We start from the raw sequence: 56588 nt of genomic DNA, 5'->3' as shown, positions 1-56588 counted from the left end.
CGGCGCCCTGATGGCCGCGTCCGACCAGATCGGCACGATCATGGGAACGATCCAGTCCATCGCCGACCAGACAAAGCTGCTGGCGCTCAACGCAACAATCGAGGCCGCAAGAGCTGGTGAACTTGGCAAGGGATTTGCGGTTGTCGCGGCCGAGGTGAAGGGCCTGTCCGAACAGACCAGCCGCGAAACGGAACAGATCCGCTCCCAGATCGAAGCCATGCAAGCCCAGACAACGGAAGCCCGGACGGCGATCCAGTCGATCATCGAGGTGATCCGTGAGCTGGATTCCCTATCGACCGCCGTCGCTTCGGCAATGACGGAACAGCAGGCGGCTTCGCAGGAAGTGGCCCGCGCCATTGGCAGCGTGTCCGATGCAAGTCAGGGAACGCGCACGTCGGCAGAGTTTGTCATCGGCATGCTGGACCGGGTCGACGGTGCACGCAAGGCAAACGTCGAAATCCAGGACTTCCTGAAGTCGATCTGAAATCGAGGATCTGAAAACCACATCGCCCCGGTCGACTTGCGACCGGGGCGATGTGGTTTTCAGGCCTTGCCTTCCAGGATCAGGCGCGGAGGCGCGTCTTCGGCTTCCATCAGAATGGCGCGCAGGCGCTTGTTCTTGGAGACGCCATCCATCGAGTTGACCACAACGGCCTGCGGAGCGGCGACACCCTTGCGGGCAGCCTCCAGCAAGGCGGTATAGGATTTCGGGTGCAGCAGCGTTTCGGTGACCGGAGTGTCATCAATGATCTGCTGGGTCAGCTTGTAGGTCTTGCGCGCAGCCTTGTTGGCCGACAGGATCTTGCGCGTCTTGCTGTCGATGACGAGCACAGGCGCGGTCATCAGATCGAACACCTTGGCCAGGTCAGCCCGGCCGTTCTCACCGGGCTCAGCGGAAAACAGCACGCCGCCGACCGTATCGCTGACGCGGAAGAAGACAGCGGAGTAGTTCAGCAGGATGCTGTCGCCACCTGGAAGCTGGAACCGTCCGCGGCCGGAAGCCCCTGCCCTGCGGGACAATGCAGTCAGGGTCAGCAAGGACAAGGTCTTGCCGACCCGCTTCGGGATATGTGCGATGTTCCGCCCCAGACACAGAGCGGGATCTGCGATCCCGAACACCTTCAGGAAGGCCGGGCTCGCGTAACGGATGTAGCCGTAGTTGTCGACGGTGAGGACGATCTTCGTCGAGTTCTCGACGAAGTGCTTCAGGATGGGCGCAAGGCCCCGAACCACCGCACCGCCTTCGCTTTCAGCAATTCCGCCAACCGGATGGCAGATGACAAACTGCTGCCCACCTTCAGCTTCGTAGCGCAGGCCATAAAGCGTGACGCCGTTGAGCCCGCTGTCAGCGTCACCACCGATCTCGGTCGGTCCGGACTTGCCCTTGCGCAAGACCGTCTGGACGAAGGAGAGCAGGTTCTTTTGCGTCTGTGGCGGAAGCAGCCGCATTGCCGATGCGAAGCTGGCTTCAAGCACGCGGCTGTCCTGCCCCTCAAAGGTCTGCGAGCCGCACTCCTGCCAGATCAGGCGCTTGCGGGAAAAGTCGGCGATCAGATACTGCAGGCCAGCCAGACGCAGGACTGGACCGGTCGCGGCGTCGCTCTCAGCGGCCTGCAATCCCTTCTCATCAACTGGCGTCTCTGCAACAGCTAGGGCAACAGCCTGCACGTGACTATCCTCTGACCGCCTGTTTGGAGCCATGCGGCAACCGTCTGATCGTTGAGACACAAGGTCGCAATATTTCGCGAAAAAGAAGTGAATCAGAAAATGACAATGCGAATTGTCGCGCCACGAAATGGCCGCAAAAACTGTCGGCTGCCGCCACGATCCCAGCGATAACGCGTCGCATTCGCCGGTCAATGTTGTCGCCATCGAGCTGCGACCGAAGGGATACATCGTGACCGGATCTTTCACCCGCGAAGACGCACCGCATCGTCAGATCAACCGGCTGCCCGCTATTCTGCCGCTGACGGCTCTGGCCTGCATCGCAGCGGCAGGGCTGTATTCGATCTTTGGCGCCGCCGCCACGCTGGATGGCGCCATGCTGCTTCTGCTCGGCGTCTTCCTCGCCATGAGTTCGCTGACGGTCATCCTTTGGCAGCGTCTCGAGCAAGGGCTTGGAGCAGCTCCCGCACTCGCCCACAACCGGCGACGCGTTCGCGGCTGGAGACTTTGAGCCATGACCCGCAAATCGCGTGACCCGGAAGACGCAAGCCTGCGCCCGCTCGGCATCGCCATCGCCCTTGGACTGATCCTGGCCGTTGTGATTTCTCTGACCGGCCCGCACGGCCTTGCCTCAGCCGAAGCCGATCGCACGATCCCGACGTCACAAGCCCGAGGGCTTTGAGCCTGACCGGCTTTACGGTTGTCAGCACTGCCAAGCAGGTAGATAGTGGCTGGACAGGATTGCGCGAGGCTTGAAATGGCCACAGATCTCAGTCTGTCCCCTGACACCATCCGCATGCTGGCCCAGAAGGCGCGGGCCGCAGCCACAGCAATGGAAGACGCCTACGAGGACCGTGGCGAGGCGGAAGTCGAGTTCGATCCCGATCGCCTGTCTGACAGTCATCATCACGACGGCCTCGCTGAGGAAGAGAGCGAAGACCTCAGCGAGGAGGAGTTGCGCGAACTCATCGATGACCTCAACGTCGATGAAGCCGCGGAGCTGGTTGCCCTTGTCTGGCTGGGCCGCGGTGACTTTGATGCCGCAGACTTTGAACAGGCCGTCGACGAGGCCCGCGACCGAGCCTTTTCCGCAACTTCGTCCTATCTCCTGCGCATGCCGATGCTGGCCGATCACCTTGAAGGTGGCCTAGAGGCGCTCGGTCTTTGAATGCAGGACTTGTCCAATGCGGCAACCGATCTCCCCGGCCGGTGATGCAAGCTCGGGATGCCTTTAACCAATCGTTAACCATGGCGGGCGTTCCCTGTGCCACGAGCCGTCGACCTGTTCAGGTCCGAATCCGGCATAATCGGCACAAGGGGCTGCGATGAGCATTCAGGACCGATATGACGTGGATGCATCGACCGCCGCGCGTCCCTCCCCTTGGCCCCTCGTCGCTGCGACTGTCGCCCTTGGCGGAATTGCCAGCCTTCTGCTCTCCGCTTTCCTTGGCTGAGGCACGCACCCGGAGACATTCATGACCCGGGAACGACTGCCGTTTCTCGACGTTCTGCGTGGCCTGGCGCTGCTGGCCATGGCCGTCTATCACCTCTCCTGGGACCTGTTCTGGTTTGGTGTGGTCGACTGGCCAGTCGACACGGCGATCGGATGGCGCGCCTTCGCTGCCGCGATTGCCGGCAGCTTTCTGTTTCTCGTTGGTGTCAGCCTGAGCCTCGCCCATGCAGGCGGCATTCGCTGGCGCGCCTTTTGGCGACGGGAGGCCATCCTCGTTGCCGCAGCCGGGGCTGTAAGCCTTGGAACCTGGTTTGCCCTTGGCGAAGGCATGGTTCGGTTCGGCATCCTGCATGCCATTGCCGCATCCAGCCTGATTGCCCTGCCCTTTGCCCGTCTGCCGTTTGTGGCCAGCATGCTGCTTTCGAGCCTTGCCGGTGCTGCCCTGCTGGCCTTGCCGCATGTGTCCATCGCTCCGGCGCTGGACGGTCCGCAGTGGCTTTGGCTTGGCCTGGGTGATCCGCAGGTTTCAAGCGTCGACTACGTTCCACTGGTGCCCTGGACGGGGCTGACCTTGCTGGGCGTCGCCGCAGGCCAGCTGCTCCGGACCCGTTCGCTGCGCGCGAGGGCCGTGTCCTGGCAGCCGACCACGGGGACGGCGCGTCTTGCGGCCTTTGCCGGACGCCATTCGCTTGCTGTCTATTTGCTGCACCAGCCCGTTCTGTTCGGAGCACTGTGGCTGCTGGCGGCCATTCACCTGATCCCGGACCGGGCATCGACCGACTTCATCGACAACTGCAGCCTGACCTGTGCTGCAGGCGGTGTGGACGAGGCAGCCTGCCGCCAGATCTGCGCCTGCACGCTGTCCTCCCTGCGCTCGGATGACCTTTGGGACAACCTGCTGCGCGAGCCGGAGAACATGACGCTTCGCGACACCATGAACAACCGGCATGCCGTATGCGTGCTGGCGGCTGATCCGTCCGGCGCGCAGTAGGCTCAGGCGTCAACCCGCGCTCGCCTTGCAGGAGCGTCAGTTGATGCCTGACGGACCGGCGCTGCAGCTCGCGGCAACCTTGAGCCCTGCCTCTGCGCGGCGAAACCGCTGCTCGGCGTAGGCGGCAAAATCCGTGGCCGGGTTGCCCTCCTGCGCCTGTTCCATTGCCCACAACGCAGACACGACATCACAAATCGGCCGCATCCGCCCGACGCGCAGCGCAAGCTTTGCTGCCGCCGGAAAATCGCCGGCACAATAGGCGCTGAGCAGCGCCATGCGCGCGGCCGCCGCGTAGTCCGCTTCAAGGCCGGCATAGGCAAGATCCCAGGCCGGATCCGCACAAGCTGCGTATTCGAAGTCGATCAGCCACAGCCGGCCACCGGACAGCAGCACATTCTGAGGCACCAGATCGCAATGACTGGGAACCCGCACCACCGCGTCAGCTTGAAGTGCCCGCGCAACCTCGATCGCCCCGTCAATGACAGCGGCCTGCGAAATCGGCAGAGCCTCGCGCCGCAAGCGGCTGCGCTGCCCGGTGATCAGGGCGAGCGGATCGAGTTCGGCACCGCGCAGAAGCTGGTCAGAATGCAGGCGGCGCAAGGCGACGCCCAGCTGTGTTGCCTCGGCAAGATCAGCCGCATCCCCTTGCGCCAGCGGCCGGGCCCCAGGCAGGGCCCGGAGCAGCATGAAACCTTGTGCCGGATCGCAGCAGACAACCTCCGGTCCAAGGCCAAGCGCCGCAGCCCGCCGCGCGAAGGCTTCCTCCTGCGCCCGGTCCACGCGGCCCTGCTGGCCGGTGCGTTCCAGTCTCAGGATGAAGCTGCCATTGCCGCCATCGACGCGGAACACCTCGTTGCTGAGGCCGTCCTGCCGGGCGGCAGCGCAAACCCCGCCGATGGCACGCTCGAGGTCCGGATTGCGGGCAAGGAGATCCGCAAGGCGGCCAAGCCTCGGGCGTTGTCCGGACGACTGCCCTGCATGACGCGCAAGCTGATCGGCATCTTGGTCGGGCATCGATTCCATCACCAAACATGAGCAACTGGTTGCGGAGTGATCATGGCCGATCCGAGCCTGCCGGCTCAAGCGTCGCGTGGCCTTGCGAAGGAATCCGGTTAGATGCAGTCTGCGCCATCACAAGAAGCCCGCCGACACGCCCACCGCATCTGTCCGGCCAGCCAGTCCCGCCCTCCCATCGCTCAAAGGACCTGCCCGATGCCGACCATTCCCGTTCCACCTCAGGACGGCGCAAGTGCCAGTGTCGACGCCACGAAGCCGTCGATCAGCATCACCTATTGCCGCCAGTGCGGCTGGATGTTGCGGGCTGCCTGGATGGCGCAGGAACTGTTGTCGACCTTCTCCGAGGACATTGGTGCGGTAACGCTCATACCGGGAACGGGCGGCGTCTTTCTCATCACCTGCGATGGCACCCAGATCTGGGAGCGCAAGGCGGACGGCGGTTTCCCCGAGGCCAAGATCCTGAAGCAGAAGGTGCGCGATCTGGTCTGGCCCGAGCGCGATCTCGGACATTCGGACGGGCACTCTAAGGAATGATGATCAGAGGGAAAGGAACGCTCTCAATTTGGCCTTCAATTCATCTGGGCGGCGGCATTCACATTCCCAGATGATTAACACCAGCCAGCCCATCGCCTCCAACTGCTGGTTATGCTGCCGGTCCCGTTCAGTGTTTCGGGTCAGTTTGGGGAGCCAGTATTCGCGGCGGGACTGTGGGACGCGGGCATCCTTGCAGGCTGGGTCGGGATGCAAATGCCAGAAGCAGCCGTGAACGAAGATCACCTTCCGGCGCGGGCCAAAAACAAGATCAGGTTTGCCCGGCAGATCCTTGCGGTGCAAGCGGTAGCGGAAACCAAGCCTGTGCACCAGTGACCGGACAATCATCTCCGGCTTCGTGTTCTTCGAACGGATCGCCGCCATGTTGCGCGACCGCCGTCCGGGATCTATAGAATCCATTTACATGGTCAGATCGAAGGGGAGGTCAGATATATCTCGCAACCTCTTCCCTTCTATCATCGCGCTGAGAGCTTCGTCGTCCGAAGCGTCGTTTCGTATTGCCTCTATGAGCTCATGCAAAGCGAAATGATACACGCAGTCTATCTCACCAGTGCCATAGGCCAACGACGCTATCCTGCCAGGTGTTGGCTCTCCGGTGATTACAACTATGTGGGGAACCCGGCCCTTGCGGTTCTTCATCAAATTTAGAGCTTCAGTTCTGGCATTTTGCGCCCGGTCACTCCTCATCGTCCATTTACATGACACAGTCGCATGTAAAATAAGTCTTTGATTATTCACCAGCCGAAGTGGGGAAAAAGAAACAAATCCGTCCGCACCAACAAGATCGGAATTTTTATTGATCTCTGTATCGCCCAGCGGTCTCCTGGCAACAAGAACATCAGGTTTTATTAGGTAGTCAGATCTGAGAATTGCCCTCAAAGAAGGATCCGCCTTACCCAACGCTTCCAATTGAGCAAGATGAGCAAATTGCTCGAAATATGAAACGCCTTGCCCTCCTTGCACTCCATCTTTTCCGACAATCCACTCGCCCGGCCGCAAATGGTTCAAGGCGGCAAAAGCTTCTCTCAAGAATTCCGCGCACAGGCTTTCGAAGCCAGATCCAGATGTTTGCCCTGCAAGTTTCTTTGAAAACCCGGAGGACTTTGAATTTATCTGATCGTAGATACTTCTAGACAATCGCTTACTGGGAGCGCTACTGCTGTCAGCATTACTAACAATGCCTTGGTCACTTACAGACAGAACACCGGCATCAAGCAAAGATTTGTGAAACGATTGACGTAAATCTGCGACCACCGTCATCAGGCGACCTTCTGGGATTTATTAGATTGAAGAGCTGAGAATATCATTACACCGACCGCAGCGGCCACAGGCGGCGGAAAGGCATTACCGACCTGCCGGTAGGCAGCCGTCTTTCGGCCAAAAAATTCCCAACTGTCCGGGAAGCCCTGAATCCGGGCGACCATGCGCACGGTCAGCCTGGGCATACCCTCGTGGTCCGGCGCGGGACACTCATCGGCAATCGTCCGCCCCTCGACACCCAGTTCGGCCCAGGCACGCCGGGCACGTGTCGGGCCAAGGTCCGGTCCGCCGTGTTTCTTGGAGCCGCCAACTACAGTAGGAGCAATGCGGCAAGCCTGTTCCTTCCATTCAGCTGCTCCGGTCCAGCCGCGCGCTGCCATCAGATCATGCAGCGTCTCGCCCACGGTTGCCGCCGGGACCTTTGTCCCGGGCCATACAAAATTATCCGCAAACTCCCGCTGCAGCGCCACCATAACCACACGGGGACGCAACTGCGGCACGCCGAAATCGGAGGCCTGCAGCAGCTTCCAGAACACCTTGAATCCGATCTTGCGCAAACGCAGCTCGATGAACTCGCGGTAGGACTGGAACGAAGGGTCCAGCATGCCGCGCACATTCTCGAACATGATGGCACGCGGCTTCACCCGCTCGGCAATCTCGACGCCCCGGGTGAAGAGATTGCGCTCGTCCTTCTCGCCCAGTTGCTTGCCGGCCACGGAGAACGGCGGACAGGGCAAGCCGCCCGCCAGAAGATCCACACCCCGGAACTGCTCGAACGCGAAATCCTGAAACAGGTCATGTTCATAAACCGTCCACTCCGGACGGTTGAACCGCAGCGTCTGGCAGGCGTGCGGATCATTTTCGAACAAGGCCGCATGACCAAAACCCGCCATTTCCAGACCGAGCGCCTGGCCGCCACCACCTGCGCAGAGTTCAAGAGATGTAAGCTGATTTCTCATGCGGTGTCCTCAAGCCGGCATAGCGCCGCGCGATGACAAGCATACATTGTCCAACTCAATCCTGAAAAGAACAAAATATGAACAAATGTCTTTTCCCCAGTTCGGACACAGACACCAAGCTGCCCGACATGCCCCAGCCTTTCTGGAACTACTACATCAATGTCGATGGCCTTGACGCGGCTGCCGCCCGTGCCACGGCTGCCGGCGCCAAGATCGTCAACGGGCCGCAGCAAGTGCCCGGCGGCTCGTGGATCGTCAACGCCCTCGACCCGCAGGGCGCGATGTTCTCGCTGGTGTCGATGAAGCGCTGAGTTCGGCAATCTCCCTGCGGCCATCGTGCTGGCCGCAGGGAACTTGGTTCAGGCCGCCTGGTCGAGTTCGGCAAATACGTCCCGGGCCGCATTCAGGCCGTTGATTGCGGCTGGAAGACCGCCGTAGACGGCCATCTGCCAGATCGCCTCGACGATTTCCTCGCGGCTCGCCCCAGCTGCCAGTGTATGGGCGATGTTCACCTTGAGCTGTGGCCCGGTCTGCCCGCCGAGGACCGTCAGAGCGGCAACCGTGCAGAGCTGCCGCGTCTTCAGATCGAGACCGGGGCGTGCGTAATGGCGGCCGTAGGCCCATTCGACAAGGCTCTCGCTGAAGCCGTCGACGAGATCGTCGTACCGCTCCGCCAGCACCTGTTCGAGACCAGGGTTCAGTGTCTGGACGATGTCGCGTCCACGTTCGAGGGCAGAGGTCATGTGCGGGCTCCTTTCACGGCGCGGGGTGCTGGCAACGCACCGGGATCCTCGATCTCGCCCGCCTCGATCTTGCGGTAGGTCTCGACCTTTTCGTCGAGAAGCTCGAGCGTCTTCTGCATCTCCCACAGGCTGGCGGCGACCTTCTGGCGATGACGCTCGATCATCTCGCGCCGCTCCCGCGCGGTCTCCGCGCCCCTTGCGCGCAGCTCGGCATAGGCAAGGCGGTCACGGATCCCCATGCCCGTCGCCTTCAGCCGCTCCAGAAACTGCAGCCAGCGCAGGATGGACGCGTCGTAGACACGCCGGCCACCGGCATCGCGCAAGGGTGCCGGGATCAGCCCGATCTTTTCATAGTAGCGCAGCGTATCGACGCTCAGTCCGGTACGTGCGGCAAGGTCACCGATCTTCATTGCGCGCCCTCCCGCCCGACCAGGCCGAAAGCCGTCTCCAGCCGGGCCGTGTCCTCGTAAAACTGGTAATGCGTGATGAGCCCGTCGCGGTACCGCAGTCTCACGGCAAAATCGCTGGCAAAGGGCAGCCCCGTCGCGCGGACGACGTGATGAAACCGTCCCGAGGCATAGGCCAGCGATCCGGTTTCGACCACGTCACCGATGTCGAACGCATGTGTCTCGAACGCGCTGGCCAGACCGTGGCAAAACTCCGCCAGGCCGCCCGCGCCACGAAACGTGCCATAGAGCGGCAGCCGGGCGTCGCGGTCAGGCCGCACCGCGACAAACTCCGCATCCGCTTCAATCATCCGCCCTGCCCCTTCAAGGTCGGCAGACCCGAGGCAGGAAAAGAACTGTTCAAGCCGTGTCATCATCGTCTCCCTCTGAACAGTTCCCGACCCTAGGTGCTGGAGCGCACTTCAGGTCAAGAGCCGAAATTCAGAAGGGCGATGACATGTCTGCTGCTTTGCCGGAAGAACCCGGCGACGGGGCAGAAACCCCGCGCGCCGGATCTGTCGTCAGTAGGTTGTCCAGCCGCCGTCCGTCGCCCAGTTGGCACCGGTGATGTTGGAGGCCTCGTCGGAGAGCAGGAACAGCATGATCGCCACCTGCTCCGCCGGCGTGGCCGGACGGTGCGCCGGATCGGCATAGGCGAGGATGCTCTGGGTCTTGATCCGGCCCATGCCACCGCCGCCGTCCGTCATGCTGGCAGCCACCAGGGCCCCGGCGCGGGCAACCATCGGCGTATCGGTGGCGGCCATGTTCACGGAATTGATGCGGATGCCATAGGGAGCATAGTCAATGGCCGCGTTCTTGGTGAGCCCGTTTACCGCATGCTTGCTGGCGACATAGGCCGGATTGCCGGCAAGGCCTGTCAGCCCGGCGATGGAGCCCACATTGACGATGGCTCCGCCCTGCCCCTGCTTGACCAGCTGCGCCAGCTGGGGCCGCAGCGAGCGGAACACACCGCCGGCGTTGATCTCCATCACCGCGTCCCAGTACTCGTCGGTCGCCTCGTGGATCGGGGCGAAGACGCGCGGCTTCTGGGCCGCATAATCGACCGGATCACCGGAGTAGACACCGTCCATGACACCGGCGTTGTTGATGGCGCCGGACAGCCCACCAAAGCTTGCGACGGCCGCGTCGACCGCCTTCTGGCAGACGGCGGCATCGCGCACATCGCCCGGAACAAACTCGGCCTTGCCGCCCGCCTTGCGGATCCCGTCGATCACCGCTGCGCCCTGATCCTCGATCCAGTCGACGCCGACGACGTTTGCGCCCTCGCGCGCCAGGCGCTCGGCTGCCGCCTGCCCCATGCCGCGGGCGCAACCGGTGACGATGACCGTGCGGCCCTTGAAACGATCCGGCACGATATAAGCCGGGTCCGTCGGGGCAATTGGCAGTCCGCCGACATATCCACCGCCGCCACCGGCCGGCGAGGCTGCCGCGGCAGGCTGTGTCTGGGCCTGGGCCATCTGCAGGCCACTGGCGGCCGTCACGCCTGCAACACCACCGGCCAGGGTCATTCCCTTCAGGACATCACGACGATCAAGGGTCATGTCAGTTCGCTCCTTCGGCGCCGGACCAACCGGAGCCTGTGACCGCAGTCTGCGGGGGTCAGTAGGTGGTGAAGCCGCCATCGGTCGCCCAATTGGCGCCGGTGATGTTGGAGGCCTCGTCGGACAGCAGGAACAGCATGATCGCAACCTGCTCCTCCGGCGTGGCATCGCGGTAGTTGGTATCCGCGTATTGCAGCAGGCTGCGGGTCTTGATCGTGCCCATGCCCACCCCGCCCAGGGCCTTCATCCGCGCGCCGACGAGCTGCTTGGCGCGCTGTACCATCGGCGTGTCGGTGTTGGCCATGTTCACCGAGTTGATGCGGATTCCATACGGCGCGTAGTCGATGGCCGCATTCTTGGTCAGGCCATTCACCGCATGCTTGCTGGCGACATAGGAGGGGGTAGAGCTGAAGCCACGCAGACCCGCGACACTGGCGACGTTGACGATCGAGCCGCCCTTGCCCTGCTCAACCATGTGGCGCAGCTGTGCCCGCATGCAGCGGAACACGCCGGTGGCATTCACCCGCATCACCACGTCCCAGTACGCGTCGCTGGCGAGATGAACCGGATTGAAGGCGAGGTCCTTCTGCTTGTCGTAGTCGATGGGCTCACTGGGCGGAATGGCGTCCATGACGCCGGCATTGTTGATCGCCCCGTCCAGACCGCCGAAGGTGGAGACGGCCACTTCGACCATGCGGTCGCAGACGGCGGTGTCGGACACATCACCCGGCACGAACTCCGCCTTGCCGCCGGCCGCCTTGATCGCAGCAATGACGGCGGCGCCCTCGTCGGCGATCCAGTCCACGCCCACGACATTGGCCCCCTCGCGCGCCAGACGTTCGGCCGCCACCTTGCCCATGCCCCGCGCACTGCCGGTGACGATGTAGGTCTTGCCGGCAAAACGGTCGGAGATGAAATAGTCCGGGCTGACCGGCGTCACGTCATGGTGTCCCGGCATGGCGGCGATAGGGTTTCCGGCCTGGGCCTGAGCCTGCGTGGCCGAGGTTCCGGCAACCGCGCCGACGGCGGCGGGGGCGGCTGCGGCCAGTGCCATCGTCTTCAGAAGGTCTCTGCGGTCCATGTCAAAAACTCCCTTTTCGCAAATCATCAATAGGCAACACGCACGAAGAGCATGGTGCTGAGCCAGGGATCGGGATCGGCGTTGAACGCCTTTTTCACGGCAGCCCCCGGGAACGTTGCCGCCACATGCCCCTGCACATAGACATTGCGCGAGGCGAAGTATTTGCCAGTCAGGTTGAGTTCGTAGCCGTAGTCCTTCGAGCCTAGGAACGACAGGGCCGGATTGCCGCCCAGGTTCGTCAGGCTGTCGGCGCGGAAAAGCCAGACCTGCGGCACCAGCTCGAACTTCGCAGACGGACGCAGCCGCAGCTGGAAACGATGCGCGATGACGTTGGAATCCTGCACCACCTTGAAATGATTGATGCCCTGCACCCACTGCTCGCCGTTGCCGCCCGACAGCAGCGGATCCCAGCGCTCGAAGGTGGTGGTGTTCGGATCATCGCCCGAGAACTGGGCATAGCGGTAGCTGAAGGTGGGCGACCAGGGCAGATCGGCAAAGCTCCAGCCGGCCTCGCCATAGAAGCCATAGGCCTGCATGTCGAAGTTCTCGTTGCGTTGAAGCGCGGCTTCCGCCGCAACGAAAGGCCCCGGCGTTCCGGCCGGATTGGGTTGCCAGCGCAGCCGGGCGTCGAAGACCTGCAGGCCTTCCCGGGTGAAGGTCTTCGTCGGCGTGAAGTACTTGAAGTTTGAATGAGGCACGCGCAGGAAGCTGGCGGCCGCTTCGAAGCCGTTGCTCAGCCGGGTCTCGATGTTGACGCCGTCGATGACGGTCTTGCTGTCGAGAATGGGCAGCTCGTCCGGATCAACCCGGAACAGCTCGACCTTGGTGTTGTTGTAGCGCAGCCGTGCCAGCGCAACCATGTCCGCTGACCAGCGCGGATTGGCCTGCAGTGCCGCCCGGTCCCGGCCATTGGCTGCCGTGTTGATGATCAGGAAGCCGTCGCCCAACGTGAAGCGCTGACGCCCGACGGAGGCGTCAAGCTGCAGCCGGTCCCCATTCTCGCGGGTCACACCGGTGATGAATCCGGCAAAGGCATCTTCGATGGCGACATGGCTGCGGGTGCGGTTGCTGAACAGCTCCTGCCCATACGAACCGCTGGCAAGAACACTCGCCCCGCCATAGACATAGAACCGCTCGCTGAGCGGCGTGATGCCATAGAGACCGGTGTGCACCATGCCCTCGACCCAGTGCTGGTAGCCCTTGCCGGAGGGCTTGCCCTGCACCATCGGATTGCCATTCAGCATCAGATCGGGCCGGCCGTACCAGGCATCGGCGTTGCCATAATGCAGCGCGATGGACTCGGCCTTCACCTTCACATAGGTGCCGCCGCTGTCATAGAGCACGGGGAAATCGGACGCCTTGCCCGTCGCCAGCATGCCGCGCGGCGCCCCTGCGGCGGCGGCATCGCCGAGCGTCAGGTCGAAGGTCAGGGTCAGACCGCCGGTATCGCCAAAGCCGATATCGTAGCTGGCGCTGGCGAGCCCCGCCGCGCGGGTGGCCCGGTTCAGCGCGAAATCGACCAGCGTGCGGTAAAAGTGGTCATCGGGAAAAACGGACAGACCACGCCGGAACTGGTCAATGGCCCGATCATTGAGGGCTGGATCCGCTGAGGGATTTGTCAAGCGAACGCGGATCTCGGCGATACGTTGCCCTTCATCAGCTTCCGCTGCGACCTGCGCCCGGACAGGGGGGAGACCGGTTACCGGCAGCACGAGCATCGTAGCCACGAGCAATTCCGGGAGCTTGGTCCACTTGATGGGCGCCCTCGACACAGACATCAGACTCAACTCCTTGACGCGTAAAAAAACATTAACTTTTTCGGCAGGAGCGTGCAACGACAGGCAGCACTTTGCAGCCTCCTGACAACCTGATGTCAGGAGCGCGTCCCGGTCGGATGGATTGACAGAACAAAGCCGAAACGCACCCTTTCCTCCTGACCGGACTCGGCCCATATTGCGGGGCATGAGCAAGAAGCCGATTTCCCCGACCGCCCCCTCCCCCGAAACCGCCGATGGCTTTGGCGAAGCCCCGCAGGCCGCGTTTGCCGGCGCGCCGCTTTCGGGCTCGATTTCAGACTGGGCGCAGGAAATCGCCGACGCATCCGAAAAGCTTCCCGATCAGGCGTCGGTCCGGACGGAGGCTGCGGCAGCGCCCGCGCGCAAGCCAGCCAAGCCAAAGGCCAAATCCGACACCGGGTCGCGCTCCTCGCGCGGCACGTCCATCGGCAAGGCGGAAAGCGCGCGAGAGCGCGCGGCGGGTGGGCTCAATCCGGTGGCGGGGCTCGACATCTCGCTGGAAGAGGCGGAGAAGCTCGAGCAGCATCTGAAGGAGAACCGCAAGAAAAAGGGCCGCAACGCCCTTCCGGAACTCTCCGGCGATGGCGGCGCAACAGCCACTGTCGCGGCGCTTTCTGCCCTGATCGAGAGCGGCAACCCGCTGCACAAGAACGGCGAACTGTGGGTGCCGCACCGGCCGGAGCGTCCGGCCAAGTCCGAAGGCGGCGTGCCCATTGTACTGAAGTCGGCCTATGAGCCGAAGGGCGACCAGCCAACCGCCATTGCCGAGCTGGTGTCAGGCCTGGAAAGCGGCGAGCAGACGCAGGTGCTTTTGGGCGTTACCGGCTCGGGCAAGACCTACACGATGGCGCAGGTCATTGCCCGCACCCAGCGCCCCGCCCTGATCCTTGCCCCGAACAAGACCCTGGCGGCGCAGCTCTACGGCGAGTTCAAGAGCTTCTTCCCCGACAATGCGGTGGAGTATTTCGTCTCCTACTACGACTACTACCAGCCGGAAGCCTACGTGCCTCGGACGGACACCTACATCGAGAAGGAATCCTCGATCAACGAGCAGATCGACCGGATGCGCCATTCGGCCACCCGTGCACTGCTGGAGCGGGACGACGTCATCATCGTTGCCTCGGTGTCCTGCATCTACGGTATCGGTTCGGTCGAGACCTACACCGCCATGACCTTCGCGCTGGAGGTGGGCGAGCGCATCGACCAGCGCCAGCTGCTCGCCGACCTGGTGGCCCTGCAATACAAGCGCAACGACGCCGCCTTCCAGCGCGGCGCCTTCCGCGTGCGCGGCGACACGATCGAACTGTTCCCCGCCCACTACGAGGACCGCGCCTGGCGCATCTCGCTGTTCGGCGACGAAGTGGAATCGATCACCGAGTTCGATCCCCTCACCGGCCAGAAGTCCGGCGAGCTGAAGAGCGTCAAGATCTACGCCAACTCGCACTATGTGACGCCGAAGCCGACGCTGCAGCAGGCGGCCAAGTCGATCAAGGCCGAACTGAAACAGCGGCTGGAGGAACTGAACGCCCATGGCCGCCTGCTGGAAGCACAGCGGCTGGAGCAGCGCACCCTGTTCGACCTGGAAATGCTGGAGGCCACCGGCTCCTGCGCCGGCATCGAGAACTACTCGCGCTACCTGACCGGCCGCGCGCCGGGAGAGCCGCCCCCGACCCTGTTCGAATACCTGCCGGACAACGCCCTTGTCTTCGCCGACGAAAGCCACGTCACCATTCCGCAGATCGGCGCCATGTACCGGGGCGACTTTCGCCGCAAGGCGACGCTGGCCGAATATGGCTTCCGCCTGCCGTCCTGCATGGACAACCGTCCGCTGCGCTTCGAGGAATGGAACGCCATGCGGCCGCAGACGGTGGCCGTGTCGGCAACGCCGGGCAGCTGGGAAATGGACCAGTCCGGCGGCGTCTTCGCCGAACAGGTCATCCGCCCGACCGGCCTGATCGACCCGCCGGTGCATATCCGCCCGGCGACCTCGCAGGTCGATGACCTGCTGGGCGAGGTGCGCGAGACGGCGGCCAAGGGTTACCGCACGCTGGTGACCACGCTGACCAAGCGCATGGCCGAGGACCTGACCGAATACCTGCATGAGAACGGCATCCGCGTGCGCTACATGCATTCGGACATCGACACGCTGGAGCGCATCGAGATCATCCGAGACCTGCGTCTTGGTGCCTTCGACGTGCTGGTGGGCATCAACCTCCTGCGCGAAGGCCTCGACATTCCCGAATGCGCGCTGGTCGCCATTCTGGACGCGGACAAGGAAGGCTTCCTGCGTTCGGAAACCTCGCTGATCCAGACCATCGGCCGCGCCGCGCGCAACGTGGACGGCAAGGTCATTCTCTACGCCGACCGCATGACCGGCTCGATGGACCGCGCCATCGCCGAGACCAACCGCCGCCGCGAAAAGCAGATCGCCTACAACACCGAACACGGCATCACGCCGGAAAGCGTCAAGCGCTCCATCGGCGACATTCTCGAAAGCGTCTACGAACAGGACCACGTCACGGTCGACGCAGGCTTTGCCGAGACCGGCAATCTGGTCGGCCACAATTTCAAGGCCCATCTGGAAAGCCTGGAAAAGCAGATGCGCACCGCCGCCGCCGACCTCGACTTCGAGACCGCCGCCCGGCTGCGCGACGAGATCCGCCGGCTGCAGGCCACCGAGCTGGCCCTGTCCGACGACCCGATGGCACGCCAGTCCGACGTGGAGGAGCGCGGCGGCGCCTATCAGGGCGAGCGGCTCTACGGCGCTGGCGGGGCCAAGGAAGGCGCCAGCGGCAAGAAGAAGGAAACCGCCGCCGACCGGGCGCGAGCCGCCAAGGGGTCTGCCCTGCCCGCCCCCAGCTCAAAGGTGCGCAAGAACAGCCTCGACGAAATGACCGTCGGCCGCACCGAAGTTCCCCTGCACAGCGGCACCCTGCCGAAAAAGCCCGTCATCCAGGCAGAAGACGCTCCGCACCACACCCCGCGCGGCAAGATCGGCGTCGGCTCCTATGAGGACCCATCCGAAGACGCGCGGCGCAAGGGCCGGTCGAAGAAGACGGGACGGCCGGGGCGGTGAGAGGGGGACCAGGTAGCTTCCGAACAAACTTGTTCTTAGTAGAATGGACTACACTCAGAACTTGATTTCAACGCCATGCACCACCAGACTGACTTGCTAAGGGTGGTCCTTGATCGAATCCAATATGGATATTTTGCTTCATGTTTTCTCGGTTGAAATTGGTGAACTTTAAGGCTTGGTCGGACACTGGCGACATAGCTTTGCGTCCACTGACAATGCTTCTTGGAACCAACTCTTCCGGCAAGTCAACCCTGATTCAGAGCATCCTGTTGCTCAAACAAACCGCACGTTCACCTGACAGGACTGTTCATCTCAACCTCGGAGGAGATGAAGTCAACGATCTTTTTAACTTCGGCGGTTTCGACGACGTCTTAAACTGTAGCTCAGACGGTCGTAATTTTTCGATTGAGTTCGACTTCGACAATCAGGGCGCTAGCCGTATTAAAACGGGCAGCTTTCAATGTACCTATGGCCAGACCTCATCAGGCAGCGTCGCAGTTCAAGCACTGACCCTGAAAGCAGAGGGTCGTCAGTTCAAAGCAATCCGTCGAGGAAAAGGCGCCTTTTCAATCCAAGTCGATGAGGAGCAACAGCCGCGAGCAAAGGGGCGCAACTATGAGCCCGAGCGCTCGATCGCTTTTTCTGCGGATGCAATTGCGCTTCTGGATAAAGACGGTCAGCTGGTTGAAGATCTAAGCTTGGCCATTCGTCAGGAACTCGAGCGCGTGATTTATCTTGGGCCTCTAAGGCGAAAACCGGAACGTGATTATCCATGGAACAAAAGCAAGCCTGGCGACGTCGGCAGCGACGGACGCGGAGCCGTGGACGCTCTTCTGGCGAGCGCTCTGTTGCGGGGTGATGATCAGAATTACGTTGTTAAAGGCGTCTCCCGTTGGCTCAATCGCATGGGCGTCGCAGATAGGCTCGAAGTTCGTCAGCAAGGGAGGTCAAATCGTTATGAACTAATCATTCACCGAAATGGCCTCGCAAGCAATCTTCGAGACGTTGGTATTGGCTTGTCGCAGGTGTTACCAGTACTGGTAGTGGCGTATTTCGCACCAAAAGGGAGCACAATCCTCCTCGAAGAGCCAGAAATTCATCTACATCCACTAGCTCAATCTGTTCTGGCTGAGCTCTTCGTTGATGTCAGTCAAGAGCGCAGCGTTCAATTTATAGTCGAGACCCATTCTGAACATCTGTTTAGACGCATGCAAACATTGATTGCCAATCAAAAGATATCTTCAACAGACGCAGCCATGTATTTCGTTGAGAGGAATGATAAATCTGCTGAACTCTGCACCCTAGAGATCGATGATTTTGGCCGTGTCAAGAACTGGCCCGAAAATTTTTTCGGAGATGTCCTTGGAGAAACGCGCGAACAGGCCCGACTGATATTTGAAAGGCGGAAGGCCCCTAGCCAATGAGAAACCGCTATGTCATCGACACCAACATCTTGATCGCCGCAAGTGCCGCGGACCCTATTCATCCTGCGGACATTTCTGCAACGCCATCCGATCCAGCTCTACGCCACGAAGTTTGGCAATGGCTCGACACATTCGAGCAGAGCAACAGCCGTCTAGTCCTTGATTCTGAGCAGCACATATATGACGAATATTGCAAAAAGCTCAAGCACTCCGACTTCGGAATACAAGTCGTAATATCTAAATGGAGCAAAGTTGCCGTCGATCTTGTTTCTGTTGCTTACGACGAAAATGGACATGGGGTGCTGCCCGCTGAACTGGTTCCAATCATTCATGATTTGGCGGACCGAAAGATTGTCGCAGCAGCACTCGCATCGCATGAGGAATTTGGTGAGGGTTGTATAGCATTCGCAGGCGACACAGATTGGCACGACTGGGAGCAAGCCCTTCTAGTGCAAAATGTCGCGACAGAGCCAGTGATCGAAGCTTGGTCACGCAAGAAGCATGCTGAGAAGCAAGCAAGAAAGCAATAAAGTTGATGGAAGACTTCTTTCGCTTCCCTTCCACGCCTCATCTCTCTTGGCTAAATCGAAATTCTCAGCCGCGTGAAGACAAGGTCCTATCACCTTCGGATGCGACCGCTCTACTCAAGGGAGAGGTCGCTGTCGAAGAGAAGATCGATGGCGCAAATATTGGCATATCCCTCGCGAATGACGGCACCCTTCGGGTTCAGAATCGAGGACAATTTTTGACACCTCCCTATGTGGGTCAATTTACCACTTTACACCAGTGGCTCACACAACATGAAACGCACATTAAAGATCATCTTGATCCGCAGCTCATACTCTTCGGCGAGTGGTGCGCAGCTAAGCATTCCGTGAGTTACGAACGTCTGCCCGACTGGTTTTTGCTTTTCGATGTATATGATCGTGAGACAAGCCAGTTCTGGAGCAGCACCCGTCGAAATGCCTTGGCATCAGCGGCTAGGTTAGCGACAGTTCCAACTTTGCAGCGAGGGACAGCCAACATGAGCGAGCTCAAGCATTTGTTGGAGGAGGGATTAAGCTGCTATGGATCGGAGCGAATGGAAGGCCTGATCGTGCGAAGCGAGAACAGTTTTTGGTGCGAAAGCCGCGCCAAGTTAGTTCGTCCCGACTTCATACAACCGCTAGATGAGCACTGGAGTCGCCGACGCATTACATGGAATAAAGTGGAATGGTCTACTGGCCAGTTTGGAGCAAACACAGTCCACCTTTAGAAATTCGCTAGTGCTGTGAACACTAGTGGATGCATATGGGACGAATTCAAGCTCCATCTCCCCCCTCCCCGTCACTCCGGAAACCAAAGCTTCGCGGCTTCCGCGCCGCGTTCGATGACGACGTGGTTGTTGGCGAAGACGCGGTAGGAGTGGCTCCATTCGCCGTCCGGCCAGCGCACGCGGACCTGGGCGCGTTCGGAGACGCCGAGGCCGATGTGCAGGAAGCCGAGCTGGCCGGACGCGTGGCCGCCACCAATGAGAACGTCGCGCTCGATCGACTTGGTGCCGACGCGCACGCTGACCTTGGCGCCAATGGCGTTGCGGTTCGGTTTGCCCGGCTGCACCAGCTCGATGGCGAGCCAGTTGCCGAGCGGGCGCGGCGTGGTGGCATCGCCCTTGCCGGCATTGCGGAACAGGCTCGCCGGTTCACCCCGGTTGACGACGACAAGATCCAGCAGGCCGTCGGCATTGAGATCCGCCAGCCCGCCGCCACGGCCACGCCGGGGCAAGGCGATGCCGGCAGCATCGCCCGTTTCCACGAACTTGCCATCCCACTGGCCGAGCAGCAGATTGTCCGGATCAAAGGCGGCGAAATCCGGCATGGACTCCACGTTGCCCTTGGCGATGTACAGATCCCACAGGGTGTCGTTGTTGACGTCTTGGAACTCGGAATGCCAGCCGGTGGAGGGGCGCAGGTCGTCGCCCGTATAGGGCCGGTGCGCGGTGACGCCCTTGTCGAAGGCGATGTCCGCATAGACCGGCACGAGCTCATCGCCCTCCTGCTCGATGCTCTGCAGCTTGGTGTCGCCCATACTGGTGAGCGCATATTCGGGAAGGCCATCGACGTTGAGATCAACGCTGGCAATGCCCATGCCCCAGATGGTCAGCTTGCGCCAGCCGTCGGCCCGGCGATAGGCCTGCGCGGGGCGGCCGGGCGGAACGGCCCAGAGCTGCTCCTCGCCGCCGCGATAGTATTGCCGGTCGTTGGAGACACGCAGTGCCGGTTCGCCGGAGCGGTTCCAGTCGGTGAACAGCATCGACAGGCTGCAATAGCCCGGCGACAGCCACTCCGGCTGGCTGTAATCCGGCCTGGGTCCCGCCACAGGCCGGTACAGCATGTTGTCGTGGCAGGTGCCCCAGGGGGCGCCGGGCTGCGAGCGGTCGACGTAATTGCCGAAAGCGAGCGTCGGATAGGCCGCGCCGGCCTCCCATGTCGCCGCGAAGGCGGTGGTCCAGGCATTGCCGCCGTCGAAGGCGATCTGCCGGTTGGCGACCTCGAAGCGGCAGCCGCCAAGCCCGCGCAGCATCAGGTTTTCGCCCACACGCAGCACGGCGAGGTCAACCTTGCCGTCATTGTCGAAATCGAGTGGATAGGCACCGGTGACCCGGGTGAGATCCTTCTCGCCAAGCCCGGTGTCGAACTTGGCGAAAGAAAGCGCGCCGCCGGTCGGACTTTCATTGACGTAGAGCCCGGCCGGATTCTTGCCGCCGGCCAGGAACAGGTCTGGCCTGCGGTCCCCGTTGCAGTCGGCAATGGCAACGCCGCCGCCAACGAAATATTCCCATGGACCGTCATAACGATGGTCGATCCCGGCCGCGCCGGCCTGTTCGACAAAGTTCGGCACGGGGGCGAGGGAAGACGGCCGCTCATCGGCCACCGCCACAGCAGGAAGCAACAGCGTGGAGGCGAGGAGCCAGGACAAACGGGCGGTCATTTCGGCACCTCAAGCGTGCGCAGGAAGGCAATGATGGACTGCTGCTGCTCCTCCGGCAGGGCGGCATAGGCATCACGGGCGGTGGCAGCGCTGCCGCCATGGGCCAGAATCATCTCGCCCAGCGTCGTGATGTCGCCGCGATGGCCATAGGGTGCCGTGTTGCCCACGCCCCAGAGTTCGGCGGTGATGAACACATCCCGGTCAACGAACCGCTGCCCCAGCAGCTCATTGCCGAGCCGGTCGTTGCGCGCATCGGAAATGCGGTGGCGCTTCAGATCGCCGAACAGCGGCACCAGAACGCGGCCCCGCCCGTCGCGCGGCAAGGTCTTGACCCAGGGCAGCGCCGCCATGTTCAGCACCAGCGGATCGGTCACATCGCCCGGACGCAGGGTGCCGGCGTTCTCCACCGGGCTCGGATCGGCAAAGCTGAGGCTCTCCAGCGGCAGCGACGGCCGGTGACAGGAGGCACAGCCGATATCCGCAAAGACCTGTTCGCCATCCGCAGCCGCCTCGGCCCAGTCGGCCGGCAAACCGGTCTTGCGTCCGGGGGCCGGCAAGGTGGCCTGGAAGGCGACGAGCGCGGAGACATGTCCGGCGTCGATCTCGTTGACGACGCCATCCATGTCGAAATCGTCGCTTCCGGTCCAGACCGTGCCGAAGCGTTCGGTCGCCTGAATGCCGTGATGCACGTTCAGCGCATTCACCGTGAACTGGCGCAGGCTGGCAAACACGCCCTTCTGGCTGAAGGGGCGCAGCACCAGATCCGCGTCGATGCCATCGAGGGCCGTGACATCCAGCGTCCCGTCCGGATGGGCCGTCAGCTTGCCGAAGCCGACATCCTTTGTTGTCAGGGGCACCGTCACCGGCGCACCGGTCTTGCGCGCCTCGGCCAGTGCATTGCGGCGCTGGCCTTGCAGCTCGGCCGTCATCTCCCGCGCCAGCAGCTCGATCAGGCCCGAGCCATGCAGGATGTTGGTGCCGCGCTCGTTGGAAAACTGCGGGTCCGTGGTGTCGAAATCCGCGCTCTCGAAGCCCTCGGAGACGAAGACATTGGCGACGAAGTCCCCTGCCCCGCCGGTGACTGGCTGATTGTGGCAGCCGGAACAGGCGCTGGCATCGGGTCCGGGCAGGCGGTTGAAGGCCAGCTCTGCCGGCCGCTTGCGCCGGGTGGGAACGATGGCCTGGGTCGCCATCGGCCGCCCCGCGCCTTCATCGCGGGTGAAACGAGCCTCGAACAGCCGTTGCCCCTCGAGGATCAGCTCCTGCAGGCGGGTGTCCTTGCCGGTCTCCGCCTCGGCCTTCAGCGCTTCGCGCAAGTCCTCATAGGCGAGCGGGCGATCCAGATGCGTCTCGCTCCAGCTTCCGGCCAGCACGGGGGCCGTCCACCCAAGTCCGAGTGCCATCAGCGCCGCCGGCCAAAACCGGCCCGCGCACTCCAGTCGCCAAAGTCTGGGTCCGTTCATGGCTGCAGTCTCCTCCCTGCTGCCCCGGTAGCGGGCGATTGCCTTGCTGTTCGTCTTCCTTCTGCGAGATCACGGGCCACGCATCCGCCGGACTTGCCCTAGCGGCTGCGTCCTGTCGCGATCACCAGTGTCTCGTCCAGCCGCCGCATTGCCTGCGCAATCAGGCCACGGCGGATGAAATCCTCGTTCCAGGGCACAACGTCGATGGTCAGCGAGCGGCGCAGGTCCTCCACCAATGCCGCCTCCAGCGCCTCGTGCATTGCGCCTTCCATGAAGGGATAGGCCCGGATACCGGCGCCGGTCAGGACCACGCGCGCGGGGTCGATCACCGCCAGAAGCCTTGCGATGCCATAGCCAAGCGCCGTTCCGGCCTGATGCAGCGAGGCAATGACGCCGGCATCGCCGCCCTCGGCCCGGTCATGCAGCTCCTCGAAGGTCTGCGGCGTCACCGGCATGTTGGCCGGATCGGTATCGTCGGCCAGTCCTTGCGTCATGCGCAGCAGCGCATAGTCGGCGAGGTAGGCTTCCAGGCATCCCCTGCGGCCACAGCGGCAGCGCGCACCGCCGGGAATATGGTTGGCATGACCGATTTCCGCCGCCGCTCCACTGGCACCAACGAAGAGGTGATCGTCGAGGAACAGGCCCATGCCGACACCGTAATCGACCATGACCACGGCAAAGGTGCCGCTGTACCGCTGCGGATCAGACCAGTGCAGCGCCTCGGTGATCATGTTGGTGTCGTTGGACAGCGTGACGCGGGCCGAAAAGGTCTCCTGCAGCGGTCCGACAAGGGGAATGTTGCGCCCGGAAAAGGCCGGGCTCCAGACGACTTCGCCCTTGTTGGTGTCGACGATACCCTGCGAGGCCACGCCGATCTCCAGCACGCTGGCCGGCTCGATCCCGGCTTCGGACACGAAGGTCCGGACGGCGTCGGTGAGGGTCGAGGGAAACGTTGCGGCGTTGGCCGTCGATGCGTCGTAGTACACCTTCCGGCTGTGGAAGATGCGCCCGGTGAAGTCGGCCAGCGCCAGATCGATTCGGCTGACCGAAATGCGGACGCTGATCACGTTTGCGGCACCGCCGTCGATCGCCAGAAGGCTTCTCGGACGCCCGCGACCCAGCGGCGCCTTGGGTTCGTCGGCGTCAATGCCGACAATCAGCCCCTCTTCGAGCATGTCGGACGTGATGGCTGTGATGGTCGCCGGGCTGAGCTGCGTGGCGCGACCGAGGTCGATGCGCGCCATTTGCCCTTCTCGTCTCAGGGTTTGCAGAATCAAGCTGCGGTTGCGCAGCCGGACCTGATCCCTGTTCGCTGTCTGCGTCATGGGACGACGTTTCTTCTCTCGTGTTTCCGCCCTAGGCCTGCCGATTCTGTTTGCCGGCATGGTCCGCGAGATCTGAAACGGATGTACCGCTTCGAAAAGCATGTTGACAGGAGCAAAGAGTTGGAGCAACTTTTTTTCGGGCGTCGAAAAAAATAGATGTGGCGCCTGAGCACAGGAGGGTGCTCTCAATCCCTCAGGGAAAAATGGAGGTGCTGCCGGGAGAAGGGCGGCGCCTTTTGGAGGAAACACCGCAATGCGCAAGATTGCCGTACTCGTCGCGGGAGCGCTTCTGTCCGCGACCGCCCTGACTGCCGCCAATGCCAAGGACCTCGTGGTCGGCGTGAGCTGGTCGAACTTCCAGGAAGAACGCTGGAAGACCGACGAAGCCGCCATCAAGGCTGCCCTTGAAGCCGCTGGCGCCAAGTACATTTCCGCTGACGCGCAGAGCTCGTCCGCAAAGCAGCTCTCCGACGTTGAAGCGCTGATCGCACAGGGCGCCACCGCCCTGATCATCCTCGCCCAGGACGCCCAGGCAATCGGCCCGGCCGTTCAGGCTGCTGCAGACGAAGGCATTCCGGTCGTCGGCTACGACCGTCTGATCGACGATCCGCGCGCCTTCTACCTGACCTTCGACAACGTGGAAGTGGGCCGCATGCAGGCTCGCGAGATCCTGAAGGCGAAGCCGGAAGGCAACTACGTCATGATCAAGGGCTCGGCCACTGACCCGAACGCAGACTTCCTGCGTGGCGGCCAGCAGGAAGTCCTGAAGGCAGCGATCGACGCCGGCAAGGTCAAGATCGTTGGCGAGGCTTACACGGATGGCTGGCTGCCGGCCAACGCCCAGCGCAACATGGAGCAGATCCTCACCGCCAACGACAACAAGGTCGATGCGGTCGTGGCATCGAACGACGGCACCGCTGGCGGCGCCGTGGCAGCTCTTGCTGCACAGGGCATGGAAGGCACCCCGGTCTCCGGTCAGGACGGCGACGCTGCCGCTCTGAACCGCATCGCCAAGGGCACCCAGACCGTGTCCGTCTGGAAGGACGCACGCGAACTCGGCAAGACCGCCGGCGAAGTGGCCGTGGCTCTGGCCAAGGGCGCTAAGCTGACCGACGTTGCCGGTTCGGGCTCCTGGAAGTCCCCGGGCGGCAACGACCTGACGGCCAAGTTCCTCATCCCGATCGCCATCACCAAGGACAATCTGAACGTCGTCGTTGACGCCGGCTGGATTACCAAGGACGCCCTGTGCCAGGGCGTGTCGGGCGGCCCGGCCCCCTGCAACTAAGACCTTCCGGTCCTATTCCGCTGCCCCGGCTTGTCCGGGGCGGCGTGACTTGCCGATGAAGCCTGTAGCGCCTTGTTGACTGCCCCTGCGGCACGCGCTCTTATCAGGCCTCCGGCGACCGGTTTTATCAGGAGCATTCCGATGTCCGATGCCACCCTGTCCGGGTCCAAGACCCCGACAGCCCGATCCCTTGTATCCGCATTGCAACTCGACACGCGCCTGCTTGGCATGATCGGCGCGTTCATCGTGCTTTGCATCGTCTTCAACGTGTTCACGGATGGGCGCTTCCTCACGCCGCGCAACATCTTCAACCTGACGATCCAGACCGTCTCGGTTGCCATCATGGCCACCGGCATGGTGTTCATCATCGTCACGCGCCACATCGACCTGTCGGTCGGCTCGCTCCTGGCCACGGTAGCGGCAGTGATGGCTGTGGTGCAGACGCAGGTTCTGCCTGTCACCTTCGGTCTTGGTCTCGGGCATCCCGCGATCTGGATCATCGCACTGGTCGTCGGCCTGATCGTCGGTGCCGGCATCGGCGCATTCCAGGGCTGGATGGTCGGCTACCTCGGCATTCCTGCCTTCATCGTCACGCTTGGCGGCCTGCTGGTCTGGCGCAACGCGGCCTGGTTCATCACCAATGGCCAGACGATCGGCCCTCTGGACGAAACCTTCGCCATCATGGGTGGCGCCGGTGGCACCATGGGTGAAACCTGGTCCTGGGTCCTCGGCCTTGTCGCGGTTGGCGTGTCCATCTGGCTGTTGCTGTCCGCACGTCGTCGTCGCGCGGCCCATGGCTTCCCGGTCAAGCCGGCCTGGGCTGAAGCAACCATGGCGGTCATCATCAGCGGTGCCATCCTTGGGTTTGTCGCGGTTCTCAATGCTGCTGAAATTCCGGCCCAGCGGCTGCAGCGCATCTTTGCCGCGCAAGGCCAGACCATGCCGGAAGGCCTGGTGATGGGGTATGGCATCCCGATCTCGGTACTGCTGCTCATCGTCGTCGCTGTTGCCATGACCGTGATTGCGCGCCGCACCCGCCTTGGCCGCTACATCTTCGCCACCGGCGGCAATCCGGATGCTGCGGAACTCTCGGGCATCAACACGCGTCTTCTGACCGTGAAGGTCTTCGCCCTGATGGGGGGGCTTTGCGCACTCTCCGCTGCCGTGGCCTCCGCACGCCTCGGCTTCTCGACCAACGACATCGGCACACTCGACGAACTGCGCGTGATCGCGGCAGCCGTCATTGGTGGCACGGCGCTGTCCGGCGGCATCGGCACGATCTATGGCGCCATTCTCGGCGCGCTGATCATGCAGTCGCTGCAGTCCGGCATGGCCATGGTGGGCGTTGACGCACCACTACAGGCCATCGTCGTCGGCATCGTGCTGGTCCTCGCCGTCCTCGTTGACATCCTCTATCGCAAGCGCACGGGAGACTGAGCCATGGCCACGCCTCTTGGTGGAATGCCCAACCAGGGCGCAACGCCTCTGGTCGAAATGAAAGACATCTGCATCTCGTTTGGCGGGGTGCATGCGGTGGACCACGCCTATGTGGATCTCTATCCCGGCGAAGTGGTCGGCCTGCTCGGCCACAATGGTGCCGGCAAGTCAACGCTGATCAAGATCCTGTCCGGCGCCTACCGCCCGGACAGCGGCGAGATCCGCATCGACGGCAAGCCGGCAACCATCAACAGCCCGCGCGATGCCCGCTCCTACAACATCGAGACGATCTACCAGACGCTCGCGCTGGCGGACAATCTCGACGCGGCCTCGAACCTGTTCCTCGGCCGCGAGCTGGTGACGCCGTTCGGTTTCGTCAATGACGACCAGATGGAAGCCGAAACGCGCAAGATCATGGGCAAGCTCAACCCGAACTTCAAGAAGTTCAAGGTTCCGGTGAAAGCCCTCTCCGGCGGCCAGCGCCAGTCGGTGGCCATTGCCCGCGCGGTTTATTTCAATGCGCGCATTCTCATTATGGACGAGCCGACCGCAGCGCTCGGCGTGCACGAGACGCAGATGGTGGGCGAGCTGATCCAGGAGCTGAAGCGCCAGGGCCTGGGCATCTTCCTCATCAGCCACGACATCGAAGACGTGTTCGAGCTGTGCGACCGCCTGACCGTCATGAAGAACGGCCGCGTGGTCGGCACGGCCCGCACACAGGATGTCACCAAGGACGAAGTCCTCGGCATGATCATCCTGGGCAAGTGCCCTCCGGGTGCAAAGCCAGGTCCCGGCGCCATGGCCGAGGATCTCGAAGCCGCCTGAGCCGGGCCTGCTGACAGCAGCGGCCGGTCCGCATCGGGCCGGCCATCGCATCCGGGCAGCCGCCCTTTCCGGCTGCCTCCAAACCCGTTAAGACAAGGCTCCCCGGTGCCGGAACCCGACGTGGTTCGCAGGCCCGGGGTTCTCTTGGACCAGTTTTGAGGAACGCACCTCATGTTCATCGGCCTCGATATCGGCACCAGTTCCGTCAAGGCGGTGCTGCTGGACGACGACCAGCACCCTGTTGCCTCGGCCAGCGCCCATCTCGATGTCTCCCGCCCTCACCCCGGCTGGTCGGAACAGGGTCCGGACAGCTGGTGGACCGGCGTCGAGGCGACACTGGATGACCTCAGCCACCGGTTTCCGCGCGAGATGGCGGCCGTTCGCGGCATAGGCCTCTCGGGCCATATGCATGGCGCGACCCTGCTGGACGCCGCCGACCGGCCGCTGCGCCCCTGCATCCTGTGGAACGACGGACGCTCGGCCAGCCAGTGCACCGAGCTGGAGGCGCGTGAGCCCCGTTTCCTGACACTCGGCGGCAACCGGGTCATGCCCGGCTTCACCGCGCCCAAGCTGCAATGGGTGCGCGAGAACGAGCCGGACATCTTCGCGAAGGTCGCCAAGGTGCTGCTGCCGAAAGACTACGTGCGGCTACGCCTCACCGGCGAGCATGTCGGCGACATGTCGGACAGCGCCGGCACGCTGTGGCTGGACGTGGCGGCCCGCGACTGGTCGGAACCATTGCTGGCGGCAACCGGCCTGACCCGGGAGCACATGCCCCGGCTCGTCGAAGGATCGGATGCCAGCGGCCGTCTGCGACCGGAGCTGGCGGCACGCTGGGGCATGACACAGGCCCCGGTGGTGGCAGGGGGCGGCGGCGACAATGCTGCGTCGGCCTGCGGCGTCGGCGCCGTCAAGCCGGGCTCGGCCTTCGTCTCGCTCGGCACCTCCGGCGTGCTGTTTGTCACCAATGACCGCTTCTCGCCGAATGTCGCCAGCGCGGTGCATGCCTTTTGCCATGCCGTGCCGGATACCTGGCACCAGATGGGCGTGATCTTGTCGGCCACCGACAGCCTCAACTGGCTGTCGAAGATCCTGCGCCGGCCGGCCGCCGAGCTGACGGCAATGGTCACCGACCTCAAAGGACCGTCGGCAGTCCAGTTCATGCCTTATCTTGGTGGCGAGCGGACCCCGCACAATGATGTGACGATCCGCGGCGGCTTCCAGGGTCTCGCCCATGAGACCGGCGAGGCGGATCTGACCCATGCGGTCCTCGATGGCGTCGCCTTCGCCCTGATGGACTGCCTCGGCGCCCTCACAGCGGCCGGCAGCAGCGTCACGCGCGTGACGGCTGTTGGCGGAGGCTCCCGCTCGCGCGCGTGGCTGGAGATCATTGCCACCGTTCTGGGCGTCACCGTTGACGTGCCGCAGGACGGCGATTTCGGCGCGGCCCTGGGTGCTGCCCGCCTCGGACAGGCGGCGGCCGACGGCTACGACCCGGCCACCTTCTTCGCACCGCCGCTGGCGGCAAGCATCGACCCCAATCCCAACCTCCGTTCCGCCTATGCCGATGCCTATCGGCGCTGGCGGAACCTCTATCCTGCAATGAAGGAGATCTGACGTGGCCACTGGATTTTTTGACGGCCTGGACCCGGTCCGCTTTGTCGGCCCGGACGCCCGCGACCCCTACGGGTATCGCTATTACGACAAGGACCGCGTGGTCCTGGGCAAGCGCATGGAAGACCACCTGCGCCTGGCCATCTGTTACTGGCATTCCTTCTGCTGGCCGGGTGGTGATCCGTTCGGCGGCGACACGTTCCAGCGCAAGTGGATGGCCGCTGGTGATCCGATGCAGCAGGCAAGACTCAAGGCGGATGTCGCCTTCGAGATGTTCCAGCTGCTGGACATGCCGTTCTTCACGTTCCACGACCGCGACATTGCGCCGGAAGGCGCAACGCTGGCCGAGAGCAACGCCAATGTGAACGCCATCGCCGACATCTTCGAGCGCAAGATGGCGGACAGCGGCGTCAAGCTGCTCTGGGGCACGGCAAACCTGTTCTCCAACCGCCGCTTCATGGGCGGCGCCGCAACCAACCCGGACCCGGATGTCTTCGCCTATGGCGCGGCCCAGGTGAAGAACGCGATGGACGTGACGCACCGCCTCGGCGGCGCGAACTACGTGCTCTGGGGCGGCCGTGAAGGCTATGAGACCCTGCTCAACACCGAACTGAAGCGCGAGCTGGACCAGCTCGGCCGCTTCCTGACCATGGTGGTGGAGTACAAGCACAGCATCGGCTTCAAGGGCACGATCCTGATCGAGCCGAAGCCGCAGGAGCCGACCAAGCACCAGTACGACTTCGACGTCGCCACGGTCTTCGGTTTCCTCAAGGCCTATGGCCTGGAGAACGAGGTCAAGGTCAACATCGAACAAGGCCACGCGATCCTTGCCGGCCACTCCTTCGAGCATGAGCTGGCGCTTGCAAACGCGTTGGGCATCTTCGGCTCGGTCGACATGAACCGGAACGACTATCAGTCGGGCTGGGACACGGACCAGTTCGCCATGAACGTGCCGGAAATGGCGCTGGCCTACTACGAAATCCTGAAAGGCGGCGGCTTTACCACCGGCGGCACCAACTTCGACAGCAAGATCCGCCGTCAGTCGATCGACGCCGTCGACCTGATCCAGGCCCATGTCGGCTCGGCCGACGCCATCGCGCGCGGCCTGCTGGCGGCAGCTGCCATGATCGAGGATGGCCGTCTCGGCGGCTTCGTCAAGGACCGGTACGCCGGTTGGGACAAGCCGGAGAACGCCGAGATCCTGAAGGGGAACGTGACGCTGGAAGCCCTGGCCGACCGCGTGCACGCGACCAACCTCGAGCCGCAGCCCAAGTCGGGCCGTCAGGAATATCTGGAAAGCCTGGTCAACCTGTTCGTTTGACGCAAGTCGCAAGAAAGAAGGCCCCGCCCGGACCCCGGGCGGGGCTTTTTTGTTTCAGCTCAGAGCTTGTCGGTCACGACCGTCGTGGTCGCGCCCGTTGGCTCCTTGGAGATGACCGGGTCAGAGCCGCCCGACAGCAGCGACTTTACGGTGCGCTCGTAGGCGGCCTTGTCGAGCTTGCCATCCGAGCCATCAACCAGCTTCACGATCTCGCCGACCATGCGCTTCTGATGCTTTTCGGTCTGCGCGCCGGATGCATCATTTTCGAGCACGATTTCAGCGGCCTCATCCGGGTTGGCAGCGGCATAGGCCCAGCCCTTCATCGAAGCGCGGACGAAGCGGGCGTATTTGTCGACCATCTTCGCGTCCTTCAGGCTGTCTTCCAGCACGTAAAGGCCGTCCTCAAGGGTGGCAACGCCCTGGTCTTCATACTTGAAGACGACAAGGTCATCCGCCGGAATGCCCGCATCGATGACCTGCCAGTACTCGTTGTAGGTCATGGTGGAGATGCAGTCTGCCTGCTTCTGCAGCAGCGGATCGACGTTGAAGCCCTGCTTCAGAACGGTGACGCCGTCGGCGCCGCCGCTGGTCGGGATGCCGAGCTGGCTCATCCAGGACAGGAACGGATACTCGTTGCCGAAGAACCAGACGCCGAGGGTCTTGCCCTTGAAGTCGGCCGGCGCCTTGATGCCGGTTTCCTTGCGGCAGGTCAGCATCATGCCGGACTTCTTGAACGGCTGGGCGATGTTGACGAGCGGAACGCCCTTTTCGCGCGAGGCCAGCGCCGACGGCATCCAGTCGACAACCACATCGGCGCCGCCACCGGCGATCACCTGCGGCGGAGCAATGTCCGGGCCGCCCGGCTTGATCGTGACGTCCAGCCCTTCAGCCTCATAGAAGCCCTTGTCCTTGGCAACGTAGTAACCGGCAAACTGGCCCTGCGTCACCCACTTGAGCTGCAGGGTGAGCTGGTCAGCGGCCGACGCTGCGCCAGCGGACAGGACACCCGCAAGCATTGTGGCGGCGGCGAGAGCCTTTACTGCGAATTTCGCCATTCCCCTTCTCCTCTTGATCGGCCGGCGGTTTGACAACCGGCTCTGGAAAGCGCGGGGAACTGGCACGCACGCCGGCACGCCGAAACCGGGGGACGCGCGCATGGCGCGTCGCGGTTCATCGACCGTGACGGCTGTTCAATTGCCATTCCCCTTTGAGGCCCGGGTTTGCCCGGGTCCATTGTCTTGACTGTGCCGCTGAACGCGGTATCCATCGACAGCCTGCCACGCCTGTGCGGCATGCACCAGACGGGAAACAGGCTGACCAAATGGTCAAAAAACCGTAGGGAAAGCCGGCCCCACCGGTCAAGGTGATTGTTTGCGCAGAGGCGACCAGTTTTGCGGCATCGCCATGTCGCATGGAGAACAGAGCTCCGGTTGCATTTGGCCAAACAGACATGGCGGCGCCCGTCATTTTATGTTCATATGAACGTCGCCTTAGTTTCATATGAGCCGATTAATTCCGTCCCAAGATTGGCAAGCGTGCGAGTCGCGCGGGGCGGCCCGATATCGGGTCGCGCGACGCGTGATCCACCGGGATGGCGGCGATCAGGAATGATGATGGTGATGCTGGAGCAAGGGGAAATCTCGGAACGGCAGGCGGAGATCACCGATCTTGTTCAGGCCAACGGCTTCATGTCCGTGGAAAGCCTGGCCGAGCGGTTTGACGTTACCACCCAGACCATCCGCCGCGATGTGAACCGCCTTTGTGATCTCGGCATCCTGCGCCGCATGCATGGCGGGGTGGAACCGCCGGTGCCGACGGGCAACGTGCACTACAGCACCCGCCGGATCCTCAACTTGCCGGCAAAACGACTGATTGCCAGCCATGTCGCATCGCTGATCCCGGATGGGGCCTCCCTTGCCTTTTCGATTGGCACCACGCCGGAAATCGTCATGCAGGCGCTGGTACGCCACAGCGGACTGAAGGTCTTCACCAACAACCTGAACGTCGCCTTCACCGCATCCGAAAACCCCACGGTCGACGTGACCATTGCCGGCGGGCGGCTGCGCTCCGGCGACCGTGACATCCTGGGTGCGGGGACGCAGGAGTTCTTCGCCAGCTACAAGGTGGACTTCGGCATCTTTGGCGTCGCTGGCGTCGACGAGGACGGCACGCTGCTGGACTTCCACGAAGAAGAAGTGGCCGCCCGGCAGGCGATCCTGGCCAATTGCCGCCAGTCGCTGCTGGTGCTCGACCACAGCAAATTCGGCCGCGCGGCCCATGTGCGCGGGGGCCACATCAGCGATGTCAGCCATGTCGTCTGCGATGCGCCGATCCCGGCCGGACTGGACAGCATGTTGCAGGCCCGCGGCACGAAAGTTCTGATTGGAGCGGCACCGGACGCGCCATGAGCGGCGCTCAAAACACCGGATCGTCGAGAATGGCCTGAAGCGTCGCGCGGTGCTGCGCTTCACCCTGGTTGCCAGGCTCGCCTGCCAGCGAAATCAACGCCTTCCAGAGTGCCCACCCCCGCGCCCGGAGCCAAAGGCCAGCGTCGCCACCGGCCGTCTGTCGCAACCGGCGGCGGGCGGAATACGGCAGACTGGTCCAGGCAATCGAGTAGTCACACGCCGGATCGCCGACGGCGCAGTTGCCAAAATCGATCACGGCAGCAAGGCGTCCGCCGCGCACGATCAGATTGGCCGGGCTGACATCGCCATGCACCCAAACAGGGTTCTGGTCCCAGTGTACCGCCAGGGCTTCGTCCCAGAGATCCAGACATCGTTCCGTATCAACCCTGCCCTGAAGACGCCCAAGGGCTGAGCGGGTATCGGCGTCGTAGACCTGCAGCGCGCCGCCGCGCCAGAAGTTATGGGTACCCGGCGCGGGACCGGGGACGGGAGCCAGCTGCAACAGGGTGAGGAACCGGCCAAGGTCCTCAGCCAGGACGTCCAGATCGACCGTTCCATCGCTCGGCACCTGAGTCCCCTCGATCCAGGCGAGCACACTCCAGGAGTAGGGATAGCCAAGTGCCGGTGCCCCCTGCCCCAGCACCTCGGGGATTTCCAGTGGCAGATGCAAACGCAGGAGAGGCAGCAGACTGCATTCCTTTGGGATCTGTGCGGCATAGCGCTCGGCACTCGGCAGCCGCACCAGCTTGTCCACCCCGAGATGGAAAGTCCGGTTGCACCAGCCCCCGGTCGCGACCGGCTGCACCAAGAGATCCGCCCAGACGGGAAACTGGTCTGCGATCAGCGCGCGAACGAGATCCGGAGTTGCTTCCATGAAATAACGTGTCCCGCAGCAGGTTGTGCCGGGGCAGATCCTTGTCGGGAAAATGATGGCATGGCAAGCGCTGCGGATCACTCCGCTGCGCTGGACGCCCGCGACAGGCTGTTGGCGACAATCATGCCGAGCCCGTCGCCACTGTCGAAGGCAGCTTCGACACGGGCCCCGAGACCCCAGTCGCCACAGGCACCGATGCGCGCATCGGCGTTCCAGAGGAAGGGTTTGGGCGCGGTCTGTTCGACCCGGGCGTAACGCCAGCGATGGGCCGCCATGAAGCCGGGTGTGGCATCGGTGTTGAGAATGGTCCGAGCCAGCTGCCACAGGAGCGGTGTCACCTCGTCGGGCGACAGTTCCAGATGGGCGCGGCTCCAGGCCGGAGAGGCGTGGATGACCCAGGTTTCCGGCGACGGATCGCGGCCGGGCTTGGCCGAATTCCGAGCCAGCCACGACAGGGCCCCTTCCGGCGAGGCGTGATGATCCGGCCCACCCAGGGACTCTTCAAAGGCTGCCATCAGCGTCCAGCAGGGCGCGTAGCGCACATCGTCAAGGCCGGGCATCGACACACCGGCTGTTTGCACAAGCGGCAAAACCTGCGGTGCCGGAACGGCGAGAATGACGGCGGAAAAGGCTCCGTGCCCGGCGTCATGGACCCGGCCCTGCGCATCAAGGAGATGCCAGCCCCCCTCGACCGACTGCAGCGCCGTGATCTGCGTTTCGAGAAGCACATCGAACTGATTGGCCATCGAGCGAACAGGTGCACCGATGGCCGGAATGCCGACAAGGTTGTCGTCAAACCACGCGGTCACAATGCCCTCGGATGTCCAGTCCGCCACCGCCTTGCGGAAGGTGTTGCCGCGCGCGGTGAAGAACTGCGCGCCATGGTCAAAGCGCAGATCTCCAGCACGCCGGGTAGCCAGACGTCCACCGACACCACGGCTTTTCTCGAAGATCCGGCAGGTATGGCCGTTTGCCCGCAGACGTCGTGCTGCGGCAAGTCCGGACATACCGGCACCAATGATCGCAATGTCGGAACGGGGGCTTGCTGTGCTCATGACCAGTGTACGCCGGACATGAGCCGATGGACCACTCCCCCGCTCCTGATTTTCCTGTCACGCCGCCTGGACATCACCAAGGTACAAGTGATGCAGACGGTCCGGATCGGCGAGCAGCGGCTGCGGCAGACCGTCATAGACCAGTTCGCCCCGCCGCATGACATAGGCATGATCTGCGATCCGGAGCGCCAGCGCCGCGAACTGTTCCACCAGCAGGATGGCAAGGCCGGCGTCCGCCAGCCGGCGCACCGCCGCCATCAGCCGCTGCACCACCACCGGCGCAAGGCCAGCCGACATCTCGTCGATCAGGATCACCTCCGGACGGGTGAGCAGAGAACGGGCAATCACCAGCATCTGCTGCTCGCCGCCGGACAGGAGCCCGGCCCTGACGCCGCGCCGGTTGAGCAGCTCGGGAAAGAGGTCATAGGCATCGGCGAGATCGGCGCCCGGAGCCATGCCGACGAGCAGGTTTTCCTCGGTCGACAGCTGGCGGAACACGGTCCGCCCCTGTTCGACATGGGACAGGCCCGCCCGAGCCCGCTCGCCGGCGCGGGCAGCGATCACGCTCCGCCCGTTGAGGGCAATGTCGCCCCCGCTGGTCGGGATGATCCCGGAAAGCCCTTCCAGCAGCGTCGTCTTGCCGGCCCCGTTGGCGCCGAGCAGGACGCTGATCTGCCCCTTCTGCGCCGAAAGGCTGACCCCGCGCACCACCGGCAGACCGGCCCGGTTGATGACGAGGCCGGAGACGTCGAGTGTTCTGGTCATGCCGCATCCTCCTCCAGCGCTATGCCGAGATAGGCCTTCTTCACCACGGGTTCCTCCAGCACGCGCAGCGGCGGACCGGAGGCGATGACCTGGCCGAAGTCGCAGACCGTGATCTGCGAGCAGGCGCCGCGCACCAGATCCATGTCATGTTCCACCAGAAGCACGGACGAGCCGAACAGCTTGGGGATCTCGGCAATGCGCCGCGCAAGCCGCAGCGCCTGGTCATAGGACTGGCCGGCCGCCGGCTCATCGAGCAGCACCACCGCCGGCCGTGCGGCGACGACCCCGGCCACGTCCAGCAGCCGCCGGGTGCCGGCATCCACCGCCTGCACCAGGGTCTCAGGCGACGGACAGCCGATCCAGGTGAGCACGGCGGCGCTTTCCTCCGGGCTCAGACCGGGAGCGGCGAGGTCGAGATAGGCACCCACCGAGAGATCGGGCGGAATGCGGGTGGTCTGCCAGGTGCGGCGGACGCCGAGGCGCGCGCGCTCATGGGCCGGCAGCCCTTCGAGTGGCCGCCCCTCCAGGCGCACCGACCCCTCGTAGGCCGGGAGGAACCCGGTCACCGCGTCGATGAAGGTCGACTTGCCGGCGCCGTTGGGACCGATCAGCCCGACCACGGTTCCGGCCGGCACGCTCAGGCTGACGTTCGACAGCGCGACGACCTGCCCGTAGCGCACGCCGAGCCGGTCGATGACCAGCGTCGGCCCGGCAGCCGCCGGATCACGCCGGTTCCGGGGCGGCGGCAACACGGTGCCGACGGGTGCCGAGGGAGCAAAGCGCGGCAGTCCCAGCCTTGCCGTCAGGCTTGCAAGATTGCGCCGCAAGGTCTCGGCCATGGTCTCGCCGCTGGCCAGCGCCTGGACGGCGCCGAGGGCAAAGAGCACGTTGCCCACATCCTGCGGCAGGCCAAGGCGGCGCAGCAGCTCGGGAAACAGCGTCACCAGCATGCCGCCGATGATCGCCCCCTCGGCGAGCTGGGCCCCGGCCATGGTGGCGACCGCAAACAGCGCCAGCGACTGCATCATCGAGAAGTTTTCCGAGACGAGCGTGCCGAGATAGCCCGCCAGAAGTCCCCCGGACAGGCCCGCGATGAAGGCCGAGATGGCAAAGGCCGACAGCTTGGTCAGCGGGATCGACACGCCGAGCGCCGCCGCGGCCCGCTCGGAGTGACGGATGGCGAGGAAGGCGCTGCCGAGCCGGGAGCGTGACAGGATCGAAAGGCCGAGCGCGACCGCCAGATAGAACAGCAGCGCGAAGACAAAATAGCCCTCGTCGCTGTCGAACAGCTCCGGTCGGGCAACCGACAGGAAGCTGGTCTGTCCGGGGAAGGTGATCGTCGCCAGGATCACGTCGAAGGCCGCCGCAAAGGCCAGCGTCACGATGGCGAGGTTGATGCCGCGCAGGCGCAGGGCCGGCAGGCCGATGGCGACGCCAAACGGCACGGCCGCCAGACCGCCGAGCACGACCCAGACCGGCAGGCCGCCCGGAGCCTCAATGACATTGAGCCAGCCGACGGTCCAGGCGCCGACGCCGGCAAAGGACATCTGGCACAGGGCAATCATGCCCGCGCGGCCAGTCACCAGACCGAGGCCCTGCAGCGAGATCGCCGTGATGACGACGGCAGTGGCGAGGAACACCCAGTAGGACGGCAGCAGCCCGTAGACCGCAAGGCCCGCCACGGCGGTGACGACGACAAGGGCGAGACAGGAGGTGAGATCAGCGCGCTTCATCCCAGCGGGCTCCACGTTGCGACCACAGAAGAACGGCCAGGATGACAAAGAAGGGCAGGATGCCCCGGTACTGGCTGATGCCGTCGATGGCACTGCTCATGCCTTCGACGATGCCGATCGTGAGGCCGCCGGCCAGCGCCAGCGGGAAGGAGCGGAACGCGCCCACCAGCGCCGCCGCAAGGGCGGGAACCACCAGCAACGACAGCGACATGAAGTCGGGCGAGCGCTGCGGCGCGATGATCATCAGCGCGAAGGTCGTGAAGGCCCCCGTCACCGCCCAGACCAGCAGGGCGAGGATGCGCACGCGCACGCCCAGCAGTTCGGCTGCCATGGGCCGTTCCGACAGGGCGCGCAAGTGCAGGCCCGTGCGGGTGCGGTTGAGGAAGGCGTCGGCAAGCAGGGTGAACACCAGCGCCAGCACGACGGTCAGGACAGAGGCCACCGTCACCTCCACCCCTGCGAGACGGAAGGCCGAGCCGGGGAACAGGGTCGGAAACTCCTTCGGGCTCTGGCCGCCGGTGAGCCGCAGCCCCAGTGCGACAATCCCGACCAGCAGCGCCGCCGTGACCGCCGCCTTGGTGGTTGCGGTGGCTTCCGAGAACCACTGCGTCATGACGAGGCCGATGAGCGCGCCGGCCAGCGTGCCGACAAGAATGCCGAGCACCACGGCAGGCCACAGCGGCACGCCGAGGGAAATGAAACCGATCATGGAGAAGGTGCCGGCGGTGCCGATGGCCGCGCCGGTGAAATTGACCACGGCGACAAGGCGGAAGGTGAAGACCGCGCAGACCCCGAGCAGCGCATAGGCGCCGGCGGCAGTCAGCCCGGCCACGGCCGAGGTGAGAAGCGCATTCATGGCAAGTGTTCCCGCTGCAGGACGGTGGCACGGCGAACGCCGTGCCACCGGTGTCGGTCAGTTGGCGGACGGGAGAACGACCCAGTCCGGCGTCTCGACGGTCCACTTGCCCTTGTCGAGCTTCATCACCTTGGTCGCCTGCATCGGGGCATGACGGTCACCCTCGCCAAAGACGTAGGGCGTGCCGGCGAGTTCATAGGACTTCGGCTGCATCTTCTGCAGGGCCTCGGTCACGCTCTCGCGGGTCACTTCGCCGTTGATGCCGGAGAGGACATCCAGCATCACCGTGGCTGCGAGATAGCCGCCCTGGGAGAAGGCCGTCAGCGGCTTGCCGGCCGCCGTCATGGTGGCGATCCAGTCCTTGTTGGCCGCAGACCCGGTTTCCGTGAAGGGCTCCCACTCGGTGCCGACGTAGACCGGCTGAGTGCTGTCGGCCAGCGCCTTGGCAACTTCCTGGGTGTAGCCGGGGGCAAGGAACAGCCAGTTGATGCCGGTGATCTTCTGCGCGTCCGCCGTCTTCACCCACTGCACCACGCCCGGCTCGACCGCGTTCTGAATCACCGCATCGCAGCCCGCATCGCGCGCCTTGATGACATAAGGCGTGAGATCCCCCTGGAACGGCAGGGTCATGTCGAGCAGGTGGATCTTCTTGCCCGAGATCTTTTCCCAGGTCTCGATGGCGCCCTTGTAGGCTTCCTGGGTGCCGCCGATGATGATGAAGAAGCCGCAGACCTTCTCGGCCTTGAGCTGGTTGGTGGCGTAATAGGCCATCGCCGTCGACAGCGTGTAAGGCCCCACGTTGACCGGGGCAACCGACGGGGCGTTGAAGCAGGCGGCGTCGACGCCAAGGCCCTGCACCGACAGCACGCCCTTACGCTTGTAGGTGGTGGCGTTGACGGCGCAGTCGAGCAGGCTGCCCGAGCCGACGAGGGCCACCACTTCCTTGTTGTCGATGAGATCGCGCGCGGCCTGGGCCGCCACGGCCGGATCGGCCTTGTCGTCGGAGATCGTGTACTCGATCTTGCAGCCGTTGAGACCGCCCTTGGCATTGACCGCGTCGAAGACGGCAGCGGCAGCCTCGGGAACCTCGCTGAAGTCGGCCGGGCCTGTGATGGTGGAGACGGCGCCCAGACGGATCACGCCATCCTTGCAGGTGGGGCCGGCCGCCTCGGCGGCGGTCGTTGCGGACAGGCCGGCGAGGCAGGCAAGGGCGACGCCGCCCAGAAGCATCGAAATGGACTTCATGTGATAACCCTCCCAATCGCGTTGATCGCGGTTGATCCAGAAACAGCAGTTCAGGCGGCCATGTTCCCCGATGCGGCCATCGCGCCCCTTGCCGGGTTCTTGATAGCGGCCGCATCCACGTCGGCGAACCGGGCCAGGGTTCGCTCGATCACGTCGCGCGGAATGCCGCGCACGATGAAGACGAGGCGGGTGCCTCGGGTCTGGTCCGGCCAGGCCGGAAGGCGGACGGGCGGATGCAGCACATGCTGCACGCCCTGCACCAGCAGCGGACGGTCGCGGTCGTCGTCCAGTTCGACGAGCCCCTTCATCCGCAACAGGCTCTCGCCCTTGAGCAAGGTCAGATACTCAAGCCAGCGGAAGAAGGCGGGCGACGACAGCGGCTGGTCGATGACGAAAGCATGGGTCTCGATGCCGGCATGTCCGGTCCTCACAACTCCAGCAGGGAGATGATGGCCGCAGCCGGGGCCATGCACGTGGCCCGGATCGCCCGCCTGCGGATCGCTGCAGACGAAGCCGGCCGGCGCTGTGGCGGAGGCGAACCAGTCGACAGCAGCCCGGCCGAGCGCATCCGGATCGAAGCCCGTGCCGATGAGACGCGCGGCCGCGACATGCCCCATGTCGGCTTCCAGCACCCGCGCGGCCGGATTGATGAGGCCCAATGCAATGCGCAGACGCTCCAGCTCCGCGTCGCTGGCCAGATCCGTCTTGGTGATGACGATGCGCTCGGCAAGGCCCACCTGTTTCACCGCCTCCGGATGGGCGTTGAGGGTGGCAAGGCCGTTGACGGCATCAACGGCGGTCACGACCCCCTCCACCGCCAGCCGGCCCGACAGCGCGGGGGCAACCAGCAGCGTATGCAGCACGGGCACCGGATCGGCGAGACCCGTGGTCTCGATCAGGATGCGGGTGACGGAGGCCAGCTCGCCCTTGTCGCGCCGGGCGAGGATCCCGGTCAGTGTGGTGACGAGATCATCCCGCACGGTGCAGCAGATGCAGCCGTTGTCGAGCAGGGCAAAACGCTCCTCGCTCGTCTCCACCAGCAGGTGATCAAGGCCGATCGCGCCGAATTCGTTGATGATCGCCAGCGTGCCGTCCAGCGCCGGCTGGCGCAGCAGCCGGTTGAGGAGCGTCGTCTTGCCTGCCCCGAGAAATCCGGTCAGGACCGTGAGCGGAAGAGGTGCGGCACCGGTCATGCCAGCGCCTCCGTGCCATGCACCAGCCGCCCCTCGAACCAGGTCTGCAGCACCCGGGTCTTGCCGATCGCACCGGCCGGGCAGGTCAGCACGTCCTGGTCGAGGACGATGATGTCGGCGGACTTGCCGATCTCCAGCGAGCCGACCACATCGCCCAGACCCATCATGCGGGCCGAGTTGATGGTGAAGATCTCGAGCACGGTGGCGATATCGAGCGCCTGTTCCGGCCACAGGCTCTCGCCCGGGAAATCGCCATGCGGGTTCTGACGCGTCACCAGACCCTCGATGCCGGTCCAGGGGTTCGGGTTGGGGATCACCGGCCAGTCGCTGCCACCGGCCATCAGGGCACCGGCGTCGAGCAGGTCGCGGTTGGGCCAGAAGCGGGTGGCGCGTTCGACGCCCATGGTCTGCTTGTGGCCCTCGAGGAAGGCGGTCGGGAACCAGATGAAGGGCGACAAGTCGGCCCCCATGCCCAGCTCGCGGAAGCGGGGGATGTCCGCGTCCCGGATGTAGCTGGCATGGGCGATGTGATGCGTCAGCCGCGTCGGGCCGTTGAAGGAGCGCACCACGTCCAGCGCATCCAGCGCCATGGTCACGGCCGCATCGCCCGCGCAGTGGATCTTGACCGACAGGCCGAGGTCCTCGCAGCGGCCGATCCAGCGCACCAGTTCCGGTACGGTCGCCAGCGTCGTGCCGCGGAAGCAGCAGCCGAAGACCGCATCGGGCGTGTAGGGTTCGTGGAAGGCCGCGGTGCGCGCACCGGGCACGCCGTCGAGGAAGATCTTGGTGAAGTCGGGCCGCACGTGCCGGCTGCGGAACGTGTCGCGCAGGGCAAACAGCTCCTCGCCTGCCACGCCGAACAGGAACGACGGTTCGGTGACCGGCATGGCGCCGCTGGCCCAGGCGGTCAGCAGGCCGCGATCATCCAGTCCCTTCAGTGCCGCCAGCACGGGCTGCATCGCCGCCGCATCGAGGAAGGCCGTCACGCCATGCTGGTTGAGCGTGGCGATGGAATGGGCGACGGCGGCCCGGTCCATGTCCTCGGTGTAGTGGCCGCTGGCGACGATGGTGCGCTCGATCAGACCGGCCGCGGCCTCGATCATGATGCCGGTGAGGCGGCCGGACGACGGGTCACGGCCGAAGCTGCCCTGGTCCGGATCGGGGGTGTCCTCGGTGATGCCGGCCAGCCGCAGGGCCGCCGTGTTGACCCAGCGGTTGTGATAGGTATCGTCGCGCAGCATGACCGGACGGCCGAGGCTGGCCGCGTCCAGCAGGGCGAGGGACTCCTCGCTGTTGAACAGGGCAAGGAGATCGCTGCCCCATTGCGCGCCGATGATCCACTTGCCCTCGGGCGTCGTCTCCGCCGCCGCGCGCACCTGATCCAGAATGGCCTCGCGGCGCAGCGTGTTGCCGAAGCGCAGCTCGAACAGCTCCGCCTGCCCACCCATCATCATGTGCGTATGAATGTCGACGATGCCGGGCATCGCCAGCCGGCCGCCGAGATCGACGACCCGCGTCTCAGGTCCGATGTGCGGGCGCACGTCCGCGTCGGTGCCCACGGCGATGATCCGGCCATTGCGCACGGCCAGCGCCTCGGCGCTGCTGCGCGCCGGGTCAACCGTGTAGATGCGGCCGTTGGTCAGAACCAGATCGGAGACGGCGTGAACTGCGGACATGGGTGATCCTCCCCCCACTTGAAGATGAAACAGGCCCGGACAGATCCCCGGGGCGGCAGCGGTGCCGCGACTTGGTCTTGATTTTTGAAGGCCAGCGTCAGTGGTGGCCTGAATGGTTTTCGCTTTTGGGGGCCGAGGGTAAGAGACCCCAGCCCAGCGGTATTTGCAGCGCTCGTCCAGCTCAAGGCAGGCTTCACCGGCCTGCGCGCTGGATCAAGCAAAAGTTCATCCGGCATTAAGGGCCGGATCCGCCGGGTCTCCTCCACCCTGAAGAGACGCGGCGGGCACATCAGACCGCCCTGTTCTGGGTCGGTGAGCGCCCGCCGCCATCCGCCACGAGGACGGTGCCCGTGACGAAAGAGGACTGGGCGCTGGCAAGGAACAGGCAGCAGGCCGCGATCTCCTCCGGCTCGGCAATGCGGCCAAGCGCAATCCGGCGGGTGAGCGCGGCAAATTCCTCCTCGCGCGTGGTCCCGGCGGCGCTAGCCGCAAGGTCCATCTCCATCTCGCTCATCGGCGTGCGCACCCAGCCGGGCGCGATGGCATTCACCCGGATGCCGTCGCTGCCATGGGCATAGGCGAGCGACCGGGTCAGGGCGACAACGCCTGCCTTGCTGGCGGCATAGCTGGCGCTGTCCGGGCTGGCGTTGAAGGCTGCGACCGAGGCGATGTTGACGATGGTGCCGCCCTGTCGCTTCAGAAGCGGCAGCGCCGCGCGGCAGACCATCATGGTGCCGGTGAGATTGACCGAAAGCGTCCGCGCCCAGACGGCATCCTCGATGCTGTCGGGACGGTCCGGGACGATGAGGCCGGCGGCATTGACGAGACAGTCGAGCCGCCCGTCGCAGGCCGCAATTGCCCGGTCGATGTCGGCGGGGCTGGTCACGTCGCCATGCACGGCAACGCCACCGGTCGCCGCCGCCATCTGGTCGAGCGCCGCGCCGCCGAGCCCAAACAGCACGAGCCGCGCACCTTCGGCGGCAAAGCGCTCGGCCGTCGCCGCCCCCATGCCGGTGGCAGCCCCCGTGATCAGCGCGGTGAGGCCTGACAGTGCGCCGCTCATGCCGCGCCCTCCCCTGCCCCGAAATGGCTCGTCACCGCATAGCCGGTCTCCGGCAGGGTGGAGCCGCCGTCGACGACGATGGTCTGGCCGGTGATGTATTTCGCCTCGCGCGAGGCGAGGTAGAGCATGGCGCAGGCGATGTCGTCGGCCTCGCCCATCCGGCCCATGGGGATCGCGGCACCGATCTCGGCCTGCTTTTCCGGGGTGCTCAGCGTGCCGCGCCCCGGCTTGGCGATGAAGCCCGGCTCGACGCCGTTGACCGTGATGCCGCTGCGCGCCAGCTCGAAGGCCGCGCCCCGGATGAAGGCGTTGAGCCCGGCCTTTGCCGCCGAGTAATGCGCCCCGCCGGCCATGGCCACCCGCGCGGACACGGACGAGGTGAACAGGAGTGCACCATGGCTAGCCGCCCGCATCCCCGGCACAGCCGCCTGGGTCAGCCACACGGCCGCCTTCAGGTTGATGTCGAGCGCTTCGTCCAGCTGATCCTCGGTCATCTCCTCGATGCCCGCCCAGGGACAACCGCCGGCATTGTGCACCAGGATGTCGAGCTAGCCCTCGCGCGCCGTGGTCTCCTGCACCAGCCGGGCGAGCCCGTCCCGCGACAGGTCGGCGAGAGCCACGGCGGCGGCGGAAAGGCCCCGTCCACCGAGGGTCCGGGCCAGCTCTTCGGCGACATCAAGCGTGCGGTTGGCAATGATGACAAGCGCACCGGCCTCGGCCAGCCGCGTGACGATGGCCGCGCCAATGCCGCGCGCGCCGCCGGTGACCAGCGCGACCTGTCCGTCGAGGCGGAAGGGGGGCGTCGTCATCCGGCAATGCCCTCCCGGTCGAGGAGCTCGATGAAGCGGGCGAACACCTCGGTGTGCCGCGCCACATCCTCGTCGGTGCTGGCCGGGCACATCAGGAACATGGTGTGGAACGGCGTCACCAGGATGCCCTCGTTCATGTAGAAGGCATGCAGCAGCGTCTCGAGATCGCCCTGCCGCGTGGCAATCACATCGGCGCCGGAGCGCGGCACTTTCGGCGTGAACATGATCTCCGCGCGCGCGCCGATCTGGGTCACGTGCCAGGGCTTGCGGCTGCCCGAGATCAGCGCCCGCGCCTCCTCGGCCAGCCGCGTCGCCAGCGCGATCATGCGGGCGTAGTTCGCCTCGGTGAGCACCTCCTCGAGCACGGCCTTCATGGTGGCGACGGTGAGCGCATTGCCGGCCAGCGTGCCGCCGATGCCTAGATGCGCCGACTGGCGCAGCTTAGGATTGGCATGGGGCACGACCTGCCACATGCGCTCGGCGACCGCCTGGCTCAGGCCGAAGATACCCGCCGGAATGCCGCCGGCGATGGCCTTGCCGGCCACCAGCATGTCGGGCTCGAGGCCATTGAGGGCCGTGTAGCCGCCGGGGCCGCAGGAGATGGTGTGTGTCTCGTCGATCACCAGCAGCGTGCCGGTCTCGCGCGTCAGCCGCCGCAGCGCGTCATGGAACCCGGGCTCGACCGGGATCATGCCGAAATTGGTCATCAGCGGCTCGGTCAGCACGCAGGCGACGTCACCGGCTTTCAGCGCCTGTTCCAGGGCCGCGACATCGTTGAACTCCACCACCCGTGACACGGCCGCATGGTCGACCGCATTCGGATGGATCATGTTGCGCATGCCGATCTTGCCGTTTCGGATCTCGACATGGGCCTCCTCGACGCCGCCGTGATAGCAGCCGGAGAAGACCAGCACCTTGTCGCGGCCGGTGATCATGCGGGCGATGCGGATGGCACCGCGGTTGGCATCGGTGGCCGAGGTGGTCAGCGTCCAGTAGGGCAGACCGAAGCGGCGGGTGAGTTCCTCGCCGACCCAGAGGCTGTCCAGCGTCGGCAGCATCATGGTGGTGCCGCGCTGCAGCTGGTGCAGGGCGGCCCGGGTCACCGGCTCCGGCGCATGGCCGCACATGCCGCCGGTGTCGCCCAAACAGAAGTCGACATAGTCGTGACCGTCGATGTCGCGGATGCGCGCGCCGCTGGCCGCCTCGGCATAGATAGGAAAGCCGCCGGCCCAGCGGCGCATCCAGTGCGAGGGGCCGCCATAGAGATAATGCTCCCTCCCCCTCGCCCAGGCGGCGGCAGACTTCGGATGCCGGGCGGCAAACCGGGCCTGCTCCGCCTCGATCAGGCGGTCGATGGCGGCGGCGCGGTCGGTGGCCTGTTGCGTCGGGGCGTAGTCGATGGTCATGTCAGGGAAATCCACGCGCTCTTGAGATCGGTGTAGCTGTCGAAGGCATGCAGCGACTTGTCCCGGCCGAAGCCGGACTGGCGGAAGCCGCCGAGCGGCACGGTCAGGTCCGAACCGCCATAGGTGTTAACATGCACGAGGCCGGCGCGGACCCGGGCGATCATCCGGTGTGCCCGGCCGAGGTTGGCGGTCCAGACGCCGGCGGCGAGGCCATAGTCGGTGTCGTTGGCAAGGCGAACGGCCTCGTCCTCGCTGTCAAAGCCCTGCACGGCCAGCACGGGGCCGAAGACCTCCGCCCGCGCCAGCGCCATCTCCGGCGTCACGCCGGCAAACACCGCCGGTGACAGGAAATAGCCGCCCGTCTCCGTCCTGATGCGCGCCCCGCCGGTGAGGCATTCAGCGCCCTCCTGCGTGGCGCGGGCGAGATGCGCCTCGACGCGGGCGAGATGCTCGGCACTCGACAGGGCACCGATGTCGGTGGTCACGGCGAGCGGATCATCGACGCGCAGGGCCTCGGTCGCCTTCACCAGCTCGCCAAGGAAGGCCTCACGCACGTTGTTCTCGACCAGAAGCCGCGAACCGGCGACGCAGACCTGGCCGGCATTGCGGAAGATTGCGTTGGCGGCTGCCTTCGCCGCCTTGCCGAGATCCGGTGCATCGGCAAAGACAATGTTGGGCGACTTGCCGCCCAGCTCCAGATGCACCCGCTTCAGGTTGGAGCGGGCTGCATAATCGAGAAGCCGGCGACCAACCCCGCCCGACCCGGTGAAGGCAAGCGCATCCACGTCCATGCTGAGCCCGAGCGCCTCGCCGGCGACCGCGCCCTCGCCGGTGACGACATTGAGCACGCCCTCCGGCAGCCCGGCCTCCACGCAGATGCGGGCAAGGCGGAGCAGCGTCAGCGACGCGCTTTCGGCCGGTTTCAGCACGACGGAATTGCCGGCAGCAAGCGCAGGCGCCAGTTTCCACGCCCCGATCATCATCGGGAAGTTCCAGGGCACGATGGCCCCGATGACGCCCAGCGCCTCGCGCCGGACGAGGCCCAGGACGCCTTCGGCCGTCGGCGCGATCTCGCCATAGACTTTGTCGATGGCCTCGCCGTAGTAGCGGAAGGTGGCGGCGGCCGACAGCGGTTCAGCTTTCAGCGCCATGGAAATCTCGGTGCCGTTGTCGCGCACGCCAAGGACGGCCAGCTCCAGCGCCTCGCGCTCGATGGCCTCTGCAATGCGCAGCATCACCTTCTTGCGCTCGGACGGTGCCGCGCGCGACCAGCTGCCACGCTCGAAGGCGGCGCGGGCGCTGGCGACGGCCCGGTCCACATCGGCCGCGCCGGCCAGCGCCAGACTGGTGAAGACCTTGCCGTCGAGCGGGGACACCACATCCATCCGGCGACCATCGACGGCCGCGGCCTCGCGGCCATCAATGAACAGCTGCTGCGGAGCAACGGGAAGGTGTCTCAGGGCGTCGATGCGAGCCTGATCAAGCATGGGCCTTGTCCTTGGCGCGGTTGCGCAGATGGGTGGTGATGTGCAGGCCGATCGCCAGGATGATCATGGCAAAGAGGATGAAGGCGATCGGACGGTCGATGAAGTCGAGGGGCGACTTCACCCGGGTCATGGCCGTGCGCAGCTTTGTTTCCATCAGCCCGCCCAGCACGATGCCGAGGATCACCGGCGAGGTCGGCAGGTCCAGCCGCTTGAGAATGAAGCCAAAGACGCCAAAGCCGGCGGCAATGGCGCAGTCCGTCAGTGAGTTGCGCAGCGAATAGACGCCGATGAGGCTGAAGGTGAGGATCATCATGCCAAGGAAGCGGCTGGGGATGCGCATCACCTGCATGAGGATGTTGGTGGAGGTCATCAGGAACAGGATGACCAGCACGTTGAGCACGAAGAGGGCGATGTAGAGCGCCAGCACAAAGTCCATCTGGTCGCGGAACAGCTGCGGCCCGGGGATGACGTTGTGGACATAGAACACCGACAGCATCATGGCCGTCAGTTCCTCGCCCGGGATGCCGAGGGCTAGCAGCGGGATCATGGCGGCGGGCGGCACCGAGTTGTTGGCTGCCTCCGAGGCGACGATGCCTTCGGGGTTGCCCTTGCCGAACAGTTCCGGCGTCTTCGATGTCCGCTGGGCATAGCTGTAGGAGAGGAACTGCGACATGAACTCGCCGACGCCCGGGATCATGCCGCAGATGACGCCAAAGCTGGAGCCGACGGTGGCCAGGCGCTTGTACTTGAAGATCTCGGTGAGGCCCTGCAGGAACTTGCCCTTCACTGGCGGCAGCTCGTAGGTCGTGTCGCGCTGGGTCAGCAGCAGGAAGGCCTGCGACAGGGCAAAGATGCCGAGCACCACCACGATCAGGTCAACACCCGAAGCCAGCCAGGTCTGGCCGAAGGTGTAGCGCTGGGTATAGGCGGTGCCTTCCAGCCCAACCGTCTTCAGAAAGATGCCGAAGCAGACCAGCATGCCGGCCGCAAGGATCTGGCCGCGATGGGTCAGCACCACCAGCACGATGCCGAGAAGCGCCGCCAGAAAGATCTCCCGCGCTCCGAACATCGGCGCGATGGAGGCAAGCACCGGCGCCAGCAGGATCAGGCAGAGGATCGAGAAGATGCCGCCAAAGAAGCTGGCCGAATAGGCAAGGCTGAGGGCGCGGCGCGCCTCACCGCGGCGGGTCATCGGATAGCCGTCATAGGTGGTCAGCGCATTGACCGGCGTTCCGGGCGTGTTGATCAGGATCGCAGGGATCGCGCCGCCGAACATCGACGAGCCATAGATGCCAAGGAGTGCCGTCAGGCCGACGATCGGCTCCAGCGAAAAGGTTGCGGGCAGCAGGATGGCGATGGCGACCGCCGCGCCGACCCCCGGCATGGCCCCGACAATCACGCCGCCGACCGACCCGATGACGAGTGCGGCAAAGACATCCCAGCGGGCGAGGATCTCGAGACTGGAAAACAGCAGGTCCATGGTCCGTTCCGGTCAGAAATACGTGAGGAAAAAGGAGTTGAGCGGCTGAGGCAGCAGCTCGTAGAGCGCGCCGCCGGGGATCTTCACCGCCAGCAGGGTGCGGAAGAACAACACCACCCCAAGCCCGAAGGCTGCGGCAGTTCCCAGCGCAAGGGCGCTTCTGTAGCCGCAGCGCCAGGTCAGGCTGACGCAGAACAGCAGCGTTGCGGGCAGGTACCCAAGGAAGGGTACGCTGAAGACATAGGCCAGATACCAGGCCACGAATTCCAGGGACCGCACCCAAAGAAGCGCCTCGCGCCACCGGCCCGGCGTGCGACGGACCCGGTTGGTGGCGATGAGATGCAGCGTGCCGAACAGCATCATGCCGGCCAGACCGATAAACGGCCAGGTGCGCGGCTGCGCGGCCAGCCCCTTGCCGGGCAGCCACTGGGTCTGCCAGCCGATCTGCGCCAGAAGCAGAACTGACAGCCCCAGAAAGATCATGGCGAACAGCAGCTCGCCCGGTCGGCGCGCATTGGGGAAGACGTGAGGCGAGGTGTCGTCGGACTGCATGGTACCGCCGTCTGATGGAGATGCTGAAGACGTTTGGCGAGAAGTGGCCAGTGCGCGGGGTGCACCGGCCTTTTCCGCTTACTGGCCGAGAAGCGTGTTCACGCGCGAGACGACAGCCTTGTCCGCCTCGATCTGCGCGTCTGACGCAGCCGCATCCTTCCAGTAGAGAATGGCGCCGGTATCGGCGGAGAGCTTGCGGGCTCGCTCGGAAACCATGGTCTCCTTCGCCACGGCGGCAAGCTTGTCCTTCACATCCTGCGGCGTGCCTTTGGGCACGAACAGCCCGTTCCAGAGCGACAGTTTCAGCTCGGGCGCAACTGACGACAGCTGCGGCGCATCCGGGATCACGGGGATCGGGCTGTCGGTGATCGTCGCCAGGATCTGCACCTTGTCGAGGCAGGGGAGCAGCTGCTGCATCGTGGTGGTCACGACATCGAAGTCGCCCGAGGCCAGCGTGTTGCAGTCGAGCGCGTCATTGGCCGCTTCCGCGCCCCACTCGAAGCCCATCACCTTTGCCGCAGCCAGCGTTGCCTGGGTCGGCAGCAGGAACGATCCGAAGTGGCCGAGCGCGACGCTGTCACCCGTATCCTTCACGTGCTTGGCCAGGTGTGCCATCGTGTCGTAGGGCGCATCCTTCAGCGTGGCGATCACGAAGGGATAGGTCAGGAAAATGCCGACCGGCTCAAACGGATTGGGGTTGAGCGCCGGAATGCCGACCTCCGGCCCGATGACCGGAATGTCCACGACGAACGAGCCGACCGTGTAGCCATCCGCCTTGCCGCCCGCCACATCAACCGCGCCCGGGAACGGACCGCCATCGCTGGGCTTGTTGATGACCGCTGCCGCGACGCCGTACTTCGCCTGGAAGTCTTCCGCGATCATGCGCGTCAGCACGTCCTCCAGATCGCCGGGGGGAAAGGGCACCACGAAGCTGACCGGCTTTTCCGGATACTCGGCCTGTGCTGCGCCCGACATGCCAATCGGAGCTGTTGCTGTCACTGCTGCCGCCACAGCGGCGAGAAATGCCTTCTGCATGGTTCCGTCCTCTTCTGCTGTTCCCGGTGGCCTTTGGCCTTATCGGTTCATTATGTGAACCTTCATTTCAAATATAGACTTGCAAATGAATCCGGCTGCTGTCAAGTTAATTGCGATGTTATCGATCTGGGAGGATCACCGTGAGCACTGTGGGCAAGGCGCTGTCGCTCCTGAACCTGGTTGCCTCGCTCAGCGAGGACACAGGCCTGTCGGAGATCGCCCGGCTTGCGGTCCTCGACAAGGCTACCGCCCGCCGGATGCTGGTCGATCTTGAGGCGCACGGTTTCATCGAGCAGGACAAGGCAACCAAGCGCTACCGCATCGGCGCAGCCCCGGTTCGCCTCGCCCGGATCCGCGAAGCCCGGTTCCCGTTCCTGCGCACCGCCATTCCGGTGGTGAAGGCGCTCAACGAGGAAACAGAGGAAACCTGCCACCTCAGCGAGTTCTCCGGCCACGAGCTGTGGACCGTGCATGTGGAGACATCACCCCGCGCCAATCGCGTCATCGTCGATGTCGGCTCCTGCTATCCGCTGCATGCAACGGCGTCAGGCCTCGCCCTTCTTGCGTTTTTGCCCGAGGAGCAGCGCGAGGCGTTTCTGGCGCAGCCGCTGAAGGCCTTCACGCCGCACACCGTTACCGATCCCGAAGCATTGCGCGCGCGCATCAACGAGACGCGGGCGCGCGGCACCTCGGTCAGCCGGAATGGCCTCGAACCTGGGGTGATCAGCACTGCCGCGCCGGTCCTCTCACCGGATGGGTTGCCGGTCGGAACGATTTCCATCGCCGCGCCGGAAGTGCGTGTCGATGACGCGCGCCTCGCCGAGCTGAATTCGGCAGCGCAGGCTGCGGCCAGCCGCCTGTCCGCAGCGCTTTACGGACTGGACATCCGCCAAAAAAGATAACCAGAGGGACCTTGAACCATGACCAGAGGCGTACGACCGCCCGCGATCCTGCTTGTCGGCACCGGCGACACGAAGGCCGACGAGCTGACCTACATGGCCGAGAAGATCCAGGAGGCTGGGGGACGCCCGGTCATGATGGATGTCAGCGTGCTCGGTGACCCGCCGTATATTCCTGAACATGACAAGCATGCGGTCGCAGCGGCGGCAGAAACGACCATCGAAGCCATTGCCGCAAGTGGTGACGAGAACACCGCCATGTCCGCCATGGCCCTCGGCGCCTCCACTCTGGCGCGTCAGCTGCATGAGCGCGGCGAGATCGATGGCGCACTGATACTGGGCGGCACCATGGGCACTGACCTCGCCTTGGATGTGGCCCTTGCCCTGCCGCTCGGCGTGCCGAAGTTTGTCGTCTCCACCATTTCCTATTCGCATCTGGTGCCGCCGGAACGGGTCGCCGCTGACCTGATGATGATCCTCTGGGCCGGTGGGCTCTATGGTCTCAACGAGACCTGCCGCGCCGTGCTCTCGCAGGCTTGCGGCGCTGTAGTCGGCGCGGCCCGCAGCGCCCAGCGCCCGCTTCAGGCCCGCCCGGTCGTCGCCATGTCTTCACTTGGCAAGAGCTGCCTGTCCTACATGGTGCGCTTGCGCCCTGAACTGGAGAAACGCGGCTACGAGGTCGTGGTCTTCCACACCACCGGCATGGGCGGCCGCGCCCTTGAAGCGCTCGCCGCACAGAAGCGCTTTGCCGCCGTGCTCGACTTCAGCCTGCAGGAGGTGGCCAATCACCTCAACGGCTCCGTCGTGACCTCCGGCGCTGACCGGCTGGAAAGCGCCGGACTTGCCGGCATTCCGCAGATCGTCGCCCCCGGTGCCATCGACATGGTCGATTTTCCGACCTGGCAACCCGTTCCCGGCCAGTTCGCCGACCGCCCCTACCACGCCCACAACCGCCTGCTCGCCTCAGTCACAACCGGCCCCGATGGGCGGCGCGAAGTGGCGCGCGAAATCGGGCGCAAGCTGGCAAAGGCGACCGGACCCGTCACCTTTCTGCTGCCGAACGGTGGCATCCAGCAATGGGACCAGGAGGGCGAGCCGCTGCACGACCCCGAAAGCCTTGCCGCATTCCTCGACGAGATGCGCCGGACCGTTCCCGCCAATGCCGAGCTGGTCGAGATCGACGGACACATCAACAGCGCTGAATTCACCGACACCGCCCTCGCCCTTTTCGACCGCTGGGTCGCGGCAGGCCTCATCGAACCGGGTGCCCCGGCAGCAGAGGGAGCGGCGGCATGACGGCCCAGGCTCTTGTCCTCGACTTCGGCGGCGTGGTGACGCGGACACTGTTCGAGACCCATGACCTGACCGAGGCAGCGCTTGGCCTTGCGCCCGGTACCCTAACCTGGCGCGGACCGTTTGCGCCGGCAGAGGGATCTGAGACAGATGCGCTGTGGCAGGCGATGCAGCGCGACGAAGTTTCCGAACGCGACTACTGGATGACGCGCACCCGCGAGACCGGTGCCCTGCTGGGTGAGACCTGGACGAAGATGGAAACCTTTGTCCAGCGCGCCCGAGGGGCCGATCCTGAAGCCGTCATGCGGCCGGAAGCGCTGAAATCCATCGCCCTTGCCAAGGCGGCCGGCAAGCGGCTCGCGATCCTGTCGAACGAACTGGATCTCTTCTACGGCGCTGATTTCCGGCAGAAACTGCCGTTCCTCGCCGACTTCGAGGTGATCGTCGACGCGACCTACAGCGGCATTCTCAAGCCCGATCCCCGCGCCTATGCCGCCGTCACGGACGCGCTGCAGCTGCCGGCCGGCGACTGCGTCTTTGTCGATGACCAGCTTCGCAACATCCGCGGCGGCGAGGCGGCCGGCATGATCTGCGTGCACTTCGATGTCATCCGCCCTGACCAGTCCTACGCCGAGGCGCTCCGCCATCTCGGTCTTCCCTCCCCCTTCTGATCCTCCAAGAGGAGTGCGCCATGCGCGACATGAACTTCCTGACGGAAAACAACGCCCGCTCAATCTGGCATCCAATGGCCCATCCGGCCGAGATGCAGGCCAATCCACCCCGCGTCATCATGAAGGGTGAAGGCGTGACTGTAACCGACATCGACGGCCGGTCAGTGCTGGATGCGGTCGGCGGCCTGTGGAACGTCAACCTTGGCTATTCCAGCGATCCGGTGAAGGAGGCAATCGCCCGCCAGCTGGCAGAGCTGCCCTATTATTCCGGTTTCCGCGGCACCTCGACCGGCCCCTCGATCGAGCTGGCCTATGAGCTGGCGGAGTTCTTCGCCCCCGAAGGCATGGTGCGCAGCTTCTTCACCTCCGGCGGCTCGGATTCGGTGGAATCTGCCCTGCGTCTTGCCCGCCAGTACTGGAAGATCAAGGGCGAGGCCGACCGGACCAAGTTCCTGGCGCTGAAGAAGGGCTATCACGGCACCCATTTCGGTGGGGCCTCCGTCAACGGCAACGCCAATTTCCGCCGCAACTACGAGCCGCTGCTGCCGGGCTGCTTCCACATCCCCGCCCCCTGGACCTATCGCAATCCCTTTGACGAGACCGATCCGGCGAAGCTCGCCAAGCTTTGCATCCGCGCGCTGGAGGACGAGATCGCCTTCCAGGGCGGCGACACAATTGCCGCCTTCATCATGGAGCCGGTGCTGGGCGCGGGCGGCGTCATCGTCCCGCATGAGACATTCATGCCGATGCTGCGCGAGGTGCTCGACCGGCATGGCATCCTCTTGATCGCCGACGAGGTGGTCACCGGCTTCGGCCGCACAGGGGCCTGGTCGGGCTCGCGGCTGTGGGGCGTCAAGCCGGACATGATGACCATCGCCAAGGCCATAACCTCCGGCTACTTCCCGCTGGGCGCCACCCTGATCAGCCAGAAGGTCGCCGACGTCTTCGAGGCGGACCGCACCTCCTTCGGCGCCATCGGCCACGGCTACACCTATTCGGGTCATCCGGTCGGCTGCGCGGCAGGGCTCGCCGCCCTTGCCGAAACGAAGCGCCTGAACCTCGCCGGCAATGCCGCCGCACGGGGCGAGGAGCTGGCCGCCGTGCTGGCGGACCTCAAGGCACGCTTCGATGTGGTCGGCGACGTGCGCAGCAAGGGGCTGATGGCCGCGCTCGAACTGGTCAGCGACCGCGCCAGCAAGAAGCCCCTCGACAAGAAGGTGATGGCAGCCGTTGCCGACGGGGCCTACGAGGCGGGGATCATGATCCGCGTGTCGGGCAACAACATCATCCTGTCGCCCCCGCTGGTGATCACCTCTGCCGATGTCGCCACGATAGCGGACGGTCTGGCGGCCGGCCTGTCCAAGGCCTGACAATCCGGCCCTTCAGAGCCATCGCTCTGAAGGGCCTTTTGTTTTCATTCGCCGGGCTGCAACCGCGCCACCGGCTGTTCCTTGATCGGCCAGTGCACCACAGCAGCGAAAAGGCCAAGGGCGATGCCCATCCACCAGATCGCGTCATAGGAGCCGGTCTGGTCGTAGAGCCGCCCGCCGAGCCAGACGCCCAGGAATGAACCGATCTGGTGCGAGAAGAAAACAAAGCCGAACAGGGTCGCCATGTAGCGCGGCCCGAACATCACCGCGACCAGCCCTGACGTCGGCGGCACCGTGGACAACCACAGAAGCCCCATCACGCCGGCAAAGATCATCGCCGACAACGGCGAGGCCGGCACCATCAGGAACACCGCAATGGCAATCGCCCGGCCGAGATAGATCAGCGACAGGAAATGCGGCTTGGACCAGCGTCCACCGATGTAGCCCGAAGCGAGCGAGCCGGCGATGTTGCACAGGCCGATCAGCCCGATGGCATAGGCGCCCCAGCGCGCATCCAGCCCGAGATCGGCCAGGTAGGGCGGCAGATGCACGGTGATGAAGGCGACATGGAAGCCACAGACGAAAAAGCCCAGCGTCAGCAGGATATAGCCGCGCGTGTTGAAGGCCTCCGCAATTGCGTCGCCGAGCTTCTGATCGGCCGTCGTGCCGGAATAGGCGCCAACATCCGCTTTGCCACGCAGCGGGATCGCCAGCAGCGGCACCAGCGCCATCAACCCGGCAAAGACCAGCAACGTCGAATGCCAGCCCACGGTCTCGATGAGGCCGATGCCGAGCGGCGCAAACAGGAACTGGCCGAGCGAGCCGGACGCGGTGCCGACGCCAAAGGCGAGCGAGCGCTGCGCCGGCGACACCGACCGGGCAAAGGCGGCCAGGATCAGCGAGAAACTGGAAAAGGCAATGCCAAGCCCGATCAGCACACCGCCGGTGACATGCAGCATCACCGGGCCCTCGGCTTCCGCCATCAGCACCAGCCCGAGCGCATAGAGCACCGCGCCGGTGACAAGCGTCTTCCAGGTGCCGAACCGGTCGGCCATCATGCCGGCAATCGGCTGGCCTGCGCCCCACAGGAGGTTCTGGATCGCAATCGCCAATGCGAAGATCTCGCGGCTCCAGTCCCGGGCTTCGGTCATGGGCTGGAAGAACAGCCCCATCGCCGAGCGGGGTCCAAAGGACAACAGCGCGATGGCGCAACCGCAAACAATGATGAGCGGAACATTTGGCCGGGACCCGGTCGCAAGGTTCATTCAGTCAGCCCCTCCGGTGACGCGGTACCACACGGTACCTGGCCGTGACTATGGACGGACCAATCGGCTCGTAACAATGAAAGTTTGTGAAGCTCCAATCTGCGCCGTTGATGAACGGGACAGGGCCAAAAGGACGCGACTTTGCCAACTTACTTCACTTGCCGCTTCTTTCATTTCAACCCATTGAAAAGACGGCAAATTTCAAAAACTTGACCCAAAGCCCTCAGAAAGAGTGGATTTGCTGCCTGAAATGGCCTATATAAACTCACGTTGAGCAAAAGCGGATGAAGGGACCGATAAGTCCCGTTTTCTTTTGCCTCCTTTATGCTCAAACTGAGCATAAAAAGCTTGCCGGTCCAGCAGGGAGTTAGGTCCGATGGCTACCACGTTGATTTCGACCAGTTCCGCCTGCCAGGTGAAGCCCGCCGCCGACCTTGCGATCGACCGTCATGGTTCGGTCTCCCGTCCCGAGCTTGCCTATACCGAAGAAGTCGCCCGCGCGACGGCGCCGATCTATGAGAAGGTCAAGCACATCATCCCGGCCATCGAATGGCCGGCGCTGGCCCCGACGATCCACGCGATCAACGTGCTCAAGAAGCAGCGCAACGCAGTCATCCTTGCCCACAACTACATGACGCCGGACATCTTCCACGGCGTTGCCGACGTCGTCGGTGACAGCCTGCAGCTGGCGATCGAGGCAACCCGCGCGGATGCGGACGTGATCGTGCAGTGCGGCGTGCATTTCATGGCCGAGACGTCGAAGATCCTGAACCCGGCCAAGACCGTGCTGATCCCCGACATGCGCGCGGGCTGCTCGCTGGCGGAATCGGTGACGGCGGCGGATGTGCGCGCCCTGCGCGAGCGCAACCCGGGCATTCCGATCATCACCTATGTCAACACATCGGCCGCAGTGAAGGCCGAGTGCGACATCTGCTGCACCTCGTCCAACGCGGTTCAGGTCGTGGAAAGCCTCGGCGTACCCAAGGTGTTCCTGATCCCGGACAAGTATCTTGCCGCCAATGTCGGCCGCCAGACCGACGTCGAGGTCCTCACCTGGGATGGTGCCTGCGAGGTCCACGAGCGCTTCACAGCGCAGGAGCTGCGCGACTACCGCAAGATCGACCCGGAGGTGAAGATCATCGCCCATCCGGAATGCCCGCCGGAAGTGGTGGACGAAGCCGATTTTGC

At 64.4% G+C, this 56588-nt stretch carries 51 protein-coding genes and 3 pseudogenes (2 of these 54 running past the window's edge); 23 read left to right on the top strand and 31 right to left on the bottom strand.

What is annotated here, in order from left to right; all coding sequences use genetic code 11:
• A protein-coding gene (locus tag OVA12_RS05240; protein ID WP_268135160.1) for a methyl-accepting chemotaxis protein crosses the window boundary here: on the top strand, nucleotides 1–484 show its 3' end. The gene continues 992 nt to the left of window position 1, outside the view; only the last 484 of its 1476 coding nucleotides appear in the window; the start codon falls outside the window, past its left edge; its stop codon occupies nucleotides 482–484.
• Nucleotides 485–543: 59 nt separating this feature from the next.
• Here OVA12_RS05240 and OVA12_RS05235 read toward each other — a convergent pair whose 3' ends face one another.
• A complete protein-coding gene (locus OVA12_RS05235) occupies nucleotides 544–1668 on the bottom strand; it encodes a PAS domain-containing protein (protein ID WP_268135158.1) in 1125 nt (374 codons plus the stop codon).
• Between the two features lie 112 nt (nucleotides 1669–1780).
• Between OVA12_RS05235 and OVA12_RS05230 the strand changes: the two genes are divergently transcribed.
• From OVA12_RS05230 to OVA12_RS05210, 5 genes are all read left to right on the top strand, one after another.
• Nucleotides 1781–2176, top strand: coding sequence for a hypothetical protein (locus OVA12_RS05230; RefSeq protein WP_268135156.1), 396 nt, complete (start codon nucleotides 1781–1783; stop codon nucleotides 2174–2176).
• A 3-nt stretch (nucleotides 2177–2179) separates the two neighbouring features.
• Nucleotides 2180–2347, top strand: a complete 168-nt coding sequence (locus tag OVA12_RS05225) for a hypothetical protein (protein WP_268135154.1) — start codon at nucleotides 2180–2182, stop codon at nucleotides 2345–2347.
• 75 nt (nucleotides 2348–2422) lie between these two features.
• Nucleotides 2423–2833, top strand: a complete 411-nt coding sequence (locus tag OVA12_RS05220) for a DUF3775 domain-containing protein (protein ID WP_268135152.1) — start codon at nucleotides 2423–2425, stop codon at nucleotides 2831–2833.
• A 157-nt stretch (nucleotides 2834–2990) separates the two neighbouring features.
• Nucleotides 2991–3119 (top strand): hypothetical protein, encoded by a 129-nt coding sequence (locus tag OVA12_RS05215; protein WP_268135151.1) that lies wholly within the window; start codon nucleotides 2991–2993, stop codon nucleotides 3117–3119.
• A 21-nt stretch (nucleotides 3120–3140) separates the two neighbouring features.
• On the top strand, nucleotides 3141–4109 hold the full coding sequence (locus OVA12_RS05210) for a DUF1624 domain-containing protein (RefSeq protein ID WP_268135150.1): 969 nt from the start codon (nucleotides 3141–3143) through the stop codon (nucleotides 4107–4109).
• A 36-nt stretch (nucleotides 4110–4145) separates the two neighbouring features.
• Here OVA12_RS05210 and OVA12_RS05205 read toward each other — a convergent pair whose 3' ends face one another.
• Entirely contained in the window at nucleotides 4146–5123 is a 978-nt protein-coding gene (locus OVA12_RS05205) for a phosphotransferase (RefSeq protein ID WP_268135148.1), read from the bottom strand.
• A gap of 198 nt (nucleotides 5124–5321) precedes the next feature.
• On the opposite strand from OVA12_RS05205, the gene OVA12_RS05200 reads away from it, so the two are divergent.
• A complete protein-coding gene (locus OVA12_RS05200; RefSeq protein ID WP_268135146.1) occupies nucleotides 5322–5660 on the top strand; it encodes a SelT/SelW/SelH family protein in 339 nt (112 codons plus the stop codon).
• Between the two features lie 3 nt (nucleotides 5661–5663).
• Here OVA12_RS05200 and OVA12_RS05195 read toward each other — a convergent pair whose 3' ends face one another.
• Genes OVA12_RS05195 through OVA12_RS05185 form a run of 3 tightly spaced genes read right to left on the bottom strand, consistent with a single transcriptional unit; the run spans nucleotide 5664 to nucleotide 7897 of the window.
• The gene (locus OVA12_RS05195) at nucleotides 5664–6077 is read right to left on the bottom strand and encodes a very short patch repair endonuclease (protein WP_268135144.1); all 414 of its coding nucleotides are present in this window, start codon (nucleotides 6075–6077) and stop codon (nucleotides 5664–5666) included.
• Entirely contained in the window at nucleotides 6078–6938 is an 861-nt protein-coding gene (locus OVA12_RS05190) for an NgoMIV family type II restriction endonuclease (protein ID WP_268135142.1), read from the bottom strand.
• Complete coding sequence (locus OVA12_RS05185) at nucleotides 6938–7897, bottom strand: DNA cytosine methyltransferase (protein ID WP_268135140.1); 960 nt, start codon at nucleotides 7895–7897, stop codon at nucleotides 6938–6940. The genes OVA12_RS05190 and OVA12_RS05185 overlap by 1 nt, the downstream gene beginning before the upstream one ends.
• 113 nt (nucleotides 7898–8010) lie before the next feature.
• Between OVA12_RS05185 and OVA12_RS05180 the strand changes: the two are divergent.
• Nucleotides 8011–8208: pseudogene (locus OVA12_RS05180) on the top strand (VOC family protein); the annotation flags it as partial.
• A gap of 48 nt (nucleotides 8209–8256) precedes the next feature.
• Here OVA12_RS05180 and OVA12_RS05175 read toward each other — a convergent pair.
• From OVA12_RS05175 to OVA12_RS05150, 6 genes are all read right to left on the bottom strand, one after another.
• Nucleotides 8257–8640: a carboxymuconolactone decarboxylase family protein gene (locus tag OVA12_RS05175; protein WP_268135138.1), complete on the bottom strand. Its 384-nt coding sequence runs from the start codon at nucleotides 8638–8640 to the stop codon at nucleotides 8257–8259.
• Complete coding sequence (locus OVA12_RS05170) at nucleotides 8637–9050, bottom strand: MerR family transcriptional regulator (RefSeq protein ID WP_268135136.1); 414 nt, start codon at nucleotides 9048–9050, stop codon at nucleotides 8637–8639. The genes OVA12_RS05175 and OVA12_RS05170 overlap by 4 nt, the downstream gene beginning before the upstream one ends.
• The gene (locus tag OVA12_RS05165) at nucleotides 9047–9460 is read right to left on the bottom strand and encodes a nuclear transport factor 2 family protein (RefSeq protein WP_268135134.1); all 414 of its coding nucleotides are present in this window, start codon (nucleotides 9458–9460) and stop codon (nucleotides 9047–9049) included. Before OVA12_RS05165 ends, OVA12_RS05170 begins: the two co-directional genes overlap by 4 nt.
• A 147-nt stretch (nucleotides 9461–9607) precedes the next feature.
• Nucleotides 9608–10648, bottom strand: a complete 1041-nt coding sequence (locus tag OVA12_RS05160) for an SDR family NAD(P)-dependent oxidoreductase (protein WP_268135132.1) — start codon at nucleotides 10646–10648, stop codon at nucleotides 9608–9610.
• A 58-nt stretch (nucleotides 10649–10706) separates the two neighbouring features.
• Nucleotides 10707–11729: an SDR family NAD(P)-dependent oxidoreductase gene (locus tag OVA12_RS05155; protein ID WP_268135130.1), complete on the bottom strand. Its 1023-nt coding sequence runs from the start codon at nucleotides 11727–11729 to the stop codon at nucleotides 10707–10709.
• 26 nt (nucleotides 11730–11755) lie between these two features.
• Complete coding sequence (locus OVA12_RS05150; protein ID WP_268135128.1) at nucleotides 11756–13507, bottom strand: alginate export family protein; 1752 nt, start codon at nucleotides 13505–13507, stop codon at nucleotides 11756–11758.
• Between the two features lie 184 nt (nucleotides 13508–13691).
• Between OVA12_RS05150 and uvrB the strand changes: the two are divergent.
• The 4 genes and pseudogenes from uvrB to OVA12_RS05130 form a co-directional block, all read left to right on the top strand.
• Nucleotides 13692–16235, top strand: a pseudogene (gene uvrB / locus OVA12_RS05145) (excinuclease ABC subunit UvrB); the annotation flags it as partial.
• Nucleotides 16236–16741: 506 nt separating this feature from the next.
• A complete protein-coding gene (locus tag OVA12_RS05140; RefSeq protein WP_268135125.1) occupies nucleotides 16742–18025 on the top strand; it encodes an AAA family ATPase in 1284 nt (427 codons plus the stop codon).
• Nucleotides 18022–18555, top strand: a complete 534-nt coding sequence (locus OVA12_RS05135; protein WP_268135124.1) for a hypothetical protein — start codon at nucleotides 18022–18024, stop codon at nucleotides 18553–18555. The genes OVA12_RS05140 and OVA12_RS05135 overlap by 4 nt, the downstream gene beginning before the upstream one ends.
• 5 nt (nucleotides 18556–18560) lie before the next feature.
• Nucleotides 18561–19280, top strand: coding sequence for an RNA ligase family protein (locus OVA12_RS05130; protein ID WP_268135122.1), 720 nt, complete (start codon nucleotides 18561–18563; stop codon nucleotides 19278–19280).
• A 71-nt stretch (nucleotides 19281–19351) separates the two neighbouring features.
• Here the strand turns inward: OVA12_RS05130 and OVA12_RS05125 are convergent, their stop codons facing one another.
• The 3 genes from OVA12_RS05125 to OVA12_RS05115 form a co-directional block, all read right to left on the bottom strand.
• Nucleotides 19352–20995 (bottom strand): CRTAC1 family protein, encoded by a 1644-nt coding sequence (locus OVA12_RS05125; RefSeq protein WP_268135120.1) that lies wholly within the window; start codon nucleotides 20993–20995, stop codon nucleotides 19352–19354.
• On the bottom strand, nucleotides 20992–22398 hold the full coding sequence (locus OVA12_RS05120; protein WP_268135118.1) for a di-heme oxidoredictase family protein: 1407 nt from the start codon (nucleotides 22396–22398) through the stop codon (nucleotides 20992–20994). The genes OVA12_RS05125 and OVA12_RS05120 overlap by 4 nt, the downstream gene beginning before the upstream one ends.
• A gap of 158 nt (nucleotides 22399–22556) precedes the next feature.
• Complete coding sequence (locus tag OVA12_RS05115; RefSeq protein ID WP_268135116.1) at nucleotides 22557–23702, bottom strand: ROK family protein; 1146 nt, start codon at nucleotides 23700–23702, stop codon at nucleotides 22557–22559.
• Nucleotides 23703–24036: 334 nt separating this feature from the next.
• Here OVA12_RS05115 and xylF point away from each other — a divergent pair, with 334 nt between their 5' ends.
• The 5 genes from xylF to xylA all read left to right on the top strand — a co-directional run bounded on the left by xylF (nucleotide 24037) and on the right by xylA (nucleotide 30265).
• On the top strand, nucleotides 24037–25068 hold the full coding sequence (xylF, locus tag OVA12_RS05110) for a D-xylose ABC transporter substrate-binding protein (RefSeq protein WP_268135114.1): 1032 nt from the start codon (nucleotides 24037–24039) through the stop codon (nucleotides 25066–25068).
• 141 nt (nucleotides 25069–25209) lie between these two features.
• Nucleotides 25210–26505: a sugar ABC transporter permease gene (locus tag OVA12_RS05105; RefSeq protein WP_268135112.1), complete on the top strand. Its 1296-nt coding sequence runs from the start codon at nucleotides 25210–25212 to the stop codon at nucleotides 26503–26505.
• 57 nt (nucleotides 26506–26562) lie between these two features.
• Nucleotides 26563–27330 carry an ATP-binding cassette domain-containing protein gene (locus OVA12_RS05100; protein ID WP_326493900.1) on the top strand — a complete coding sequence of 256 codons (768 nt, stop codon included), beginning with the start codon at nucleotides 26563–26565 and terminating at the stop codon, nucleotides 27328–27330.
• A gap of 171 nt (nucleotides 27331–27501) precedes the next feature.
• Nucleotides 27502–28947 carry a xylulokinase gene (gene xylB, locus OVA12_RS05095; RefSeq protein ID WP_268135108.1) on the top strand — a complete coding sequence of 482 codons (1446 nt, stop codon included), beginning with the start codon at nucleotides 27502–27504 and terminating at the stop codon, nucleotides 28945–28947.
• Between the two features lies 1 nt (nucleotide 28948).
• Nucleotides 28949–30265 (top strand): xylose isomerase, encoded by a 1317-nt coding sequence (xylA, locus tag OVA12_RS05090; protein ID WP_268135106.1) that lies wholly within the window; start codon nucleotides 28949–28951, stop codon nucleotides 30263–30265.
• A 59-nt stretch (nucleotides 30266–30324) separates the two neighbouring features.
• On the opposite strand, the gene OVA12_RS05085 is transcribed toward xylA, so the two are convergent.
• Nucleotides 30325–31320: an ABC transporter substrate-binding protein gene (locus OVA12_RS05085; RefSeq protein WP_268135104.1), complete on the bottom strand. Its 996-nt coding sequence runs from the start codon at nucleotides 31318–31320 to the stop codon at nucleotides 30325–30327.
• Nucleotides 31321–31872: 552 nt separating this feature from the next.
• Between OVA12_RS05085 and OVA12_RS05080 the strand changes: the two genes are divergently transcribed.
• Entirely contained in the window at nucleotides 31873–32673 is an 801-nt protein-coding gene (locus OVA12_RS05080; protein ID WP_268135102.1) for a DeoR/GlpR family DNA-binding transcription regulator, read from the top strand.
• 7 nt (nucleotides 32674–32680) lie between these two features.
• Here the strand turns inward: OVA12_RS05080 and OVA12_RS05075 are convergent, their stop codons facing one another.
• From OVA12_RS05075 to OVA12_RS05005, 15 genes and pseudogenes are all read right to left on the bottom strand, one after another.
• Nucleotides 32681–33547, bottom strand: coding sequence for an aminoglycoside phosphotransferase family protein (locus OVA12_RS05075; protein ID WP_268135100.1), 867 nt, complete (start codon nucleotides 33545–33547; stop codon nucleotides 32681–32683).
• A gap of 77 nt (nucleotides 33548–33624) precedes the next feature.
• Nucleotides 33625–34602 carry an NAD(P)/FAD-dependent oxidoreductase gene (locus OVA12_RS05070; protein WP_268135098.1) on the bottom strand — a complete coding sequence of 326 codons (978 nt, stop codon included), beginning with the start codon at nucleotides 34600–34602 and terminating at the stop codon, nucleotides 33625–33627.
• A gap of 57 nt (nucleotides 34603–34659) precedes the next feature.
• Nucleotides 34660–35367, bottom strand: a complete 708-nt coding sequence (locus tag OVA12_RS05065) for an ABC transporter ATP-binding protein (protein ID WP_268135096.1) — start codon at nucleotides 35365–35367, stop codon at nucleotides 34660–34662.
• Nucleotides 35364–37100: a branched-chain amino acid ABC transporter ATP-binding protein/permease gene (locus OVA12_RS05060; protein WP_268135095.1), complete on the bottom strand. Its 1737-nt coding sequence runs from the start codon at nucleotides 37098–37100 to the stop codon at nucleotides 35364–35366. Before OVA12_RS05060 ends, OVA12_RS05065 begins: the two co-directional genes overlap by 4 nt.
• Entirely contained in the window at nucleotides 37087–37956 is an 870-nt protein-coding gene (locus OVA12_RS05055; RefSeq protein WP_268135094.1) for a branched-chain amino acid ABC transporter permease, read from the bottom strand. Before OVA12_RS05055 ends, OVA12_RS05060 begins: the two co-directional genes overlap by 14 nt.
• A gap of 57 nt (nucleotides 37957–38013) precedes the next feature.
• Entirely contained in the window at nucleotides 38014–39201 is a 1188-nt protein-coding gene (locus OVA12_RS05050; RefSeq protein WP_268135092.1) for an ABC transporter substrate-binding protein, read from the bottom strand.
• Between the two features lie 50 nt (nucleotides 39202–39251).
• Nucleotides 39252–40394, bottom strand: coding sequence for a CobW family GTP-binding protein (locus tag OVA12_RS05045; RefSeq protein WP_268135090.1), 1143 nt, complete (start codon nucleotides 40392–40394; stop codon nucleotides 39252–39254).
• Nucleotides 40391–42070, bottom strand: coding sequence for an amidohydrolase (locus tag OVA12_RS05040; RefSeq protein WP_268135088.1), 1680 nt, complete (start codon nucleotides 42068–42070; stop codon nucleotides 40391–40393). Before OVA12_RS05040 ends, OVA12_RS05045 begins: the two co-directional genes overlap by 4 nt.
• Nucleotides 42071–42359: 289 nt before the next feature.
• Entirely contained in the window at nucleotides 42360–43133 is a 774-nt protein-coding gene (locus OVA12_RS05035; protein WP_268135086.1) for an SDR family NAD(P)-dependent oxidoreductase, read from the bottom strand.
• Nucleotides 43130–43942 (bottom strand): annotated as a pseudogene (locus OVA12_RS05030) (SDR family NAD(P)-dependent oxidoreductase). Before OVA12_RS05030 ends, OVA12_RS05035 begins: the two are co-directional and overlap by 4 nt.
• Nucleotides 43939–45348 carry a transaminase gene (locus tag OVA12_RS05025; protein ID WP_268135084.1) on the bottom strand — a complete coding sequence of 470 codons (1410 nt, stop codon included), beginning with the start codon at nucleotides 45346–45348 and terminating at the stop codon, nucleotides 43939–43941. The pseudogene OVA12_RS05030 and the gene OVA12_RS05025 overlap by 4 nt, the downstream one beginning before the upstream one ends.
• Nucleotides 45345–46835 (bottom strand): aldehyde dehydrogenase, encoded by a 1491-nt coding sequence (locus tag OVA12_RS05020; RefSeq protein WP_268135082.1) that lies wholly within the window; start codon nucleotides 46833–46835, stop codon nucleotides 45345–45347. Before OVA12_RS05020 ends, OVA12_RS05025 begins: the two co-directional genes overlap by 4 nt.
• Entirely contained in the window at nucleotides 46828–48315 is a 1488-nt protein-coding gene (locus OVA12_RS05015) for a tripartite tricarboxylate transporter permease (protein ID WP_268135080.1), read from the bottom strand. Before OVA12_RS05015 ends, OVA12_RS05020 begins: the two co-directional genes overlap by 8 nt.
• A 12-nt stretch (nucleotides 48316–48327) precedes the next feature.
• Nucleotides 48328–48867, bottom strand: a complete 540-nt coding sequence (locus tag OVA12_RS05010; protein ID WP_268135078.1) for a tripartite tricarboxylate transporter TctB family protein — start codon at nucleotides 48865–48867, stop codon at nucleotides 48328–48330.
• Nucleotides 48868–48945: 78 nt separating this feature from the next.
• Nucleotides 48946–49902: a tripartite tricarboxylate transporter substrate-binding protein gene (locus OVA12_RS05005; RefSeq protein ID WP_268135076.1), complete on the bottom strand. Its 957-nt coding sequence runs from the start codon at nucleotides 49900–49902 to the stop codon at nucleotides 48946–48948.
• Nucleotides 49903–50042: 140 nt separating this feature from the next.
• Here OVA12_RS05005 and OVA12_RS05000 point away from each other — a divergent pair, with 140 nt between their 5' ends.
• Genes OVA12_RS05000 through OVA12_RS04985 form a run of 4 tightly spaced genes read left to right on the top strand, consistent with a single transcriptional unit; the run spans nucleotide 50043 to nucleotide 54135 of the window.
• On the top strand, nucleotides 50043–50804 hold the full coding sequence (locus tag OVA12_RS05000; protein ID WP_268135074.1) for an IclR family transcriptional regulator: 762 nt from the start codon (nucleotides 50043–50045) through the stop codon (nucleotides 50802–50804).
• An 18-nt stretch (nucleotides 50805–50822) separates the two neighbouring features.
• On the top strand, nucleotides 50823–52097 hold the full coding sequence (locus OVA12_RS04995) for a Tm-1-like ATP-binding domain-containing protein (protein WP_268135072.1): 1275 nt from the start codon (nucleotides 50823–50825) through the stop codon (nucleotides 52095–52097).
• Nucleotides 52094–52765 (top strand): HAD family hydrolase, encoded by a 672-nt coding sequence (locus tag OVA12_RS04990; RefSeq protein ID WP_268135070.1) that lies wholly within the window; start codon nucleotides 52094–52096, stop codon nucleotides 52763–52765. The genes OVA12_RS04995 and OVA12_RS04990 overlap by 4 nt, the downstream gene beginning before the upstream one ends.
• 20 nt (nucleotides 52766–52785) lie before the next feature.
• Nucleotides 52786–54135, top strand: coding sequence for an aspartate aminotransferase family protein (locus OVA12_RS04985; protein WP_268135068.1), 1350 nt, complete (start codon nucleotides 52786–52788; stop codon nucleotides 54133–54135).
• Between the two features lie 44 nt (nucleotides 54136–54179).
• Here OVA12_RS04985 and OVA12_RS04980 read toward each other — a convergent pair whose 3' ends face one another.
• The gene (locus tag OVA12_RS04980; protein ID WP_268135066.1) at nucleotides 54180–55400 is read right to left on the bottom strand and encodes an MFS transporter; all 1221 of its coding nucleotides are present in this window, start codon (nucleotides 55398–55400) and stop codon (nucleotides 54180–54182) included.
• Between the two features lie 376 nt (nucleotides 55401–55776).
• Between OVA12_RS04980 and nadA the strand changes: the two genes are divergently transcribed.
• Nucleotides 55777–56588, top strand: partial view of a quinolinate synthase NadA gene (gene nadA / locus OVA12_RS04975; protein WP_268135064.1) — the 5' portion only. The gene runs 274 nt beyond the window's last position; the window shows 812 of its 1086 coding nt (coding positions 1–812); the start codon lies at nucleotides 55777–55779; its stop codon lies beyond the right edge, outside the window.

The sequence above is a fragment of the Pannonibacter sp. SL95 genome (assembly GCF_026672425.1).
In the GTDB taxonomy this organism is placed as follows: Bacteria; Pseudomonadota; Alphaproteobacteria; order Rhizobiales; family Stappiaceae; genus Pannonibacter.
Note: the sequence above shows the minus strand (reverse complement) of the source record. Positions and strands in the feature narration are given on the sequence as shown.

Excerpts from the sequence above, each read along its gene's own strand:
- OVA12_RS05170 (WP_268135136.1), bottom strand. The coding sequence starts at position 9,050 with ATGAAGATCGGTGACCTTGCCGCACGTACCGGACTGAGCGTCGATACG.
- xylB (WP_268135108.1), top strand. The coding sequence starts at position 27,502 with ATGTTCATCGGCCTCGATATCGGCACCAGTTCCGTCAAGGCGGTGCTG.
- OVA12_RS05205 (WP_268135148.1), bottom strand. The coding sequence starts at position 5,123 with ATGCCCGACCAAGATGCCGATCAGCTTGCGCGTCATGCAGGGCAGTCG.
- OVA12_RS05075 (WP_268135100.1), bottom strand. The coding sequence starts at position 33,547 with ATGGAAGCAACTCCGGATCTCGTTCGCGCGCTGATCGCAGACCAGTTT.
- OVA12_RS05020 (WP_268135082.1), bottom strand. The coding sequence starts at position 46,835 with ATGCTTGATCAGGCTCGCATCGACGCCCTGAGACACCTTCCCGTTGCT.
- OVA12_RS05040 (WP_268135088.1), bottom strand. The coding sequence starts at position 42,070 with ATGTCCGCAGTTCACGCCGTCTCCGATCTGGTTCTGACCAACGGCCGC.
- OVA12_RS05015 (WP_268135080.1), bottom strand. The coding sequence starts at position 48,315 with ATGGACCTGCTGTTTTCCAGTCTCGAGATCCTCGCCCGCTGGGATGTC.
- OVA12_RS05140 (WP_268135125.1), top strand. The coding sequence starts at position 16,742 with ATGTTTTCTCGGTTGAAATTGGTGAACTTTAAGGCTTGGTCGGACACT.
- OVA12_RS05200 (WP_268135146.1), top strand. The coding sequence starts at position 5,322 with ATGCCGACCATTCCCGTTCCACCTCAGGACGGCGCAAGTGCCAGTGTC.
- OVA12_RS05185 (WP_268135140.1), bottom strand. The coding sequence starts at position 7,897 with ATGAGAAATCAGCTTACATCTCTTGAACTCTGCGCAGGTGGTGGCGGC.
- OVA12_RS05060 (WP_268135095.1), bottom strand. The coding sequence starts at position 37,100 with ATGAAGCGCGCTGATCTCACCTCCTGTCTCGCCCTTGTCGTCGTCACC.
- OVA12_RS05120 (WP_268135118.1), bottom strand. The coding sequence starts at position 22,398 with ATGGCACTCGGACTTGGGTGGACGGCCCCCGTGCTGGCCGGAAGCTGG.
- OVA12_RS05105 (WP_268135112.1), top strand. The coding sequence starts at position 25,210 with ATGTCCGATGCCACCCTGTCCGGGTCCAAGACCCCGACAGCCCGATCC.
- OVA12_RS05125 (WP_268135120.1), bottom strand. The coding sequence starts at position 20,995 with ATGACCGCCCGTTTGTCCTGGCTCCTCGCCTCCACGCTGTTGCTTCCT.
- OVA12_RS05155 (WP_268135130.1), bottom strand. The coding sequence starts at position 11,729 with ATGGACCGCAGAGACCTTCTGAAGACGATGGCACTGGCCGCAGCCGCC.
- OVA12_RS05050 (WP_268135092.1), bottom strand. The coding sequence starts at position 39,201 with ATGAAGTCCATTTCGATGCTTCTGGGCGGCGTCGCCCTTGCCTGCCTC.
- OVA12_RS04990 (WP_268135070.1), top strand. The coding sequence starts at position 52,094 with ATGACGGCCCAGGCTCTTGTCCTCGACTTCGGCGGCGTGGTGACGCGG.
- OVA12_RS05215 (WP_268135151.1), top strand. The coding sequence starts at position 2,991 with ATGAGCATTCAGGACCGATATGACGTGGATGCATCGACCGCCGCGCGT.
- OVA12_RS05130 (WP_268135122.1), top strand. The coding sequence starts at position 18,561 with ATGGAAGACTTCTTTCGCTTCCCTTCCACGCCTCATCTCTCTTGGCTA.
- OVA12_RS05160 (WP_268135132.1), bottom strand. The coding sequence starts at position 10,648 with ATGACCCTTGATCGTCGTGATGTCCTGAAGGGAATGACCCTGGCCGGT.
- OVA12_RS05070 (WP_268135098.1), bottom strand. The coding sequence starts at position 34,602 with ATGAGCACAGCAAGCCCCCGTTCCGACATTGCGATCATTGGTGCCGGT.
- OVA12_RS05055 (WP_268135094.1), bottom strand. The coding sequence starts at position 37,956 with ATGAATGCGCTTCTCACCTCGGCCGTGGCCGGGCTGACTGCCGCCGGC.
- OVA12_RS04985 (WP_268135068.1), top strand. The coding sequence starts at position 52,786 with ATGCGCGACATGAACTTCCTGACGGAAAACAACGCCCGCTCAATCTGG.
- OVA12_RS05150 (WP_268135128.1), bottom strand. The coding sequence starts at position 13,507 with ATGTCTGTGTCGAGGGCGCCCATCAAGTGGACCAAGCTCCCGGAATTG.
- OVA12_RS05135 (WP_268135124.1), top strand. The coding sequence starts at position 18,022 with ATGAGAAACCGCTATGTCATCGACACCAACATCTTGATCGCCGCAAGT.
- OVA12_RS05080 (WP_268135102.1), top strand. The coding sequence starts at position 31,873 with ATGATGATGGTGATGCTGGAGCAAGGGGAAATCTCGGAACGGCAGGCG.
- OVA12_RS04995 (WP_268135072.1), top strand. The coding sequence starts at position 50,823 with ATGACCAGAGGCGTACGACCGCCCGCGATCCTGCTTGTCGGCACCGGC.
- OVA12_RS05115 (WP_268135116.1), bottom strand. The coding sequence starts at position 23,702 with ATGGCGCGCATCGACCTCGGTCGCGCCACGCAGCTCAGCCCGGCGACC.
- OVA12_RS05175 (WP_268135138.1), bottom strand. The coding sequence starts at position 8,640 with ATGACCTCTGCCCTCGAACGTGGACGCGACATCGTCCAGACACTGAAC.
- OVA12_RS05165 (WP_268135134.1), bottom strand. The coding sequence starts at position 9,460 with ATGACACGGCTTGAACAGTTCTTTTCCTGCCTCGGGTCTGCCGACCTT.
- OVA12_RS05010 (WP_268135078.1), bottom strand. The coding sequence starts at position 48,867 with ATGCAGTCCGACGACACCTCGCCTCACGTCTTCCCCAATGCGCGCCGA.
- OVA12_RS05100 (WP_326493900.1), top strand. The coding sequence starts at position 26,563 with ATGAAAGACATCTGCATCTCGTTTGGCGGGGTGCATGCGGTGGACCAC.
- OVA12_RS05085 (WP_268135104.1), bottom strand. The coding sequence starts at position 31,320 with ATGGCGAAATTCGCAGTAAAGGCTCTCGCCGCCGCCACAATGCTTGCG.
- OVA12_RS05005 (WP_268135076.1), bottom strand. The coding sequence starts at position 49,902 with ATGCAGAAGGCATTTCTCGCCGCTGTGGCGGCAGCAGTGACAGCAACA.
- OVA12_RS05225 (WP_268135154.1), top strand. The coding sequence starts at position 2,180 with ATGACCCGCAAATCGCGTGACCCGGAAGACGCAAGCCTGCGCCCGCTC.
- OVA12_RS05045 (WP_268135090.1), bottom strand. The coding sequence starts at position 40,394 with ATGACCGGTGCCGCACCTCTTCCGCTCACGGTCCTGACCGGATTTCTC.
- OVA12_RS05220 (WP_268135152.1), top strand. The coding sequence starts at position 2,423 with ATGGCCACAGATCTCAGTCTGTCCCCTGACACCATCCGCATGCTGGCC.
- OVA12_RS05025 (WP_268135084.1), bottom strand. The coding sequence starts at position 45,348 with ATGACCATCGACTACGCCCCGACGCAACAGGCCACCGACCGCGCCGCC.
- OVA12_RS05210 (WP_268135150.1), top strand. The coding sequence starts at position 3,141 with ATGACCCGGGAACGACTGCCGTTTCTCGACGTTCTGCGTGGCCTGGCG.
- OVA12_RS04980 (WP_268135066.1), bottom strand. The coding sequence starts at position 55,400 with ATGAACCTTGCGACCGGGTCCCGGCCAAATGTTCCGCTCATCATTGTT.
- OVA12_RS05035 (WP_268135086.1), bottom strand. The coding sequence starts at position 43,133 with ATGAGCGGCGCACTGTCAGGCCTCACCGCGCTGATCACGGGGGCTGCC.
- OVA12_RS05190 (WP_268135142.1), bottom strand. The coding sequence starts at position 6,938 with ATGACGGTGGTCGCAGATTTACGTCAATCGTTTCACAAATCTTTGCTT.
- OVA12_RS05195 (WP_268135144.1), bottom strand. The coding sequence starts at position 6,077 with ATGGATTCTATAGATCCCGGACGGCGGTCGCGCAACATGGCGGCGATC.
- OVA12_RS05065 (WP_268135096.1), bottom strand. The coding sequence starts at position 35,367 with ATGACCAGAACACTCGACGTCTCCGGCCTCGTCATCAACCGGGCCGGT.
- xylF (WP_268135114.1), top strand. The coding sequence starts at position 24,037 with ATGCGCAAGATTGCCGTACTCGTCGCGGGAGCGCTTCTGTCCGCGACC.